52 protein-coding genes, 1 pseudogene and 1 riboswitch (1 of these 54 cut by a window edge) are annotated in these 55729 nt (G+C 66.3%); of the genes and pseudogenes, 15 read left to right on the top strand and 38 right to left on the bottom strand.

Annotation, left to right across the window (positions count from 1 at the left end):
* The 15 genes from LC407_RS19370 to LC407_RS19300 form a co-directional block, all read right to left on the bottom strand.
* Window positions 1-17, bottom strand: partial view of a C40 family peptidase gene (locus tag LC407_RS19370; RefSeq protein WP_080150375.1) — the start only. 724 nt of this gene lie to the left of the window's left edge; the window shows 17 of its 741 coding nt (coding positions 1-17); it begins with the start codon at window positions 15-17; the stop codon falls past the left edge of the window.
* A gap of 62 nt (window positions 18-79) precedes the next feature.
* Entirely contained in the window at window positions 80-775 is a 696-nt protein-coding gene (locus LC407_RS19365) for a phage minor tail protein L (protein WP_025875707.1), read from the bottom strand.
* A 149-nt stretch (window positions 776-924) separates the two neighbouring features.
* Window positions 925-2061, bottom strand: a complete 1137-nt coding sequence (locus LC407_RS19360; RefSeq protein WP_080150374.1) for a hypothetical protein — start codon at window positions 2059-2061, stop codon at window positions 925-927.
* Between the two features lie 10 nt (window positions 2062-2071).
* Window positions 2072-2542: a hypothetical protein gene (locus tag LC407_RS19355; RefSeq protein ID WP_223483431.1), complete on the bottom strand. Its 471-nt coding sequence runs from the start codon at window positions 2540-2542 to the stop codon at window positions 2072-2074.
* 1 nt (window position 2543) lies between these two features.
* Window positions 2544-3698: a carbohydrate binding domain-containing protein gene (locus LC407_RS19350; protein WP_140393523.1), complete on the bottom strand. Its 1155-nt coding sequence runs from the start codon at window positions 3696-3698 to the stop codon at window positions 2544-2546.
* A gap of 38 nt (window positions 3699-3736) precedes the next feature.
* The gene (locus LC407_RS19345) at window positions 3737-4882 is read right to left on the bottom strand and encodes a hypothetical protein (RefSeq protein ID WP_223483430.1); all 1146 of its coding nucleotides are present in this window, start codon (window positions 4880-4882) and stop codon (window positions 3737-3739) included.
* Between the two features lie 69 nt (window positions 4883-4951).
* Window positions 4952-6100 (bottom strand): hypothetical protein, encoded by a 1149-nt coding sequence (locus LC407_RS19340; protein WP_223483429.1) that lies wholly within the window; start codon window positions 6098-6100, stop codon window positions 4952-4954.
* An 8-nt stretch (window positions 6101-6108) separates the two neighbouring features.
* On the bottom strand, window positions 6109-6438 hold the full coding sequence (locus LC407_RS19335) for a phage tail protein (protein WP_025875719.1): 330 nt from the start codon (window positions 6436-6438) through the stop codon (window positions 6109-6111).
* Window positions 6435-7712 carry a phage tail tape measure C-terminal domain-containing protein gene (locus LC407_RS19330; protein ID WP_223483428.1) on the bottom strand — a complete coding sequence of 426 codons (1278 nt, stop codon included), beginning with the start codon at window positions 7710-7712 and terminating at the stop codon, window positions 6435-6437. Before LC407_RS19330 ends, LC407_RS19335 begins: the two co-directional genes overlap by 4 nt.
* Before the next feature lie 162 nt (window positions 7713-7874).
* Entirely contained in the window at window positions 7875-8120 is a 246-nt protein-coding gene (locus LC407_RS19325; protein WP_238582146.1) for a DUF1799 domain-containing protein, read from the bottom strand.
* 62 nt (window positions 8121-8182) lie between these two features.
* The gene (locus tag LC407_RS19320) at window positions 8183-8491 is read right to left on the bottom strand and encodes a phage tail assembly chaperone (protein ID WP_223483427.1); all 309 of its coding nucleotides are present in this window, start codon (window positions 8489-8491) and stop codon (window positions 8183-8185) included.
* Window positions 8491-9150 (bottom strand): phage tail protein, encoded by a 660-nt coding sequence (locus tag LC407_RS19315; RefSeq protein ID WP_025875728.1) that lies wholly within the window; start codon window positions 9148-9150, stop codon window positions 8491-8493. Before LC407_RS19315 ends, LC407_RS19320 begins: the two co-directional genes overlap by 1 nt.
* Before the next feature lie 78 nt (window positions 9151-9228).
* Window positions 9229-9585: a DUF3168 domain-containing protein gene (locus tag LC407_RS19310; RefSeq protein WP_032978188.1), complete on the bottom strand. Its 357-nt coding sequence runs from the start codon at window positions 9583-9585 to the stop codon at window positions 9229-9231.
* Between the two features lie 14 nt (window positions 9586-9599).
* Entirely contained in the window at window positions 9600-9950 is a 351-nt protein-coding gene (locus tag LC407_RS19305; RefSeq protein ID WP_033832778.1) for a head-tail adaptor protein, read from the bottom strand.
* Window positions 9947-10459 carry a head-tail connector protein gene (locus LC407_RS19300; RefSeq protein WP_032978182.1) on the bottom strand — a complete coding sequence of 171 codons (513 nt, stop codon included), beginning with the start codon at window positions 10457-10459 and terminating at the stop codon, window positions 9947-9949. The genes LC407_RS19305 and LC407_RS19300 overlap by 4 nt, the downstream gene beginning before the upstream one ends.
* A gap of 382 nt (window positions 10460-10841) precedes the next feature.
* Here LC407_RS19300 and LC407_RS19295 point away from each other — a divergent pair, with 382 nt between their 5' ends.
* Together LC407_RS19295 and LC407_RS19290 are read left to right on the top strand one after the other, a co-directional pair.
* Window positions 10842-11798, top strand: a complete 957-nt coding sequence (locus LC407_RS19295) for a cation transporter (RefSeq protein WP_025875736.1) — start codon at window positions 10842-10844, stop codon at window positions 11796-11798.
* Between the two features lie 111 nt (window positions 11799-11909).
* A complete protein-coding gene (locus LC407_RS19290; protein ID WP_004153735.1) occupies window positions 11910-12335 on the top strand; it encodes an organic hydroperoxide resistance protein in 426 nt (141 codons plus the stop codon).
* Window positions 12336-12542: 207 nt separating this feature from the next.
* Here the strand turns inward: LC407_RS19290 and mmsB are convergent, their stop codons facing one another.
* The 5 genes from mmsB to LC407_RS19265 are packed head-to-tail and all read right to left on the bottom strand — an operon-like array spanning window position 12543 to window position 18083.
* A complete protein-coding gene (gene mmsB / locus LC407_RS19285; protein WP_025875740.1) occupies window positions 12543-13433 on the bottom strand; it encodes a 3-hydroxyisobutyrate dehydrogenase in 891 nt (296 codons plus the stop codon).
* On the bottom strand, window positions 13430-14605 hold the full coding sequence (locus LC407_RS19280; protein ID WP_223483426.1) for an enoyl-CoA hydratase/isomerase family protein: 1176 nt from the start codon (window positions 14603-14605) through the stop codon (window positions 13430-13432). Before LC407_RS19280 ends, mmsB begins: the two co-directional genes overlap by 4 nt.
* Window positions 14602-15399 carry an enoyl-CoA hydratase gene (locus tag LC407_RS19275; protein ID WP_059064019.1) on the bottom strand — a complete coding sequence of 266 codons (798 nt, stop codon included), beginning with the start codon at window positions 15397-15399 and terminating at the stop codon, window positions 14602-14604. The genes LC407_RS19280 and LC407_RS19275 overlap by 4 nt, the downstream gene beginning before the upstream one ends.
* Window positions 15396-16562 carry an acyl-CoA dehydrogenase family protein gene (locus LC407_RS19270; RefSeq protein WP_223483425.1) on the bottom strand — a complete coding sequence of 389 codons (1167 nt, stop codon included), beginning with the start codon at window positions 16560-16562 and terminating at the stop codon, window positions 15396-15398. Before LC407_RS19270 ends, LC407_RS19275 begins: the two co-directional genes overlap by 4 nt.
* Window positions 16563-16577: 15 nt before the next feature.
* Window positions 16578-18083 (bottom strand): CoA-acylating methylmalonate-semialdehyde dehydrogenase, encoded by a 1506-nt coding sequence (locus LC407_RS19265; protein WP_025875748.1) that lies wholly within the window; start codon window positions 18081-18083, stop codon window positions 16578-16580.
* Between the two features lie 114 nt (window positions 18084-18197).
* Between LC407_RS19265 and LC407_RS19260 the strand changes: the two genes are divergently transcribed.
* Both LC407_RS19260 and LC407_RS19255 read left to right on the top strand, forming a co-directional pair.
* On the top strand, window positions 18198-19565 hold the full coding sequence (locus LC407_RS19260) for a short-chain fatty acyl-CoA regulator family protein (protein WP_140227904.1): 1368 nt from the start codon (window positions 18198-18200) through the stop codon (window positions 19563-19565).
* A 398-nt stretch (window positions 19566-19963) separates the two neighbouring features.
* Window positions 19964-20917 (top strand): DUF1028 domain-containing protein, encoded by a 954-nt coding sequence (locus tag LC407_RS19255; RefSeq protein ID WP_223483424.1) that lies wholly within the window; start codon window positions 19964-19966, stop codon window positions 20915-20917.
* Window positions 20918-20966: 49 nt separating this feature from the next.
* Here LC407_RS19255 and LC407_RS19250 read toward each other — a convergent pair whose 3' ends face one another.
* Complete coding sequence (locus tag LC407_RS19250; protein WP_223483423.1) at window positions 20967-22817, bottom strand: patatin-like phospholipase family protein; 1851 nt, start codon at window positions 22815-22817, stop codon at window positions 20967-20969.
* Window positions 22818-22971: 154 nt separating this feature from the next.
* Window positions 22972-23189, top strand: a riboswitch (cobalamin riboswitch).
* A gap of 140 nt (window positions 23190-23329) precedes the next feature.
* Here LC407_RS19250 and LC407_RS19245 point away from each other — a divergent pair.
* The 3 genes from LC407_RS19245 to LC407_RS19235 all read left to right on the top strand — a co-directional run bounded on the left by LC407_RS19245 (window position 23330) and on the right by LC407_RS19235 (window position 25553).
* Window positions 23330-24001, top strand: coding sequence for an epoxyqueuosine reductase QueH (locus LC407_RS19245; protein WP_025875757.1), 672 nt, complete (start codon window positions 23330-23332; stop codon window positions 23999-24001).
* A gap of 57 nt (window positions 24002-24058) precedes the next feature.
* The gene (gene pncA, locus LC407_RS19240) at window positions 24059-24685 is read left to right on the top strand and encodes a bifunctional nicotinamidase/pyrazinamidase (RefSeq protein WP_032978166.1); all 627 of its coding nucleotides are present in this window, start codon (window positions 24059-24061) and stop codon (window positions 24683-24685) included.
* 145 nt (window positions 24686-24830) lie between these two features.
* Window positions 24831-25553: an NYN domain-containing protein gene (locus tag LC407_RS19235; protein ID WP_223483422.1), complete on the top strand. Its 723-nt coding sequence runs from the start codon at window positions 24831-24833 to the stop codon at window positions 25551-25553.
* Here LC407_RS19235 and purU read toward each other — a convergent pair.
* Together purU and LC407_RS19225 are read right to left on the bottom strand one after the other, a co-directional pair.
* Window positions 25546-26397 carry a formyltetrahydrofolate deformylase gene (gene purU, locus LC407_RS19230; RefSeq protein WP_093820901.1) on the bottom strand — a complete coding sequence of 284 codons (852 nt, stop codon included), beginning with the start codon at window positions 26395-26397 and terminating at the stop codon, window positions 25546-25548. The two genes, LC407_RS19235 and purU, sit on opposite strands and share 8 nt — an antisense overlap.
* A 118-nt stretch (window positions 26398-26515) precedes the next feature.
* Window positions 26516-26635, bottom strand: a pseudogene (locus LC407_RS19225) (ACT domain-containing protein); the annotation flags it as partial.
* Window positions 26636-26748: 113 nt separating this feature from the next.
* On the opposite strand from LC407_RS19225, the gene LC407_RS19220 reads away from it, so the two are divergent.
* Window positions 26749-27660 carry a LysR family transcriptional regulator gene (locus LC407_RS19220; protein WP_025875767.1) on the top strand — a complete coding sequence of 304 codons (912 nt, stop codon included), beginning with the start codon at window positions 26749-26751 and terminating at the stop codon, window positions 27658-27660.
* 3 nt (window positions 27661-27663) lie between these two features.
* Here LC407_RS19220 and LC407_RS19215 read toward each other — a convergent pair whose 3' ends face one another.
* The 3 genes from LC407_RS19215 to LC407_RS19205 all read right to left on the bottom strand — a co-directional run bounded on the left by LC407_RS19215 (window position 27664) and on the right by LC407_RS19205 (window position 30194).
* Entirely contained in the window at window positions 27664-28767 is a 1104-nt protein-coding gene (locus LC407_RS19215; protein ID WP_105163262.1) for an NADH:flavin oxidoreductase/NADH oxidase, read from the bottom strand.
* Between the two features lie 166 nt (window positions 28768-28933).
* The gene (locus LC407_RS19210; protein WP_025875771.1) at window positions 28934-29740 is read right to left on the bottom strand and encodes an NAD-dependent protein deacetylase; all 807 of its coding nucleotides are present in this window, start codon (window positions 29738-29740) and stop codon (window positions 28934-28936) included.
* Window positions 29741-29783: 43 nt separating this feature from the next.
* Window positions 29784-30194 carry an acyl-CoA thioesterase gene (locus LC407_RS19205; RefSeq protein ID WP_025875773.1) on the bottom strand — a complete coding sequence of 137 codons (411 nt, stop codon included), beginning with the start codon at window positions 30192-30194 and terminating at the stop codon, window positions 29784-29786.
* Between the two features lie 92 nt (window positions 30195-30286).
* Between LC407_RS19205 and LC407_RS19200 the strand changes: the two genes are divergently transcribed.
* The gene (locus LC407_RS19200) at window positions 30287-30922 is read left to right on the top strand and encodes a LysE family translocator (RefSeq protein ID WP_223483421.1); all 636 of its coding nucleotides are present in this window, start codon (window positions 30287-30289) and stop codon (window positions 30920-30922) included.
* 144 nt (window positions 30923-31066) lie between these two features.
* Here LC407_RS19200 and LC407_RS19195 read toward each other — a convergent pair whose 3' ends face one another.
* The 4 genes from LC407_RS19195 to LC407_RS19180 form a co-directional block, all read right to left on the bottom strand.
* Window positions 31067-32086 (bottom strand): ribonucleotide-diphosphate reductase subunit beta, encoded by a 1020-nt coding sequence (locus LC407_RS19195; RefSeq protein ID WP_025875781.1) that lies wholly within the window; start codon window positions 32084-32086, stop codon window positions 31067-31069.
* 127 nt (window positions 32087-32213) lie between these two features.
* Window positions 32214-34625 (bottom strand): ribonucleoside-diphosphate reductase subunit alpha, encoded by a 2412-nt coding sequence (locus LC407_RS19190; protein ID WP_223483420.1) that lies wholly within the window; start codon window positions 34623-34625, stop codon window positions 32214-32216.
* A gap of 588 nt (window positions 34626-35213) precedes the next feature.
* The gene (gene zapE / locus LC407_RS19185; protein WP_099844649.1) at window positions 35214-36314 is read right to left on the bottom strand and encodes a cell division protein ZapE; all 1101 of its coding nucleotides are present in this window, start codon (window positions 36312-36314) and stop codon (window positions 35214-35216) included.
* A complete protein-coding gene (locus LC407_RS19180) occupies window positions 36311-36982 on the bottom strand; it encodes an alpha/beta fold hydrolase (RefSeq protein WP_223483419.1) in 672 nt (223 codons plus the stop codon). Before LC407_RS19180 ends, zapE begins: the two co-directional genes overlap by 4 nt.
* 43 nt (window positions 36983-37025) lie before the next feature.
* Between LC407_RS19180 and LC407_RS19175 the strand changes: the two genes are divergently transcribed.
* The gene (locus LC407_RS19175; RefSeq protein ID WP_059064010.1) at window positions 37026-37886 is read left to right on the top strand and encodes a hypothetical protein; all 861 of its coding nucleotides are present in this window, start codon (window positions 37026-37028) and stop codon (window positions 37884-37886) included.
* 53 nt (window positions 37887-37939) lie between these two features.
* On the opposite strand, the gene LC407_RS19170 is transcribed toward LC407_RS19175, so the two are convergent.
* From LC407_RS19170 to LC407_RS19160, 3 genes are all read right to left on the bottom strand, one after another.
* Complete coding sequence (locus LC407_RS19170; RefSeq protein WP_223483418.1) at window positions 37940-39379, bottom strand: ExeM/NucH family extracellular endonuclease; 1440 nt, start codon at window positions 39377-39379, stop codon at window positions 37940-37942.
* A gap of 229 nt (window positions 39380-39608) precedes the next feature.
* A complete protein-coding gene (locus LC407_RS19165; protein WP_025875793.1) occupies window positions 39609-40127 on the bottom strand; it encodes a c-type cytochrome in 519 nt (172 codons plus the stop codon).
* A 205-nt stretch (window positions 40128-40332) separates the two neighbouring features.
* Window positions 40333-40941 (bottom strand): TetR/AcrR family transcriptional regulator, encoded by a 609-nt coding sequence (locus LC407_RS19160; protein WP_025875794.1) that lies wholly within the window; start codon window positions 40939-40941, stop codon window positions 40333-40335.
* A gap of 159 nt (window positions 40942-41100) precedes the next feature.
* Here LC407_RS19160 and LC407_RS19155 point away from each other — a divergent pair, with 159 nt between their 5' ends.
* Genes LC407_RS19155 through LC407_RS19145 form a run of 3 tightly spaced genes read left to right on the top strand, consistent with a single transcriptional unit; the run spans window position 41101 to window position 45892 of the window.
* The gene (locus LC407_RS19155; protein WP_025875795.1) at window positions 41101-42264 is read left to right on the top strand and encodes an isovaleryl-CoA dehydrogenase; all 1164 of its coding nucleotides are present in this window, start codon (window positions 41101-41103) and stop codon (window positions 42262-42264) included.
* Between the two features lie 8 nt (window positions 42265-42272).
* Window positions 42273-43883, top strand: coding sequence for a carboxyl transferase domain-containing protein (locus tag LC407_RS19150; RefSeq protein ID WP_025875797.1), 1611 nt, complete (start codon window positions 42273-42275; stop codon window positions 43881-43883).
* A 26-nt stretch (window positions 43884-43909) separates the two neighbouring features.
* Entirely contained in the window at window positions 43910-45892 is a 1983-nt protein-coding gene (locus LC407_RS19145) for an acetyl/propionyl/methylcrotonyl-CoA carboxylase subunit alpha (protein ID WP_223483417.1), read from the top strand.
* 25 nt (window positions 45893-45917) lie between these two features.
* On the opposite strand, the gene LC407_RS19140 is transcribed toward LC407_RS19145, so the two are convergent.
* Window positions 45918-47081 carry a putative peptide maturation dehydrogenase gene (locus LC407_RS19140; protein ID WP_158684089.1) on the bottom strand — a complete coding sequence of 388 codons (1164 nt, stop codon included), beginning with the start codon at window positions 47079-47081 and terminating at the stop codon, window positions 45918-45920.
* A gap of 120 nt (window positions 47082-47201) precedes the next feature.
* Here LC407_RS19140 and LC407_RS19135 point away from each other — a divergent pair, with 120 nt between their 5' ends.
* Window positions 47202-47486, top strand: coding sequence for an NHLP-related RiPP peptide (locus tag LC407_RS19135; RefSeq protein WP_080150340.1), 285 nt, complete (start codon window positions 47202-47204; stop codon window positions 47484-47486).
* A gap of 7 nt (window positions 47487-47493) precedes the next feature.
* Here the strand turns inward: LC407_RS19135 and LC407_RS19130 are convergent, their stop codons facing one another.
* The 4 genes from LC407_RS19130 to aceB all read right to left on the bottom strand — a co-directional run bounded on the left by LC407_RS19130 (window position 47494) and on the right by aceB (window position 54408).
* Complete coding sequence (locus tag LC407_RS19130) at window positions 47494-49992, bottom strand: putative peptide modification system cyclase (RefSeq protein ID WP_080150339.1); 2499 nt, start codon at window positions 49990-49992, stop codon at window positions 47494-47496.
* Window positions 49993-50007: 15 nt separating this feature from the next.
* Window positions 50008-51048, bottom strand: coding sequence for a GGDEF domain-containing protein (locus LC407_RS19125; RefSeq protein ID WP_025875806.1), 1041 nt, complete (start codon window positions 51046-51048; stop codon window positions 50008-50010).
* Window positions 51049-51414: 366 nt separating this feature from the next.
* Window positions 51415-52716, bottom strand: coding sequence for an isocitrate lyase (aceA, locus tag LC407_RS19120; RefSeq protein ID WP_025875808.1), 1302 nt, complete (start codon window positions 52714-52716; stop codon window positions 51415-51417).
* 69 nt (window positions 52717-52785) lie between these two features.
* Complete coding sequence (gene aceB / locus LC407_RS19115; RefSeq protein WP_032978130.1) at window positions 52786-54408, bottom strand: malate synthase A; 1623 nt, start codon at window positions 54406-54408, stop codon at window positions 52786-52788.
* Window positions 54409-54517: 109 nt separating this feature from the next.
* Between aceB and LC407_RS19110 the strand changes: the two genes are divergently transcribed.
* Window positions 54518-55486: a LysR substrate-binding domain-containing protein gene (locus tag LC407_RS19110; protein ID WP_059064004.1), complete on the top strand. Its 969-nt coding sequence runs from the start codon at window positions 54518-54520 to the stop codon at window positions 55484-55486.
* The last annotated feature ends 243 nt before the right edge of the window (window positions 55487-55729 follow it).

The following is a 55729-nucleotide window of genomic DNA, read 5'->3' as shown; positions in this document are numbered from 1 at the left end:
AGGGTTGTTGGTTGCATGTTTCACCCAAAAAAATAGCCCGCGCGAGCGGGCCTGGAAGTGGAGAATCGGAAGCGCTGGATCAGGAGCGGAGCAGGCCGGCCGCCGGGAAGCCGCCATAGGGCAAAGGCTTGTCCTGGCCGAAACGCATCTTGCAGCTGCGCACACGGCCCCCGCACTGGTCGCGGGCGGGGTCATCGGTGGCCACGTCGTCGCCATCGGCAACCGCCGGACCGTTGTAGCCGCAGTAGGGGCCGCGGTAGCCACCGCGTACCAGCCAACCACACATGCCGGCGATGATCTGCCGGCCGGGCAGCTGTTCGCCGTTGAGATCGATGGCCGTGGTCAGTTCGAACTCCACCGTCTGCTTGTCCTCACCGACCTTGCGCTCGATGAACCAGACCTCGTCGGGGAAGTGCTCTGCCGGATCGGCGCTGGAATTTCCCTCTTCGAAGTTGGCTGCATCCAGGTACTTGGCGAGCGTCTGCCGACGGATGACACGGGCGCCGACCAGATCATCGAACAGCAGGCACATCGCGGTGATGCGGCCATCGATGTTGCTGACCCGGAGTTTCGGGTTCGGCGGCTGGTCGCTGGTTCGTTCAAAGCCGCTGGCTTCGATCGGCCAGGGGCCGTACTCCTGCCCCTGCCAGATGATCACACCGCTCTGCAGGTGCGCGTGGAAGAACAGCTGGTCGGCACCGAAACTGCTGGCGTCCAGTTCGAAGACGGTAATGCGGCCACCCGGCTCGAGTTGCTGGGCATCGGCGGTGATCATGAGGTGCGCTCCTGAGCGGTGGCGGGATAAGGCGGTACGGGATGGGACGGCTGACCGCAGGGCACGATCACACGGTGTCCGGGGCGCAGTGACGCATTGGTGGTGAAGCCGCTGACGCGGCCGGTTTCGGTCGTGATTGCGCTCATGGCTCAGAGCTCCGCGTCTGCGTGCACCAGAACCTGGGAGGTGGTCGACCACACCACGACCGCTCCGTACTGCTGCATGTTGTTGGACATCGAGGACAACACGGCCGCGTCCACGGTGGACTGCCAGCCCGGATCGCCGCCGTTGAAGTTGATGAGACTGCCTTCGGAGCCGAAGCCCACCAGGTTGAGCGCGGTGGAGGGCGAGGTGATCCTGGGCGCCACGCGCTTGCGTACCTTGAACGGGATGCAGGCGCGCGAATCGCCGTTGGCGGTGTAAGTGATTCCCAGGATCCGGTTCACATCAACTGCTTCGTAGTAGCGCTGGCACAGCAACAGTTCAAGCGCTTCGGGCCGGCGATCGAAATCGGTCGCGGTGTCACCCTCCTCGACCTGCATTTCAGCCAGATAGACCACGCCACTCTTCTGTCCCGCCCCGAACGCGCGACCTGCGAAGTTCGCGCCCGCGTCCAGCCACAGGCTGAGCTGTAGATAGCTGTCGGCGCCCAGGGTCTGCCCTGCGATGCCAGGCACATCCACGGTCAACTGGTGCCAGCGCCACATCGTATCGAGCGTGACGCCGCCGCCGATGCTGTCCCGAGCCGTTGAGCCGCCGGTGCCAAACGACTGCTGAAATTCCAGGCCCACCTTGAAGTTGTCGACCGTGGCCCGCGCCTTGAAGCTGATGGTGACGCGTTTTCCCGCGAACGTACGCACGTCCTCGATGCGCTGCTGGACGAGTGCCATGCTGTCGGCGCCGGCGACACTTTCGACGACGAGCTTCAGCAGGTGACGGGAACCTGCGATCAGCCTTCCCGCCGCACCACCGCCTGCCGCAATGTCGTCGCGCGATGCAGAGAGAGTGGTCGCGTGCGAGTTCACCAGCCAGCGATCGGCGATAGGACGGGCACCGGTAGATGCGGAAAACGCCGTACCCCTTTGCCAGACCCGGAAGTCACCGTTGATAAGGCGGTTGCGGCCTGCCATTCGGCTGTCCAGGCCGTCCACGGCGGTCTGCACGCCCTCCAGGCCTGCGTAGACGTCGGCGAAGTTGTCGTTGATCTTGGTAAACGCCGGGCGCTGCGTTTCCCCTCGCTTACCATTCGCTTGAATGGTATCGAGGTCGATGATTTTTCTTGCCATGAACGCTCCTCTAGATTCCTGTGGGCCCGCGCTCCGGCGGACCGCTGTCGGAAGTCCCGCGCACCCAGTCGAATGTCTCCGGCTGCGGTAGTCTCTGCCTGATCTGTTCCCAGGTCTGCGCATCTTCGGGCGATGCGATGGTCAGATTTGTCAATGCCAGATTGACTGCATCGCGCCACGCCACCATCGCTCGGGCCTCGCAGGAGAGTCCCGAGATCACGCTGCTGATGTAGCTACAGCAGCTTTCTATGGATGTATGCCCCAGTGTCTGGACGTACTCGCACATCCATTGCTCCGCCTGGCGGCGCAGCAGATGGAGGTGCTCGGTGGAACCCGCCGGGTAGGGCGGCGGCGCTGGCGAGGGCGCGTTGCCAGCCAGGATCCACGTCTCATAATCTCGCCACATCCAGTGGCCACGCGGAATGAACGCTCCGGTGCCTGTGCACTTGATGATGTCCGGATCGTGCGTCAGTTGATACATGTCAAAGCTCCGCATCTGCAGTCCAGTGGAAGGAGGAACCCCAGTTCCCGGGTGCCGACACATAGTTGACCTGGGCTCCGGACTGGCCTGGGTTGACGATCGACGTCACCGTGCCGGCACCACCAGATGCACCAGAGACCTGGCTGACGGCACCGGTTGTGTCGTTGTAGACGGTGTAAGCAGGCGTCGCCCGCTTCAGTACGCGGCAGCGGATGTGCGAGGTACTGCCCACGCCGACCGAGCGGTCATAGAACTGGTTGTCCCGACCGGCCCCATCAGCGGTGCCAGGCGGTACATCTATGTTGTAGCTCTTCTCGAAGTAGCGCTGGCACAGCAGCAGCTCCAATGCGTCTGGTCTACGCTCGAAGTCGGTGGCTGCAGCGCCATCTTCCAACTGCACCATCGCGATGTCGAAGTTTCCTGTCTGATGCCCCAGGCCTGGAACCCGATTGCTGAAGTCCGGACCGGTGGACATCCACAGCGAGACCCATGTGCAGTGTCCGGCACCGTTGGTGTTCTTTCCGGAAACACTGGGTACATCGAACGTCATCGTGTACCTGCTCCAGGTTCCTGTCAGCGTGGCGATGCCAGCAAACATCTGTGTCGAGGAGTCCTGACCACGGAAATCCTGCTCGATTTCCACGGCAATCTTTGATCCGGGCGCTGCCTTCGCATAGAAGGAAAGCGTCAGCTTCCTGCCACTGAGCAGTGTTACGTCTTCGATCAATTGCGAAACGCGCTGGTAGCTGTTCCTGGCCGAAGAGGCGCCTACGTTGACATTCATGTACCAGCGCGGATTGCCAGGAACTGCGGTCTGCCCCGGCTCCAGCGGGAAGCGCGCCATTGAAAGCGTTCCGTTGCCGTTGTCACGCTTCCAGCGATCGGCCAGATAGTTCGAACCTGTGCCCTGTGCCAGGCCCCACCCGCGCTGCCAGAAGCGGAAGTCACCATTGACGAGGTAGTTCCTGGCCAGTGATCTACCGGCCAACGCTGCATCCAGGGCTGCTGGAATTGCCGTGACGGCCTCTTGAGCGTCCTTCAAACCGCTATACACCTCGGCAAAATTGTCGTTGATCTTGGTGAACGCCGGCCGCTGTGTCTCGCCTCGTTTTCCATTCGGTTGAAGGGAATCGAGGTCGATAATCTTTCTTGTCATGTCGGGATCCTATTGTTCTGGTGAGAGACCGCTACGGATCAGAACTCAGCGTCGGCCCACCAATGCCACCAGCCGCCCCAACGCCCTGCATTGTTCGACCAGCTGACTTCGTAGCCTGAGTTGGACGCATAGTTCACAACGCACGGCACCCTTGAGATGTTGTCTTCGGCGATATGTCCATCCTGCTGCACGGTGTCGGCCGAGATTATTTTCACGTTGGGATGCGCGCGCTTGGAGGTCTGAAATCGGACGCTCTGGTAGTGGGCGATACCCGGTGTATTGGATGAGAACGCCTCGCGCCCTTCGTTGGTGACCGTGTTCGGCGGTACGTCCAGCTTGTAGCTCTTCTCGTAATAGCGTTGGCAAAGTGCCAGCTCCACACCCGCTGGCCGCCAGTCGAAACGCGACGCCGTGCACCCTTCTTCGACCTGGAACTGGGTGAAGCCAAACGAGCCGTTCTGCCCCACCAGCTCCCCGCCCTGGCCGGTACCGCACAGGTCGAACACCACGTACAGATGATCGTTTCCATTGCTGCCGAGCGTCTTCCCTTTGGTGCTCGGCACCGTCACGGTGACGCTGTGGCGCGCTGCTGTCGCGCCCAGTGTGAGAACGCCGGCTTCGGTCACCACTTGAGGTGCGGGCGAGCCACCCGTTCCGAAATCCTGAATGACACGTACGCCTACCTTGCGTCCCGGTACGTCGCTGTTTGCCCATACCGATATCGTGATATCACCGCTTGCACTACGGACGCCCTCGATCCTCTGTCCCATCCAGGCACCACTGGTGGCGACAGCACCGGAAACCGTGCAAACGAGGATGGAGCGGGTATCCTCCGGGTAGCCTGCCTGCTGGCCGTCATAGACGACGCGCTGGATATCCTGATTGCAGCTCAACGCGGAGTTGGAGAAGCGGTCGGCAAAGAAGGTTTCAGCCCCCAATGTTCCTGACCCACTGCCGACCCGACCGGAAGTCCGGCGCTGCCAGAACTGCAGGCCGCCGTTGATGAACAGGTTCCTTCCCGGGATGCGCTCGATGATCACCGCGTCGATGCTTTGCGGGATCGTCGCCAGGGCATCGTAGACCTCTGCGAAGTTCTCGTTGATCTTGGTGAAGGCCGGGCGCTGTGTTTCACCCCGCTTTCCATTCGGTTGAATGGAATCGAGGTCGATGATTCGTCGTGACATTTCTGCTGTTTCCTTGTCTTTTCGGGGATTGCACCAAAGCAGCGCATTCCGCAGTGGTGCTCGCGGATCTCAGATTTCCGCGTCCAGACTGATTCCGGTACCCGCGTCGGCGGAGTCTGCGCTCTGCAGGATCCCGGCCTGACCGGCAGCGGCTTCGTTCAAGGACCCGATGATGGTCATCCTCGTCGAAGACACTTCGACCGCGTTGAGCGCCGTCAGGCTCGTCGCCCCCGATCCCGTAAGGAGTCGCCACTGCGGCAGGTTTGAGAATCCGACCGCGGGGATGGTCCGCATCCGCTGGCTGAATGGATAGATCAGGTACACCTTGTTGTCACCACGGATGAGGCCGACACCCGCGTTGAAGCGAACTCCGCCGTCAAAGGAGGAGCCCGTGGCATCGGCCTGGTAGTAGCGCCGACAACGCTGTACTTCTTCGTCCAGCGGACGCCATTCGAAAGCCGTGGCCGTAGCGCCGCGCTCCCACTGGAATTCTCCGAAGTAGACCTGGCCATGCTGCGCGCCAAGGCCGGCGGTGCGGTTGGCAAACTGCGTGCCCGCAGATACCCACACGCACATTACGGCGGCACCTTCATCAGATAGTTTTTTTCCCGAGATGGAGGGCAGCGTCACTGTCTTGCGGATTCTGTTCAGGCCAGGAGCGAGCTCGAAAATCTCAGGTGCAACGGCCAGTACCGGGGCGCTGCCCGTTGCGCCGAAGGTCTGCGCGAACTCCAGTGCGATCCTGCGCCCCCCCGCACCTGCATTGAATACCAGGAAGGACACCGTGCTTGGGGTATCGGCGAAGGTTCGCACGTCCTCCACACGTTGCTCGAACACGAAGAAATGCTTCTCTGCGTCGGTGTTTCCACTCGAGCTGACGGACAGCGTGTACTTGCTCCGGGGAAAATTGTTGTCCCCCATAGCCGTGGGGTTCCGCCTGAATACCGGATCGGCGATGCCCTGCATCTGAAGGAACCAGCGATCGGCCGTGTACCTTCCCGATGTGTTGAAGCTGGTAACCCGCTGCCAGCAGTCGAAATTGCCATTGATCAGGCGATTTCTTCCCGAGACCGCACGTGCGACCGCCTCGGGAACTGCATCCACCGCCAAGGCCACTTCCTTGAAATTCTGGTTGATCTTGGTGAAAGCGGGGCGCTGCGTTTCGCCCCGCTTGCCGTTGGGCTGGAGGGTGTCCAGGTCGATCTGCTGAAGATCCATGTCCGCTCCTACGGCTGATACGTCTGTTCGAACGTCGCAGTGATGCTGAACACCGATCCACCCAGATGGCTGTCGGTATAGGTGTCGCAGCCATACAGACCAGTGCCCAGCGGGCCCCGCCAGAAGAAGCTCTGGCCCACATGGCCATCCAGGAACGCAACGATCTCGTTGATCGTGCTGCGATTACCGACGAACTGCAGCTGGTAGCTGCGCAGGCGGGCATTGAGCCCATCCGGTGCGGCTTGTGCGTATCCATCGCCGAAGCGCGCGCGCTTGACGGTGGCAGTGGTGGTGCCAGTGCTCTGGCTGGTTGCTGCCCAGGTAAAGGTGTCGGTCATCGTGCTGCACTCCTGCTGAGGACGCCGCCAGCCTTCATGTCACGCATCTGCAGATCACGGTATTTTCGCTCCACGAACTGGCCGATCTCGTTGCCGAACTGCTGCAGCATGCTTTCGTTGCTGGTGACTTCCTTGCCACCGTTGTTGTCGATGCGGATATTGACTCCCACCCCGCCACCGCCACCGGCACCGTGTGCCGCCACTCCCAGGCGGCCATCGGGCCCGCGCTGCAGCGGCATGATCGCTTCAGGCCCCGCTTCACCGAACACGCCGGCGCCCTTGGCGAATGCGAACAGCTGTGGCGTGTTGTAGATACCGCCGGAGTAGGCCGACAGACTCGGCGATTGGTAGACACCACCCTTGGCGTTGGCCTCCACCCCCGTGCCATAACCGAGCATGCCCGTGATCTTTTTGACGCCCCAGACGATTGCCTGCTGGATGGCGATCATCTTGAGGTCGGCGATGATCGACTTGGCCAGTTCCTTGTAATTGGACTTGCCCGTCTTCACGAAGCTCTGCAATGCGGCCTCGGCTCCGGTGAATGCCTTGGAAAATGCATCCTGGGTGGTCTTGGCGGAGTTCTCGGTTTTTTCCATGTACTCGCCGAGCGCGCTGCCGAAACCCTTGCGGAACCCCGAAAACCCCTTGGCGTCCTTGTCATCCTTGCCGCCCTTGGTATCACCTGCCTTGGCATCGCCGGCCTTGGCATCCTTGGGAACTGCCACGCCTGCTGCAGCTGCCGCCGCGTCCGTCGCAACGTCCTTGGGCGCCAGGTCGACCCCCATCAGGCCAGCGATCTTCCTCGCTCCCCAGACCAGAGTCTGCTGTGCGGCAATCATCTTCAGGTCGGACAGGATGGACTGGGCCAGCTCCTTGTACTTGGACTTGCCGGTGGTCACAAAGCTCCGCAGCGCCTCGTCGGCGCCAGTGAATGCCTTGCCGAAGGCCTTCTTGGCGGCCGTGGCGGTGTTCTCGGTCTTGCCGATATAGTCGCCGAGCGCGCCGCCCAGACCCTTGCGGATGCCCGCCAGGCCCATGTCGTCCTTTTCCGCCTTCTCCTCCGTCTTCGCGGCCTTGCCGGCGTCACCGCCCGTTGCGGCCGTAGCAGACTTCGCCGCCGCCTGCATTTGCGTGTTCAGGGCAGTCAGTTGCGTGGACAGGGCGGTGACCAGCGAGGCGCTGGTTGTCAGCACGGCGTTGAATGCCTGCTGCACCGTATTGATCTTTTCCAGCTGCCGCTGGAACTCCTGTGTGGTGCCGGTCATCTCGGTCATGCTGCGCCTTGCTGCCTGCATGGCCGTTTCCAGTGCATTGCTGGCGTCCACGGTGGCCCGTGTGCTGCCAGGCGATGTAGTGCTCATTGAGTGTTCCTCGGGAGAGTCGGCTCCGCATCGGCGGAGTCGGGACCGGGCATCGGCGTTGCCGCGATGGCCGGCTCATTCCTGCTGCATCTGCTCCAGGGCAGCGCGTTCGATGACGCGGATGGCCGCCATCACCTCGTCGTACTGGTCGCCATCGAGCGCTTCGCGCTCCAGCTCCCGGTAGACCACGTTGTAATCCAGCCCGATCGGGCCACCTGCGCCGACGCGCCACTGGGTGGCAACCCGCGAAAAGAGTTCGATGGGAAGCACGCACTCCGGCCACAGCTCAACCCGTGGCGGCGGAAAATGCTTGGCTTTCAATCCAAGCTGCATCAGCTCGGACTCGGTGGGGGCCCGCCAGTACAGGGCCCCCACCGCCTCGATCAGTTTCCCTTGCGTGCGACCTGCAGGGCCTGGGTGTAGCCACCGATGATGGCGCCATCCAGGCCGGCCTGCTGCTGCAGGGCGAGTTCCACGCCTGCCGTATCCAGGGCCACGTCGGCATCCCAATCCACCACGATGTCCAGGATCGCCTGGGCCACGCTCAACGTGTCATCGCCCAGGCGCTCCAGCAGCTGCGCATAGTCGGCCACCGGCAGGTGCCGGTAGGTCAGGTTGAGCTTCTGCTCGCGACCATGACCGATGATGGTCAGGGTGCTCTTGAAGCTCTCTGGCGCCTTTACCTGGAACATCAGGCGCCCTCGACCAGGATGGAATCGGCCAGCGCGGTGAACGTCGCGGTGGTGCCCATCGGGGTGTTGGCGGCCATCGTCGGGTCGCCGTTGTAGCTCAGGTAACCGTACCAGTACAGCACGTCGCCACCGACCAGCTTGGCGCGCAGGATCACCGGTTCGCCCTTGGCGTCGACGTTCTTCAGGGCCGAGTACCACGGCTTCTTCGGATCGTAGAACAGCGGCAGGGTGATGGTCTTGGCGTTCTTGAAGGTCGGCATCTGCACCTGGCGACCGGTCGGGTCCTCCAGCAGGGTGCCGCTCCAGTACTGCTGCTCGCCACCTGCGGTGGTCGGGTCGCCCTGCTGGTCCAGGTCGACGAAGGCACCGGCCTTGCGCAGCACGCCGGCACCGCTGGTGGCGGGGAACAGCACGTTGTCGGTGGTATCGATGCCCAGCAGTTCAACGCTGCCGGTGGCTTCGGCACCGGCGCGGGTGGCGCGGTTGTTCAGGGCCGGCCAACCCGGCAGCTCGATGACCACCACATCGCCGGTGTCGACGCTGTTGGCGGCGACGCTGGCCAGTGCCGGCGCAGCCTTGGAGATCGCGCTGGTGGCGATGGCGGTGGAGACGACCGGTGCGAAGCCGAACTGGGTGCCCTTGGGAAGCTTGAGTGCCATGTTGCATTTCCTCATGTGGATTGAAAAAGACGAAGCCCGGCGTGTGCCGGGCTTCAGGTGGTACGTGGAGCAGTGGAACTACGGGTTGGCGTACCACAGCCCGAAATCGAGCCGTGCGCCGTACTTCCTGAGTGCCGGTTCATGCACGGCAATGGCGGCGCCATAGGATTCAGACTTCGGCAGACCCGCGCAGACCTGATCTTCGATGTCACGGATCAGGGTGTTGGCCTGGGCACGGGTGTCTGCCCAGACGGTCAGCTGCACGCGAGCGTGCTTCTGGTCGGGGATGGACCCTTCGTTGAACCACAGCGCCTGCCCACCCACCTGCTGGTAGACCGCGCAGGGATAGGTGACTCGGTCCGGTGGAACATCCGGGTACAGGCGCCCCTGCAGCAATCCGCCAAGCAGTTGCTGCAACTTCGGTTCGTAACTCATCGCAGTGTCCTCGCTCAGGCGGTTGCAGCCAGCTGTTCGGTGAACAGCACGGCGGTGTGTCGCGTGCCAAGGTCGGGCACCACACCGGTAATATCGAACGCGTGGCCGTCGTGCACGATGCGCATTCCGATGCCAATGCCGGCTCGCTGCGCCGGCGCCAGGCGCACCTGGAAGCGCTGGCGGCGAATCGCTGCGGACAGCCCGCTGTCCAGCTTCACCCGCTGCACCGTGTCGGCACGTTCAAGAGGAATTGCCGCCCACAGATCGGCAACGCTCACCCACGCATCCAGAGGTTGGCCCCAGGCATCGACGCGCCCATCCTGGCGCTCGATGCGGATGCGACGGTTGAAGTGACCGGCGTTCATGGGGTCGCCGCCAGTCGGTAGGGATCGAGCAGTGCGGCGACGCCAAACGGCAGCTCCATCGCGATGGCAGCAGCACCGACCGGTACATCCAAGGCGTGCGTGGAAACCACCACCGCTTCCCGATGCGCATACAGATGGCCCAATAGCAGGCGCACCGCAGCGCGGATGCTGTCGTTGGCCGGCAGGCCCTGCAGCAGCTGCGCGCTGCGTTCGGTGGCCACGGCCAAGCGACGATCAGCGACGTCACGCATGGCCTTGGCCTTGGCCGCGTTGGTCTCGGCATTGGCGGCGGCGACCGCGGCTTCATGCCCGGTCACCGCCGCCGCCATGTCCTGCGGCAACTGGTCCAGCGCCAGATCCAGTGCCGCCTGGTCGGCAAACAGCGCCCGCCGCAGGTAGGCCGACGCCGCGTCGGTCGCCGCGGCCAGCAGGTCGTCCAGAATGGCGTCGTCGTAGTCGCCGTCGATACGGCAGTGCATGCGGCACTGCTCAAGTGTCAGCAGGGGCATCGAATCCTCCTTCGTTGATGGATGTTGGATGCCCCGACCCTGCGCACGCGGCTACGCCGCACGCTGTCATCAAGGACGGTGCGAGAAGGGCAGGGTCGGGGCGGAAACAGAAACGGCCCCACCAGGACTGGCAGGGCCGCAAATACGATGACAAGGTGCCGACGGGCGGCGTAAACGCAAAAAGCCCCCGGCGGTCGCCAGAGGCTTGTATGTCATCGTGGTTGAAAAGATACGCCTGAGGTGTGCACCCGTCAATCCGTAAACCGTCACCAGTCTGGTGACTTTTCCGGGCCCTGCGCCGGTGCAGTCACAGAGGCGAGCGGTGGTCTGGATAGAATGGTGCGGCACCGCTTCCGCGGCGCTTTCCCAGCCGGATTTCTGCATGTCTTCCCGTTCCGAACGTTTCCTCGATCCACGCACCGAGCAGGGTGTGCTGCGGCTGTCCATCGCCGCCTCGCTGCTGCTGGCCGCCGCCGCAGTGGTATTCGGCCTGCTGGCCAATTCGTCGCTGATCATCTTCGATGGCATCTACGGCCTGATCGACGTGGTGATGACGTGGCTGTCGCTGCTGGTCGCGCGGCTGATCGCGCTGTCCACCCAGACCGACGCAGTGCAGTCGCGTTTGAACCAGCGCTTCACCATGGGCTTCTGGCATCTGGAACCGATCGTGCTGGGAGTCAGTGGCACGCTGATGATCGGTGCGGCGTTGTACGCACTGGTCAATGCGGTCGATGCGCTGATGTCGGGTGGGCGACAGATCGCGCTTGGCCCCGCAATCATCTTCGCGGCACTGTCGATCGTGGCTGAAAGCGCGCTGGCCTGGTTCGTGCTGCGTGCGAACCAGCGCATCGGTTCGGAGTTCATCGCACTGGATGCGAAGAACTGGGTGATCGCCGCGAGCATGTCGGCCTGCTATCTGCTGGCCTTCCTCGGTGGCGTGCTGGTGCGTGGCACGTCGCTGGCGTGGGTCGGCCCGTACATCGATCCGGCCATCCTCGCCTTCGTCTGCGTGCTGGTGATGATCGCGCCATTGGGCACGGTGCGGCGCGCGTTGGCCGGCATCCTGCTGGTTACCCCGCCCGAACTGCAGGCGCATGTGGATGCGGTGGCGCGGGCGATTGTTGCAAAGCACGGTTTCGTCGAGCACCGCAGTTACGTGGCGCAGGTGGGCCGTGGCGAGCAGATCGAGCTGTTCTTCGTGGTGCGTGAGGACGATCCGCCGCGGCCCCTGCTGGAGTGGGATCACCTGCGTGACGAGATCGGCGATGCGCTGGGCGAATCGTCGCCGGACCGCTGGCTGACCATCATGTTCACCACCGACCGGGAATGGACGATCTAGGCCGGCAGGACGTTCAATCAAATTTTTCGGATTTATTGCAACCAACGGTGTGCAGAATCCGGGCAAAGTAAGCTCCAACGCACTACCCACTCACTGACCAGGAGCATCCCGATGTCCATCGAAAAGGTTCTGTACACCGCCCAGGCCACCTCCACCGGCGGCCGTGAAGGCCGTTCCGTCTCGTCCGACAACGTGCTGGACATCCAGCTGTCGACCCCGCGCGAGCTGGGCGGCGCTGGCGGCCCGGGCACCAACCCGGAACAGCTGTTTGCTGCCGGCTATTCGGCCTGCTTCCTGGGCGCACTGAAGTTCGTCGCCGGCCAGGCCAAGGTCGCGCTGCCGGCCGACACCACCGTGACCGGCAAGGTCGGCATCGGCCAGATCCCGACCGGTTTCGGCATCGAAGCCGAGCTGACCATCAACGTGCCGGGCGTGCCGCGCGAGCAGGTGGAAGAGCTGGTGCAGAAGGCACACATCGTCTGCCCGTACTCCAACGCGACCCGCGGCAACATCGACGTGACGCTGATCGTTGCCTGATGCAGCCGGGGTCGGATCCCTTTGCCATGGGCAAAGGGCTCTGACCCCATCGCGGAGTATTGGGGTCAGAACCCTTTCGCGTTGCGAAAGGGATCCGACCCCCAAAAAAATGGGCGGATGCCGGTCGAAACCAGGCATCCGCCCATCCCACCTTCGTTGTCCCGCAAGGGGGCATGAGGTTGCCGGCCAGCGGCCGGCACTACCAGGTCACTTTTCGCTCGTGATGAGCTGCACGACGCTGGAGAAATCCAGCTTGCCGCGGCCGGCCTGGTGGTTCATCGAGTACAGGTTGCGGGCCACTTCGCCCAGCGGGATCGAGGCGCCGACGCTCATCGCCGCCTCCACCGCCAAGCCCATGTCCTTCAGCATCAGATCGCTGCCGAAGCCGCCGCTGTAACCGCGCGACGCCGGCGCGTTTTCCAGCACGCCCGGCCACGGGTTGCACACTTCGGTGGCCCAGCTGCGGCCGGTGCTGACCGCCATCATCTGCGACAGCACCTTCGGGTCCAGCCCGTGCGCCACGCCCAGGGCGATGGCTTCGCCGGTGACAGCCATGATCACGCCCAGCGCCATGTTGTTGCACAGCTTGGCCACCTGGCCGGCGCCACTGGCGCCCACATGGAAGATGTTCTTGCCCATCGCCTGCAGCACCGGGCGGGCGCGTTCAAGCGCGTCCTCTTCGCCACCGACGATGAAGGTCAGCGTGCCGGCCTGCGCGCCAGCAGTGCCGCCGGACACCGGCGCGTCGATCATCTGCAGGCCTCGTGCGGCGGCCGCTTCGGATACCTTGCGCGCGCTGGCCGGGGCAATCGTGCTGCAGTCGATGACCAGCGCACCGGCGGGAATCGCGGCAAGGATGCCGTCATCACCCAGGTACACGCCTTCAACATGGCGACTGGCCGGCAGCATCGAGATCACCACCTCGGCATCGGCCAGGGTCTCGCGTGCCGATGCCGCTGCGCTGGCACCCGCGTCGACCGCCGCCTGCACCGCGGCAGGCACCAGATCGAACACACGTACGGTGTGGCCGTTCTTGACCAGATTGGCGGCCATCGGGCCACCCATGTTGCCCAACCCAATGAATGCAACGCGGCTCATGCAAGGCTCCTTTCAGCGACAGGGGTACCCAGGTCGGCCAGCGGATGCGCGGCATCGGCCCAGGGAGAAGCGAAGAACGTATCGGCCCATGCGCGGTCGGCATCGGCCAGCGTGGCCGGGTTCCACGAGGGATTGCGGTCCTTGTCGATCAGCAGCGCGCGGATGCCTTCAGCAAAATCACCATGCGCAGCGCAATGCAGGGCGGTGATGTATTCCAGCCGGTACACGCTGGCCAGATCCTGGCCGGCGCTGCGGCGCTGCAGTTCGAAGGCCAGCCGTGCCGAACCCGGTGCACCGGCGGCAAGGGTCTTCTGTGCGGCCTGCAGCCACGCATCATCGGTCTGCAGGGTACTGATGCGTTCGACGATGGCGGCCAGGTCATCGCCTGCACACAGCGCATCGACCCGCGTAGCATTGGCCAGCAGCGGGCCGGTAGCCGCATCGCTGGCAAACGACAGCAGCAGCTGTGACAGGCGCTCGTGGTTGCGTGCGGCATCGGTCGACCACGCGACCTGCAGCAGCGCGTCGAACACCGCACTGCGGCGTTCCTCGGCCACATGCACGTCGGCCAGGCCGGCATAGATCGCATCGCCCGGGTTGAGCAGCGCACCGGTCAGGGCAAGGAACAGGCCACCGTTGCCCGGCACGCGCGGCAGCAGCCAGCTGCCACCCACGTCAGGGAACAGGCCCACGGTGATTTCCGGGAAGGCCAGCTTGGAGCGTTCGCTGACCACGCGGTGGCTGGCACCGGACATCAGGCCAATGCCGCCGCCCATCACGATGCCGTGGCCCCAGCACAGGATCGGCTTGGCGTAGGTATGGATCAGGTAGTCGACGCGGTACTCGACGTCGAAGAACTCGGCGGCGTAGTCGTTCCCGCGGATATCGTTTTGGCCGGCGTCGCGGTAGGCACGCATGCTCTGGTACAGGCTGTGCAGGTCACCGCCGGCGCAGAACGCCTTCTCACCGGCGCCCTGCAGCACCACCATGGCGATGCCGTCGTCGTCGGCCCAGGCATTCAACTGCTTCAGCAGCAGGTGCGCCATCGGCAGCGAGAAGCCATTGAGCGTGCGCGGTGCGTTGAGCGTGGCGATGCCGATGCGCGTGCCGTTGCCGGCCACGCGCTCTTCGAACAGCACCGGTGCTTGCTCGGCAACGGTGTCGGTGGTCATGCGTTCTTCCACTGCGCGGCGCGCTTTTCAAGGAAGGCACTCACGCCCTCGACCTGGTCGGCGGTGTCGAACAGATCGACGAAGGCCTCGCGCTCGGCCACCAGCGCCGACGCATGGGTGCCGGTGCGGGTGGACTGCACCAACGTCTTGCAGGCGGCAATGCTGGTCGGGCTCTGCTTGCCGGCCTTCTTCGCCCATTCCAGTGCCAGCGCCTTGGCTTCGCCCTTGCCGACCTTTTCTTCGGCAAGACCAATCCGCACGGCGGTTTCCGCGTTGATGCGCTCGCCGAGCAGGATCATGCGCTTGGCCCAACCCTCGCCGACCAGGCGCGGCAGGTTCTGGGTGCCACCGGCACACGGCAGCAGGCCGACGGTGGCCTCCGGCAGCGCAACCTGGGCATGGTCTTCGATGATGCGCAGGTCGCAGGCCAGCGCGCACTCCAGGCCGCCGCCCATGGCGTAGCCGTTGATCGCAGCGATCGATACACCACGGAACGCGGACAGCGCCTCGAAGGCTTCGCCGAAGCGGCGTGCCGCTTCGCGTGCGGCAGCCTTGTCGCCGGAAGCGAACTGGTTGAGATCGGCCCCCGCGGAGAAGAACTTCTCGCCATCACCGGTGATCACCAGCGCGTAGATGTCGCGGTCTGCATTGAGTGCGCCCACCAGGTCGCGCAGCGCCGACAGGCTGTGCACGGTCCAGGTATGCGCCGGCGGGTTGTTCAGGGTGACCACGGCGGTGTGGCCATCGGCCTCGACCTTCAGGCCAACGTGCTCCTGGGTACGCCAATCCTTCATCGCAGTTCCTCTTCGGTATTGAGCAGGTGACGGGCAACGATCACCCGCATGATCTCGTTGGTGCCTTCCAGGATCTGGTGCACGCGGCTGTCGCGCAGCAGGCGTTCGATCGGATATTCACGGATGTAGCCGTAGCCCCCGTGGATCTGCAGGGCTTCGTTGCAGATGGTGAAGCCGGCATCGGTGGCGAAACGCTTGGCCATCGCGCACCACACGTTGGCATCGCTGGCACCGGCATCGAGCTTGCGCGCAGCGGTATGCACCATCTGCCGCGCGGCAACCAGCTCGATGGCCATGTCGGCCAGCTTGAACTGCAGCGCCTGGAATTCGGACAACGCCTTGCCGAACTGGCGGCGCTCGCCCATGTAGCGGCGTGCGGCATCCAGCGCGCCCTGCGCAGCACCCAGCGAGCACGCGGCGATGTTGATGCGGCCACCATCGAGCCCCTTCATCGCCAGCTTGAAGCCGCCGCCTTCCTCTCCCAGAAGGTGGCTGACCGGTACGCGGACGTTTTCGAAGGTGATGCCGCGGGTGGGCTGGCTGTTCCAGCCCATCTTCTCTTCCTTGCGGCCATAGCTGATGCCCGGCAGGTCGGCCGGCACCGCGATCGCGCTGACCCCGCCTGCACCGGCACCGCCGGTACGTGCCATCACCACCAGCAGCTCGGTGGCACCGGCGCCGGAAATGAAGGCCTTGGAGCCATTCAACACGTAGAAGTCGCCATCGCGCACGGCGGTGGTCTTCAGCGAGGCCGCGTCCGAACCGGCGCCCGGCTCGGTCAAGCAGTACGAGGCCAGTTTGCTGCCAGAAGACAGGTCATTGCCCCACGCGTCGCGCAGCGCCGGCTGGCCCCACGTGGACACCATCCACGAGGCCATGTTGTGGATGCTGATATAGGCCGCGGTCGACGGGTCGACGTTGGCGAGCTCCTCGATGACGACGGCGGCGTCCAGTCGGCTCAGGCCGCTGCCGCCCACTTCCGGGTCCATGTACAGACCGCAGAAGCCCAGTTCACCGGCCTTGGCGATCGCCTCGCGCGGAAAGATGCCCTCCGCATCCCATCGCGCGGCGTGCGGCGCCAGTTCGGCCTGTGCGAAGTCACGCGCCGCTTCGCGGTACGCCTGCTGCGCTTCTTCCTGTTCCGTCGTCATCGAGTGGCTCATGGCTGCTCCCTGCGGTTACTTCAGGCTGATTGTGGTGTTGACGCCATGGCTCAGCGTCTCGTCGTCGAACCAGCGCGCGGTGACGGTCTTGGTCTGCGTGTAGAACAGCACCACCTGCTTGCCGTACGGACCCAGGTCGCCCAGCTTGGAGGCGCGCGAACCGGTGAACGAGAACAGCGGTACCGGCACCGGGATCGGCACGTTGATGCCGACCTGGCCGACGTCGATGTCTTCCTGGAACCGGCGTGCTGCGGCGCCGGACTGGGTGAACAGCGCGGTGCCGTTGCCGTTCGGGTTGCTGTTGACCATGGCGATGGCCTCATCCAGCGTTTCCGCTTCGAGGATGACCAGCACCGGCCCGAAGATTTCTTCCTGGTAGATGCGCATGTCGGTGGTGACACCGGCAAAGATGGTCGGGCCAACGAAATTGCCCTTCTCGAAACCATCGACCTGCGGCTTGCGGCCATCCAGCACCAGCTTGGCGCCCTGCTCCACGCCCGACGCGATCAGGCCTTCAACGCGATCACGGGCGCTGCAGGAAATGACCGGGCCGACGTCGGTGCCGGCGACCGTGCCACCGCTGACCTTCAGGGTCTTGGCCTTTTCGACCAGGTCCTGCACCCAACCGCGCGCTTCACCGACCAGCACCAGGGTGGAGGCGGCCATGCAGCGCTGGCCCGCCGCACCGAAGGCCGCGCCGACCATCGCATTGAGGGTCTGCTCCTTGTTGGCGTCCGGCAGCACCACGGCGTGGTTCTTGGCGCCCATCATGCACTGCACGCGCTTGCCGGCCAGCGAGGCGCGGTTGTACACGTGGGTACCGACGCGGGTGGAACCGACGAACGATACCGCCTTGATGTCCGGGTGGTCGCAGATGGCGTTGACCACTTCCTCGCCACCGTGGACCACGTTCAGCACGCCCTTGGGAATGCCCGCTTCCAGCGCCAGTTCGACCAGGCGCATGGTGACCATCGGGTCCTGCTCGGACGGCTTGAGGATGAAGGTGTTGCCGGTGGCAATGGCCATCGGGAACATCCACAGCGGAATCATCGCCGGGAAGTTGAACGGGGTGATGCCTGCGCACACGCCCAGCGGCTGCATGATCGAGTAGGTGTCCACGCCGTTGGCCACGTTGTTGGCCAGTTCGCCCAGCTGCAGGTTGCCGATGGCGGCCGCGTGCTCGACCACTTCCAGGCCGCGGAACACATCGCCTTCGGCATCCGGCAGGGTCTTGCCCTGTTCGGCGGTGAGGATGTGCGCCAGCTCGCTCATGTTTTCGCGGATCAGCTGCTGGTACTTCAGGAAGATGCGCGCGCGGGTACCGATCGGGGTCTTGCGCCAGGTCTTGAAGGCTTCCTTGGCGGCAGCCACGGCGGCATCGACTTCACCCGTGGTGGCGAACGGCACCTGGGCCAGCACGTCCTGGGTGGCCGGGTTGATCACGTCCTGCCAGTGGGAGGTGGCCGATTCAACGAACTGGCCATCGATCAGCATGCGGATACGGGGCGCTGCAACAGTCATGGCGACAATCCACGGGGTGCGAAAGATGCTTGGCATTATTCACAGGCAACGCCTCGATTTCCGGCCTGAATCCGCTTAATCTGGCCAATGCCCGCCACGATTCCTGTTAATCTTGTGAATTATTCAGCCCCCCAGCGCCAGCTCGGCCTGCGTCTGCTGCGCCTGCGCGAGCAGCGCGGCTACAGCCAGGCCGACCTTGCCCGCGCCCTGGGGCTGTCGGCCAGCTACCTGAACCAGATCGAGCGCAACAAGCGTCCGCTGACGCCCGCAGTGCAGAAGAAGCTGGGCGAGGTGTTGGGCGATGTTTCCCCCCTGTTCGACGACGATGAGCCCGCCGCGCTGCAGGAGTCGCTGGGCGAGACCCTGCGCGATCTGGGCCTGGCCGACGTCAGCGCCACCGAACTGCGCGCGCTGGCCGGCAACCTGCCGCAGGTCAGCCGCGCGCTGCTGGACCTGCATCGCCGCCACCTGGCGCTGCGCGAGCATGCCGCCGCGCTGGAGTTCCAGTTGGGCGAGCCGGGCGCGGGCAGCACGTTGCCGGCCGGCGACCAGGTGCGCGAGTTCTTCAACCGCATGCACAACCACATCCCCGAGCTGGACGAACTGGCCGAGCAGCTGTTCGCCGAATGGGGGCTGGCGCCGGGACACGTGGCGCCACGGCTGCGCCAGCTGCTGGCCGACCGCCACGGGGTGCTGGTGGAAGTGGCTGCACTGCAGGCCGGGCGCGAGAAGCGCCAGTACGATGCCGGCAGCCGTACGCTGTGGCTGCCCGACTATCTGGAGCCGGGCCAGCAGGCGTTCCAGATGGCGGTCGAGCTGGCGCTGCGCGGCTACCTGCCGCAGATCGATGCGGTGATCGCGCGCACCGGCTTCACCGACGAGGCCCGCATCGCACAGGCGCGTATTGGCCTGTCCAACTATTTCGCCGGTGCGCTGGTGATGCCGTACATGCGTTTCCTGCGCGCGGCCGAGGCCAGCGGTTATGACATCGAGCTGCTGGCGCATCAGTTCGGTGTGGGATTCGAGGCGGTCTGCCATCGATTGAGTACGCTGGCACGCCGCAGTGCGCCGGGGCTGCCGTTCTTCTTCATCCGCGTGGACCGCGCCGGCAACGTGTCCAAGCGCCACTCGGCCACCGATTTCCACTTCTCGCAGGTGGGCGGTTCCTGCCCTTTGTGGATCGTCTATGAGGCGTTCAACCAGCCCGGACGCATCCTCACCCAGACCGCGCGCATGCCCGATGGCCGCCGCCATTTCTGGCTGGCACGGCAGGTCAGCAGCGGCCCGGTGGGACACGGCCAGCCACGCAAGACCTTCGCGGTGGCACTGGGGTGTGACCTGCAGCATGCCGATCGGCTGGTGTATTCGCTGGGGCTGGACGTGCAGAGCCCGGGCAATTCGGTGTCGATCGGGCCGGGCTGCCGGGTGTGCCCGCGCGAGGACTGCATGCAGCGCGCGTTTACCCAGTTGCCGGGGCGGTAGGGGGCGGTCCGGCAGGGCTGCGCCCTGCACCTGCGGAGGCAACGTCAACGTCAACGTCAAAAGCTGGCTATACCTGGGATGGCGGGGTGGGTCCGGTTGCGGGGGACGCCGTAAACCCGTCCATGGGGGCTTGGCCGCGGCATCCATGCCGCGGACACCCCCGCAATCGGACCCACCCCGCCTTCGACAGACCTCAGCGATCTGCCGGAATGGCATGGCCTGCTGTTGGTGGGTGTCGACCTTGGTCGACACGGTAGATCCACGCCATGCGTGGATGCTCTTCGACGAATTGTCGAAATATTCGATTTCGATGGGGATTCATCCACGCATGGCGTGGATCTACTAAACCTTCCGCGCGTCCGTTGCATCCCAGTTCAACGCCTTCACCGGAGACGACCATGTTCATGCTGCGCCCCTGCCTGGCATTGCTGCTCGCTGCTGCCGCTGCACCGGCATGGGCGACCTTTTCCATCGCCGCCTGCAACGAAGCCGGTGACTGCGGTGTGGCTGTCGCCACGCACAATCTCGCCGTCGGCGGTGTCGGCGTGCCGTGGGCGCAGGCGAAGGTCGGCGCGGTCGCCAGCCAGTTCGAAACCAACCCGACCTACGGCTCGAAGGGGCTGGCGCTGCTGGCCGAAGGTCGCGCGCCGGCGCAGGTGCTCAAGCAGTTGCTGGACGAGGATGGCGACTTCGATGGCACCACCATCGCCGAGCGCCAGGTCGGGCTGGTCAGTGCGCGAGGCGGCAACGCGCAGTACACCGGCGCCACTGCACAGCGGGCCGATTGGGCCGGTGCCGTTGGCGAGGGCAAGGTGAGCGTGCAAGGCAACGGACTGGCTGGGCCGGACGTGCTGGCGGCGATGCAACGCGCGTTTACGACCACCCACGGTGCGCTTGCCGCGCGCCTGTTGGCAGCGCTGGAAGCGGGACAAGCGGCGGGTGGACAACGCAGCGGGCAATGGTCGGCGGCATTGCTGGTGCGCACGCCTGGCGGCGACTGGCAGGACACCGACCTGCGCGTGGATGCCGACCCGCGTGCCGTGGCGCGCCTGCGCGAGCTGTACGACATGCGGCTTTCGAATGAAGCGATCATCCGCGCCGAACAGCAGTGGGAAAAGGGCGACGTGGCCGACGCACGTGCGTCGCTGGCCACCTCGCTGGCGCTGGCGCATGGCTGGGACCGGACGTGGGCACGCGCGGCGCGGCTGGCGATGTCGCAGGGTGAAACCGCGTTGGCCCGCGAATACCTGGCGGGATTGCGCGCGCTCAACCCGGGATGGGTGAAGCAGGAATTGGCCTTGCCGTTGTATGCGCCATTGCGCGGCGATGCGGTGGTCGAGGCGTGGCGATAGCCAACGGTAGCGCCGGGCCATACCCGGCGAGCGCAGCGGCACACCGCGATCAATAGATCGGCGTCACCTTCATCTGTGGCAACGGCCGTGGCGAGCCGTCGGTGAGGTCGGGGCCAAGGTCATCCCAGCTGCGGCCCTGCTCCACCATCAGCCCCCACAGCTGCTGCGACGCCAGCCGCTTGTCTTCCGAACCCAGCTTGTACGACGGCGGTGGCGGCGTGCCGGTGGCCACCATCGCATAGGCCGCGCGATAGGCCAGCACCTGCTGCGCCGGATCATCGGTGCGCGATATCTCCAGCGTGTAGCGCTGGTAAGCCGAGGCCAGGTTGCGCCAACGAATCCAGTAATGGTTCTCGAACGAGAACGAACAGAAGCGTGCACCGGCCAGGCTGCCCTTGTCGGCGATGCGGGTCAGCACCTCCTGTGGCATGTCCAGGTTCATGCCACCCTCGTCGCCCTGCAGGCTCACATGCACGATGCGGTCGCGATACCCCGGCGCACGCGCCTGCAGCAGGTCGCGCCAGTTCTGCATGGTGGCCACCACCGCGAACAGGAAGCGGCCCAGCTCACCGGCCGCCAGCGGCGTGGCGATGGACTGGTAATGTCGCTGCCATCCATGCCGGTTTTCGGTGGGAAGGAACACCGCGCGTTCCAGCGCCTGGCGGTTGTCGCTCTCGCGCACCACCGGCTCGGGGCGTTGCGGATAGACCAGGTTGATGGCGAAGGTCGGCCAGCGCGGCAGTGCGGCATCGAACAGGTGGATCGGGAAGTTGCTGCTGATGCCGCCGTCGGAGAACCAGCACACCCGGAACGCGGTGATCACCGGACCACAGCCCTGGCCCGCGCTGGTCAGCCCTTCCATGCTGTCGGCCACGTTGTGTCCGGCCTCGCCTGCAGCCGTCGACGTCGGCTCGCAGCGACGTTCGCGACGCGAGGGCTCATGCAGCGGCACCGCGCTGATCAGCAGCGGGAAGCTGAGGCTCATGCGCGTGGCCACCAGTACCGGCAGCGACGCGCCCTGCGGCAGATGGTAGTAGTTGCGGCCTTCAACCTCGCGCGGTGGACCGGCGCGGTCGACCATCCACTGCACCACACTGGCCGGGAACAGCTGCTCGAACTCCTCGCGCAGGAACCAGAACTGCGCCCCGCCCAACGGCAGCGTGCGCGGTTCGTTGTGCGATACGCAGGTGGTGATCATCTGCAGGGTGATCGCATGCGGGCTATCCGGTTCGCCTGCATAGCGCGGCGCGTCGTGCAGATCGGCGAAGGTCAGCGGTGCATCCATCGGCTTGCCCGCCAGCTGCTGCAGGCTTTCATGCAGCCACTCGGTCAGCGCCGGCCTGCCCGCACTGCGGCTAAGCCCGCTGCACAGGCCCAGCAGGTTGCGCCGCGCCACCCGGGCCACCCTTAGCGCAGCGGCGGCCACGCCTGCGCCGTAGGCACACAGCAGCGACGGCAGCAGGGTCGCCGCCACGCCGCTCCAGCCACCGCCCCACCAGCCCAGGCCGAGCAGCAGTGCCAACGACACCAGCACTTCCAGCGGCGCGATCTGGAACACCGCGATGGCCAGGCACAGCAGCTTGCGTGGCCAGCCGGCGTTGCCGGTCAGCACCACCAGCAACCGATACGCAGCGCGCGCGCCGGCGGCAGGCTGGAACAGGCTGTAGATGAATCCACGCCGCGACAGCTGCGCCGACACCGCCGACAGGCCGCCATAGCCGGCGTCGCCAGGCAGCTGTTCGCCCCGTTGCTGGTGGCGGTCGCCATATGCCGCAGCGGCGGCCACGGCAGCGGCGATCGCACCGGCCGAAGTGCCGCCGATGCTCTTGAAACGGTATTCGCGGGCCAGTGCGAGCACCGCGTTGGGATACACGATGCCGCTGGTGATGCCGCCTTTCATGACCAGATCGCAGTACTTCGCCGCCACGAGCCACCTCCCGTCTGTCGGTGCCCAGTATGGCAAGAGGCACTCTCACAGCCTGAGAAACGCGCCACAGCCCTGCGTTTTCATCGGCCCTTGACCATTGCCGCCAACGCGTCCACCGTGGGCACGCCGAAGGTATCCCTGCCGTGGCTTCGATGGCGGCAGGGATTTAAACGGGAATCCGGTGAAGGCGCCTTGCGCGCCCATTCCGGAGCTGCCCCGCAGCGGTGAATGGAAACGAATCCTGCCAACAGCACTGGGCTCGCGCCTGGGAAGCGGCAGGTAGTAGGTGGGCCAGCCGGCCCGTGTCCATCAGCCCGAATACCGGCCCCGGCCGGGGGACACGACCGTCCCCTGACTCGACCTGGAATCTCCGCGGGGAGGTTGCCGGGGCCGTCGTCGTCCTGCGCGTGCAGGCGATGTGGCCGCGCGCGTCCTGTTCACGGTTTCCGTCCAGACCTGCTGCCCACGCCCAGATGCACCCGACGATGACCGAGCTCCAACGCCCCACCCTGACCCTTCCCGACAACGGCCAGCGCCTGTTGCTGCACTCGTGCTGTGCGCCATGCTCGGGCGAAGTGATGGAGGCGATCACCGCCTCCGGGATCGACTACGCGATCTTCTTCTACAACCCCAACATCCATCCGGTGAAGGAATACGAGCTGCGCAAGCAGGAGAACATCCGCTTCGCCGAACAGCACGGCATCCCCTTCATCGACTGCGACTACGACACCGACAACTGGTTCAGCCGTGCGCGTGGCATGGAGAACGAACCCGAGCGTGGCATCCGCTGCACCATGTGCTTCGACATGCGCTTCGAGCGCACCGCGCTGTACGCGCACGAGCACGGCTACGACACCATCAGCTCCTCGCTGGGCATCTCGCGCTGGAAGAACATGGCGCAGATCAACGACTGTGGTGTGCGCGCCGCCTCGCGCTACGAGGGCCTGCAATACTGGGACTACAACTGGCGCAAGGGCGGCGGTGCCAGCCGCATGATCGAGATCAGCAAGCGCGAGCAGTTCTACCAGCAGGAGTACTGTGGCTGCGTCTACTCGCTGCGCGATGCCAACCGCCATCGTCGCGAGAACGGCCGCGAGCGCATCAGGATCGGCCTGCTGTATTACGGGCAGGACAACGACACCGCCAGCGGCGATTGACGTGCGCGCGAGGGGCGGCCACGCTGGCCGCCCATCTTCCGTTGTGCTGGACCTGCCATGACCGCCCTGCCCGCTGATGTCGCCCTGCTGGTGATCGACCTGCAGCCGGACTTCATGCCCGGTGGCGCCCTCGCCTGCGAACAGGGCGATGCGCTGGTGGCACCGATCAACGCGCTGCTGGCCGAGCGCCGCTACCGCACCGTGGTGGCCACCCAGGACTGGCACCCGGCCAACCATGCCTCGTTCGCCAGCCAGCACCCGGGCCATCTGCCTTTTGAAGCCATCCTGCTGCATGCACAGCCGCAGACCCTGTGGCCGGACCACTGCGTGCAGGGCAGCACCGGCGCCGCCCTGCACCCCGGCGTGGACTGGACCGTGGCCGACCTGATCCTGCGCAAGGGCAGCCGCCAGCAGGTGGATTCCTACAGTGCCTTCCGCGAGAACCACGGCCCGGACGGCACGCGCCCGGCCACCGGGCTGGCCGGCTGGCTGCACGAACGCGGCATCCGCGAGGTGCACGTGTGCGGGCTGGCCCGCGACTACTGCGTGCTGTGGAGCGCGCAGGACGCGGTGAAGTCGGGTTTCCGGGTGAAATTCCTGTGGGAGCTGACCCGGCCGGTGACCGAGGCCAATGACGGCATGGTGCGCGAGGCCCTGGCGAAGGCGAGGATCGCGATCCTGTAGGCAGCGTGTCGCCTCTGCCGCTTGTGCGCCTGATTCGCCCCCTGCAGAATCGAGCCCATCCAGCCCTCCAAGTACGCCCCCCAACAGATCGCGGGACGGCCGAACCGAGGGCTTTTTCATTGGACGAAGCCAGGAGGGCAACGGTATGCCGACGGCAGTTCTCATTGATGGCGGCTATTTCATCAAACGCTTTCGCCGCATCGAGCCCCACAACGCCTACAACGCTCAACGCGCCGCCGAGGTCGCTCACCGATGGGCCATCGCCCATCTGAAGCATGCAAGTGGCGAGCGACGCGATCTCTATCGCATCTTCTTCTACGATTGCCCGCCGCTGTGCAAGAGGATACACAACCCGATTTCGGGGCTGTGCATCGACTACTCGCGATCCGACGAAGCACTGTTCAGATCCAGCCTGCACGAGGCGCTGAAGCAGAAGCGGAAGGTCGCCCTGCGTCTTGGCCACCTCACCGACTTCAGTTCGTGGACGACCGGATCGCGAACCTTCGACGACCTGCTCAAGGGCAAGCGGACCTTCGGCGATCTTCAAGCCGATGAGCTGCAACCGGATGTGCGACAGAAAGGCGCGGACATGCGCATCGGCATCGACATTTCCTCACTCGCCCTCAAGCGCCAGGTCCGCCAGATCATCCTGATGGCCGGCGATGCCGACTTCGTGCCCGCCGCGAAGCTCGCCCGGCGTGAAGGGGTCGATTTTGTATTGGATCCGATGTGGTCATCCATTCCCAAAGGGCTGATGGAACATATCGATGGCGTGCGCTCCACCTGTCCCAGGCCAGTCCAGCAGCAGCAGCGGGCGCATCGTGGCCAATTGCCGGGCGCCATCCCGGGCACTGCCCGCGTTACCTGAACACCACCGTGCGGTGCCCGTTGAGCAGGATGCGGTGCTCCACATGCCGGCGTACCGCCCGCGCCAGCACCTGCGATTCGGTATCGCTGCCCAGCCGTACCAGTTCGCGCGGGGTCATCGCGTGGTCCACGCGGGCCACGTCCTGTTCGATGATCGGGCCTTCGTCCAGGTCTTCGGTGACGTAGTGCGCGGTGGCGCCGATGATCTTGACCCCGCGCGCGTGCGCCTGGTGGTACGGCTGCGCGCCCTTGAAGCTGGGCAGGAAGCTGTGGTGGATGTTGATCGCCCTGCCCGCCAGCGCACGGCACAACGTGGGCGAGAGAATCTGCATGTAGCGCGCCAGCACCACCAGGTCGATGCGCTCGCGCTCGACCAGATCGATGATCTGCTGTTCCTGCGCCGCGCGCGTGTCGGCGTTCACCGGCAGGTGGTGGAACGGCACCTGGTAGGACGCTGCCAGTGCTGCGAAGTCGGCATGGTTGGAGGCCACCGCAGCGATGTCCACCTTCAACTGGCCGCTGTGGGCACGGAACAGCAGGTCGTTCAGGCAATGGCCCTGCTTGCTGACCAGCACCAGCAGGCGCGGCCGGCGGCGGCCATCATGCAGCTGCCAGTCCATGCCGAAGTCTGCGGCCAGTGCGGCCATCGCGGCGTGCACGGTGTCCAGCGGCAGGCCCGCATCGCGGTCGAAGTGCACGCGCAGGAAGAAGCGACCGCTCTCCTCATCGCCGAACTGCTGGGCGTCGAGGATGTTGCAGCCGTGGTCGAACAACAGGCCCGACACGCGGTAGACGATGCCGGTACGGTCGGGACAGGAGAGAGTGAGGATGGAATCGGGGCGCATCGCCGGAGTGTAGGCCAGCGCCGCTGCGCGGTGCACGATGGTCACCGATGCAACCGACTGCTTGGGACAGACCCAAGCGATACTTGGCCTTCCGCATGGCAAGCTGGTCGGTCATGAAATCGCCGAACTGCTGGGCGTCGAGGATGTTGCAGCCGTGGTCGAACAACAGGCCCGACACGCGGTAGACGATGCCGGTACGGTCGGGACAGGAGAGAGTGAGGATGGAATCGGGGCGCATCGCCGGAGTGTAGGCCAGCGCCGCTGCGCGGTGCACGATGGTCACCGATGCAACCGACTGCTTGGGACAGACCCAAGCGATACTTGGCCTTCCGCATGGCAAGCTGGTCGGTCATGAACCTGTTGCAGCTCATCCGCAGCTTCACCCGCACCGCAGAGACCGGCAGCATTGCCGCTGCGGCGCGCACCCTTGGCATCAGCGCCACCGCCGTGGGCCAGAACATCAACCGGCTGGAGGCCCACCTGGGCGTGCGGCTGCTGAACCGCAGTACGCGCCAGCTGGCGCTGAGCGAGGCCGGCACGGTGTATCTGGCGCAGGTGCGGCATATCGAAGCCGACCTGGCGCGCGCGCAGGCGATGGTGACCGCCGGCGACGTGGAGCCGGCCGGGCCCCTGCGCATCGCCAGCAGCAGCGCGTTCGGCCGGCACGTGCTGGCACCGCTGCTGCCCTCGCTGCAGCAGCGGTACCCGCAGCTGCAGCTGGAGCTGCGCCTGACCGATCGCGCCGTGCAGCACGGTGCCGAGGCGGTGGATGCCAGCATCCGCATCGGCGCGCAGCTGGAGGACGGGCTGGTGGCACGTCCACTGGCGCGCATCCCGTTCGTGTTCTGCGCCTCGCCGGCGTACCTGCAGGCGCACGGCACGCCGCTGCAACCGGCGCAGCTGGCCGCCCATCGCGGCCTGCTGCATCGCTTTCCCACCGATGGCCGGCCACTGCGCTGGGGCCTGCTGAAGGACGGCGAGCGGGTGGATGCCGCGCTGCCGCCGAGCATGGTCTGCGATGACATCGACGCGCTGGCCGAGCTGGCCGCCGCCGGTGCCGGCATCACCCGGCTGGCGGCGTTCGTGGCCGAGCCCTACCTGCGCGATGGTCGCCTGCAATGCGTGTTCGGTTGCGGCACCGACTGGCAGCCGGAACCGATGGACGTCTACTTCTGCGTGAGCGACCGCCGCGATTTCACCGCCAAGATCCGCGCGCTGTTCGAGCACCTGCAGGCCGGCCTGCCGCCGGCCTGGCAGGTGTAGTGCTCAGCGCGGGCTGAACACGCCGCGTGCGTCGCGCGGTTCGCAGCGCAGGTACTGCGGTGCCGGCACCACGCTGTCGCCCAGTGCAGCAGCGGCATGCCACGGCCAGCGCGGGTCGTACAGGATGCCGCGGGCCAGCGCGATGGCATCGGCCTGGTTGTGGCGCAGGATCGATTCGGCCTGCTCCGGCTCGGTGATCATGCCCACCGCGATCACCGGCATGCGCACCTTCTTGGCCTTGATCGCCGCCGCGAACGGCACCTGGTAGCCCGGGCCGACACTGATCTTCTGGCGCTCGTGCAGGCCGCCGCTGGACACATGCAGGAAATTGCAGCCGCGCGCGTCCAGCACCTGTGCCAGCGCCTCGCTCTGCACGATGTCCCAGCCGCCCTCGACCCAGTCGCTGGCGGAGATGCGCACGCCTACGGCGACCTTGTCCGACACTGCGGCACGCACCGCGTCGAACACTTCCACCAGCATCCGCAGGCGGTTCGGCAGCGAGCCACCGTAGCCATCGGTGCGGCGGTTGCTCAGCGGCGACAGGAACTGATGCAGCAGATAACCGTGCGCGGCGTGGATCTCGATCAGCTCGAAGCCCAGGCGCTCGGCGCGCACCGCACTGGCGGCGAAAGCGGCAACGACTTCGGCGATACCGGCCTCGTCCAGTTCCTGCGGTGCCGGATCGGCGGCATGGAACGGCAGCGGCGAGGGGGCCACGGTCGCCCAGCCCCGGGCATCATCGGCCGGCAGCTGGCCACCGCCGTCCCAGGGACGATTCACCGACGCCTTGCGGCCCGCATGGCCCAGCTGCACGCCCAGCGGCATCGGCGACCAGCGGCGCACGCTGGCCAGCACCTGCGCCAGGGCCGCTTCGGTGCCGTCATCCCACAGGCCCAGATCGGCCCAGCTGATGCGGCCGCGCGCTTCGACCGCGGTGGCCTCCAGGATCAGCAGGCCCGCGCCGGACTGCGCCAGGTTGCCCAGATGCATGGCGTGCCAGTCGCTGGCGCGGCCGTCTTCGGCGGAGTACTGGCACATCGGCGCGACGACGATGCGGTTGGACAGGGTCAGGGGGCCGAAGGAGATCGGCGAAAACAGCTGGCTCACGGCAGTGGGGGTGTACCAAAGGGGGTGCGTATTGCACCGCTGTGCGGCCGATAGATCAACCATGTGGGTGGATCGCTGTTTCGTGGGGGCGCGTTGTGGGTAGCGCCGGGCCACGCCCGGCGAGCGCACAGCGCGGCAGCCCGTTTCCGCCGGGCATGGCCCGGCGCTACCCGATGACGAACCCGGCCAGCGCCTCGGCGCAGTCGCGCTCGTCCTTGAACTGCAGCAGGTCGTCGGCACGGGTGCGGCCACGGTTCAGCGCGGCCACCGGCAGACCCGCCTTGGCCGCGGCCTGCACGAAGCGGAAGCCGGAATAGACCATCAGCGAGGAACCCACCACCAGTACTGCATCCGCCTGCTGCAGGTGCTCATGCACCGCAGCCACGCGTTCACGCGGCACGTTTTCGCCGAAGAACACCACGTCCGGCTTCAGCAGGCCACCGCAGTGCGGGCAGTCGGGCACCGCAAACGCGGAGAAGTCGGTTTCCAGATCGGCGTCGCCGTCCGGCGCGATACCGGCCTGCAGCAATTCCCAGCCGGGGTTGGCCTGCAGCAGCCGCTGCTGGAACGCCTCACGCTCGCTGCGGCGTTCGCAGCCCATGCAGCGCACCAGGTCCAGGCGGCCATGCAGGTCGATCACGTTCTGGCTGCCCGCGCGCTGGTGCAGGCCATCCACGTTCTGGGTCAGCAGCACCTGTAGCTTGCCGCTGTCCTCCAGTGCGGCCAGCGCCTGGTGGGTGCCGTTGGGCCGGGCCTGGCCGAAGCGCGGCCAGCCCAGCAGGCTGCGCGCCCAGTAGCGCTGGCGGGTGGCGGCCTCGCCCATGAAGGCCTGGTAGGTCACCGGCGGCGTGCGCTTCCACTGGCCATCGGCATCGCGGTAATCGGGGATGCCCGAGGCGGTGCTGCAGCCGGCGCCGGTCAGCACGAACAAGCGCTGGGCGCGGTCGATGAAGTCGGTGAGCGGCGGGGTCATGGCAGCCAGATGGGGGCGCACCGGCGCCCCCGCAAGCATCGGCTCAGGCCGCCGGCGCGCCGGGCAGCTGCGGCACGGTCACCGGGTGGCCATCGTCGCCCAGGGCGATCATCACGAAGTGGCCACGGGTGCACAGCTTGCGCTCGCCGCTGTGCAGGTCCTCGGCGATCAGCTCCACCTCGACCTTCATCGAGCTGCGGCCGACCTCGACGATGCGGCCGATCGTTTCCACCATCTGGCCGATGCGGATCGGCAGCTTGAAATCGACCTGGTCGCTGCGCGCGGTCACCACGGTGCGGCGCGAATAGCGGGCGGCGGCGAGGAAGGCGGCCTTGTCCATCCATGCCAAGGCCTGGCCACCGAACAGGGTGCCCATGTGGTTGGTGTGGTTGGGAAAGACGATTTCGGCCATGCGCACTTCGGTCGGCGGCACGGTCTCGGGGATGGGGGTCATGGGGGCGGTTCGGGTGTGGGGTGAGACGGATTTTAAGGCAGGTGGTGTGCAGGCGGCGCTACACTTCGGCACCCCCACTGCGTGAACCCACCATGCCCGCCACGTCCGACCTGCTGGCCTTCGCCCTTGTCTCGCTGGCCATGGTGCTGACGCCCGGGCCGAACATGATCTACGTGATCTCGCGCTCGATCTGCCAGGGCCGCATGGCCGGGCTGATCTCGCTGGGCGGGGTGGCGCTGGGCTTCGTGTTCTACATGCTGTGCGCGGCGCTGGGCATCACCGCGCTGCTGATGACCGTGCCGTTCGCCTACGATGCGCTGCGCATCGGCGGCGCGCTGTACCTGCTGTACCTGGCGTGGCAGGCGCTGAAGCCCGGCGGCCGCTCGCCGTTTGCGGTGCGTGACCTGCCGGTGGACGGCCCACGCAAGCTGTTCGCGATGGGTTTCCTGACCAACGTGCTGAACCCCAAGGTCGCGGTGATGTACCTGTCCCTGCTGCCGCAGTTCCTGCACCCGGACAGCCAGGGCAGCGTGCTGATGCAGTCGCTGGTGCTGGGCTCCACCCAGCTGCTGGTCAGCGTGAGCGTGAACGCGGTGATCGCGATAATGGCCGGAAGCATCGCCGGCTTCCTGTCTGCGCGCCCCACCTGGCAGGCGGTGCAACGGTGGTTCATGGGCACGGTGCTGGCCGGCCTGGCCGTGCGCATGGCGGTGGATGGGCGGCGGTAGCGGTAGGCCATGCCCGGCGGAATGCGCACGGCACCATGAATAACCTTCCGCGCTGCGCGCTCGCCGGGCGTGGCCCGGCGCTACCGTAAAAACGAAAAACCCCGGCGTTGGCCGGGGTTTTCGCGACAGGCCTGATCGGATCGATCAGAAGTTCATGTCGAAGGCGACTTCGCCCTTCACGCCCACCTGGTAGGCCGAGGCGCGGCGTTCGAAGAAGTTGGTCAGTTCCTGCACGTCCTGCAGTTCCATGAAGCTCAGCGGGTTGCGCACGTTGTACTTGCGCTCCATGCCCAGGCGATGGAAATGGTTGTCGGCGCAGTGCTGCAGGTACTGGCGCATGTCACGGGTGGAAATGCCTGCCACGCCACCGGACAGCACGTCCTCGGCGAACTGCACTTCGCACTCGATGGCCTCGGCCAGCATGTCATAGACATCCTGCTTCATCTTGTCGTCGAACAGGTCCGGCTCTTCCTCGCGGATCACGTCCACGCACTCGAAGGCGAACTCCATGTGCGCGCTTTCGTCGCGGAACACCCAGTTGGTGCCCGAAGCCAGGCCGTTGAGCAGGCCGCGCGAACGGAAGTAGTACACGTAGGCGAAGGCGGCGAAGAAGAACAGGCCTTCGATGCACGCCGCGAAGCAGATCTGGTTGAGCAGGAACTGGCGACGCTCTTCGCGGGTCTCGATGCGCTTCAGGTCCTGGATCGAATCGATCCACTTGAAGCAGAAATCGGCCTTCTTCTTGATCGAGTCGATGTTCTCCACCGCGGCGAAGGCTTTGACGCGCTCGTCAGGATCCGGCAGGTAGTTGTCCAGCAGGGTCAGGTAGAACTGCACGTGCAGCGCTTCTTCATACAGCTGGCGCGACAGGTACATGCGCGCTTCGGGTGCGTTCAAGTGCTGGTACAGGTTCAGCACCAGGTTGTTGGACACGATCGAATCGCCGGTGGCGAAGAAGGCGACCAGGCGGTGGATCAGGTGGCGCTCGCCCGGCGACATCTTGCTGTGCAGGTCGCTGATGTCGATCTGGAAGTTGATCTCTTCCACCGTCCAGGTGTTCTTGATCGCATTCCGGTACATGTCATAGAACTGCGGGTAGCGCATCGGGCGCAGGGTCAGTTCAAAACCGGGATCGAGCAGCATCTGCTTGGGCTTGTCGGCCATGGGTGTTTCCTTGTCTTCTCGGGTCAAAACGCCGGGCATGGCCCGGCGCTACCTTGGTATTTCCGTAGTCGGGCAGCAGTGCCGACCAACGGTCGGCACCCACCGCGCGTTAATCCACCGCGCGGTGTTACTGGCAGGCTTCGCAGGCTTCCGGGTTCTCCAGCGAGCAGGCGATGGCCTCCTCCGGGCTGAACACCTTTTCCGGCGCAACGCTGGCCGTGTGGCTGACGGTGGTCTTGGCGATCTTGGTGGCCGGACGCGAACGCAGGTAGTAGGTGGTCTTGATGCCCTGCTTCCAGGCGTACATGTACATGGAGGACATCGCGCCGATGCTCGGGCTTTCCATGAACAGGTTGAGCGAGGCGGACTGGTCGATGAAGGCACCACGGTCGGCGGCCATGTCGATCAGCGAACGCATCGGCAGTTCCCATGCGGTGCGGTAGACGTGGCGCAGCGTTTCCGGAATCTGGGTGATGGCCTGGATCGAACCGTCGGCCAGCTTGATTGCATCGCGCATTTCCGGGGTCCAGTGGCCCAGCTTCTTCAGCTCGTTCACCAGATAGCGGTTCACCTGCAGGAAGTCACCGGACAGGGTCTCGCGCTTGAACAGGTTGGACACCTGCGGTTCCACGCACTCGTAGCAGCCGGCGATGGAGGCGATGGTGGCGGTCGGGGCGATCGCGATCATCAGCGAGTTGCGCAGGCCGTGTTCCTTGATGCGTTCACGCAGGGCATCCCAGCGCGCGGCATCTTCCGGCACCACGTTCCAGGCATCGAACTGCAGCTCGCCGCTGGCCGCACGGGTGTCGGCGAAGGACGGGTGCTTGCCGCGCTCCTGGGCCAGTTCGACCGAGGTTTCCAGCGCGTGGAAGTAGATGGTCTCGGCAATCTTCTTCGACAGCGCGCGGGCTTCGGCGCCATCGAACGGCAGGCGCTTGCGGAAGAACACGTCCTGCAGGCCCATGCAGCCCAGGCCGACCGGGCGCCAGCGCAGGTTGCCGCGGCGCGCCGATTCGATCGGGTAGAAGTTCAGGTCGATCACGCGGTCCAGCTGGCGCACGGCCAGGCGCACGGTGTCGGCCAGCTTGTCGAAATCGAACTCGCCGTTGCCGTCGAAGTGGTTGCCCAGGTTGATCGAACCCAGGTTGCACACCGCGGTTTCTTCAGCCGAGGTGACTTCCAGGATCTCGGTGCACAGGTTGGACAGGTGGATCACGTTGCCGGCGCGCAGGGTCTGGTTGCTGGCGCGGTTGCACTTGTCCTTGAAGGTCATCCAGCCGTTGCCGGTCTCGGCCAGGGTGCGCATCATCCGCGAGTACAGCTTGCGCGCGGAGATGGTGCGGTTGGCCTTGCCCTGTGCTTCGGCCTGCAGGTAGGCGGCCTCGAAGGCTTCGCCGAACAGGTCGGTGAACTCGGGCACCACGCGCGGATCGAACAGCGACCATTCCTGGTCCGACTCGACACGCTTCATGAACAGGTCCGGGATCCAGTTGGCCAGGTTCAGGTTGTGCGCACGGCGCGATTCGTCGCCGGTGTTGTCACGCAGCTCGAGGAAGTCCTCGATGTCGGCGTGCCAGGTTTCCAGGTACACACAGGCCGCGCCCTTGCGCTTGCCGCCCTGGTTCACCGCAGCCACCGACGAATCCATGGTCTTCAGCCACGGCACGATGCCGTTGGAATGGCCGTTGGTCGACTTGATGAGCGAGCCACGCGAACGCACGCGGGTGTAGCTGACGCCGATGCCGCCGGAGAACTTCGACAGCTGGGCGATGTCGCCGTACTTGGAGTAGATCGATTCCAGCGAATCCTGCGGCGAGTCCAGCAGGAAGCACGAGGACAGCTGCTCGTGGGTGGTGCCGGAGTTGAACAGGGTCGGGCTGGACGGCAGGTAGTCCAGGTTGCCCATGCGCTTGTACAGCGCCAGGGTTTCCGGCACATCCTCGCTCAGCGCGCTGGCGATGCGCAGGAAGAACTGCTGCGGGGTCTCGATCACCTTGCGGGTGTGCGGGTGGCGCAGCAGGTAGCGGTCGTACAGGGTACGCAGGCCGAAGTAATCGAAGTTCAGGTCCAGCGAGCTGTCGATGGCATCGTTGAGCTTGCGTGCGTTGGTCTGCACGAAGTTCAGCAGGCGGTCGTTGATCAGGCCCACTTCGTGGCCACGACCCACCGACTGCGAGAACGCGTGGATTTCCTGGTTGGACACTTCCTTGGCGATGAAGTTGGCCAGCAGGCGCGCGGCCAAGCGGCCGTATTCGGGTTCTTCGCCGATCAGCAGCGCCGCGGTGCGGATGGACAGTTCGTCCAGCTCCTGGGTGGTGGCGCCGTTGTACAGGCCGGAAATGGTGCGGGTGGCCACACGCATCGGATCGACGGCGTGCAGGCCCTCGGAGGAACGCTGCACCGCGCGGACGATCTTGTTCAGATCCACCAGCTCGGTCGTGCCATTGCGCTTGGTCACACTCATCGCGTTGGACGTCGGCGGCGACGTCAACAGGAATTCGCTTTCCTTCTCGATGGTGGCGCTGGTCTCGGTGGTCACGGCGTGTGTCCTCTTGGCGTGATGGATGGTGGCTCGGAGCATCGGGTGACGCGGCCCGGGACATGACAGCCCAGGGTGGCAGACCGGTGTCGCAGGAATTGAGACCCTGCGCCTGTGGCTGCCGCTGGCAGTGCTGACCGGTGCCGCTGCGGGCATGGAGGGCGTATCACCGGAGGGTCCGGCGATCCATTCCATGGACCCGGCGGCTTGGGGTCCCCACAACCGACAGCCACAAGATAGTGGGGGTAGTTGGGTCCGTCAACGCCAAATGTAGTGAAATTCGGCAATCCCTTGCGCCGCAAGGATCGTGCCATCGGCGCCCGGTTTGGACGCTTTGGACCTGCTGGAACGGGCTGCGCAGTCAAGCCCGAAACACGTCATCGCGGTGGCAATCAGCGCCCCACCAGCGGAACGATGACAGCTTCACATGACAGGACCACGCAGGCGAGGGACAAGTCTGTGGATAGGTGGTGGGCAGACAGTGGGCAGCCGGTGGACGGGGCGGCATCAGGTAGTGCCGGCCGCTGGCCGGCAGCCCATGACCTGCGGAAGCATCGGGCGGATGCCGGCCGGCATCCGCCCCGGTTGTCACGCCCGGTGCGGGGTACCCAGGTACTCGGCGCTCTGCATTTCGATCAGGCGCGAGGCCGTACGCTCGAACGCGCCCTGCAGCCGGGTACCGGTGTACAGCTCGACCGGCGAGGTGCTGGCGGTGCAGACCAGGTTGACGTGGCGGTCGTACAGTTCGTCGATCAGATTGACGAAGCGGCGCGCGGCATCCTCGTTCAGGCGATCGAAGGCCGGAATGCCCCCCAGCAGCACGGTGTTGAACTCGTGCGCGATCTCGATGTAGTCCGACGGCCCGCGCGGGCCTTCGCACAGGGCGGCGAAGTCGAACCAGGCAATGCTCTTGCCGCGCGCGCGCACCGGAATCTTGCGGCTCTCGATTTCGATGTTGCCCGCCTTGGCCGGCTGGCCACCGCTCAACTCGCCCCAGCGCGTGGCCAGCCAGGTGTCACTGTCGGCGGCCAGCGGCGCGCGGTACACCGGCGAACGGGTCAGCGCGCGCATGCGGTAGTCCTCGGTGCCTTCGGCGTAAAGCTCCACGCAGTAGCGCTGCAGCAGGCCGATGGCCGGCATGAAGCTCTCGCGCTGCAGGCCGTTGAGGTACAGGTTTTCCACCGCCGTGTTGGAGGTGGTGACCAGGGTCACGCCCTCGGCGAACATCCGCTCCAGCAGGCGCGCCAGCAGCATGGCATCGCCGATGTCGGTGACGAAGAATTCGTCCAGCACCAGCACGCGCAGGTTGCTGCGCCATTCCTGGGCGATCTTCGCCAGCGGATCGCTCTGGCCCTGGTGCTCGCGCAGGCGCTCGTGGACGTTGCGCATGAACCGATGGAAGTGGGTGCGGTACTTCTGCTTGATCGGCAGGCCGTCGTAGAACAGGTCGACCAGGAAGGTCTTGCCGCGGCCGACGCCGCCCCAGAAGTACAGGCCCTTGACCGGCTCGGGTTTCTTCCAGAACGAGGACAGGCGGTCCAGCCAGCCGTCCTCGGCGCTGTCCACCAGGGCCAGATGGATCCGGTCCAGCTCGGCCAGGGCCGCATGCTGGGCCGGGTCGTTCTGCCAATCGCCGCGTTCCACCCCGGCCGCGTAGCGCTGCGTCGGGGTCAGTTCCGCCTCGCTCATGCCGCCGTGCCCAGCCAATGCTTGACGCCGTGGGTGAGCGCGCCGCGCAGGTCGATCAGCTTGCGGTGGAAGAAGTGGCTGGTTTCGGGCATGCGCACCAGTTCATGCGGGGCATCGAGGGTGTCCAGCCACTGGTACACGGCCTGCGGGTCGACGATTTCATCCTGCTCGCCCTGGATCACCAGCCAGCGGGCCGGCGGCGCGATGCCATCGAAGTCCCAACGGCCCGCCGGCGGCGCGATCGAGATCAGCGCTTCGGGCTGCAGCTCGGCGGCAGCCTTCAGCGAAACGAATGCGCCGAAGCTGAAACCGGCCAGCCACAGGCGGTCGTCCGGGCGCTGCTGGCGGACCCAGGCGGTGACGGCCTTGAGGTCCTCCTGCTCGCCCACGCCATGGTCGAATTCACCGGCAGAGCCGCCGACGCTGCGGAAGTTGAAGCGCACCGTGGCAATGCCCAGCTCGCGCAGGGTGGTGGCGGTCATGGTGACCACCTTGTTGTGCAGGGTGCCGCCTTCGGTGGACAGCGGATGGCAGACGATGGCCACGATCGGCTGCACCGGCACATCGGCCTTGGGCAGGTCGACGAGCACTTCCAGCGGGCCAACCGGGCCCTCCAGTGCAATGCAGGCGGTTTCGCCGGGGGCGACGGGGAACGAGGGCGTGTGCATGGCACCATGATAGCGTCCCCCGCCGCTGCCCTGTGCCCGCCCCATGCTCTACCTGTCCCTGGCCGTGATCTGCAGTGTGCTGGTTTCGGTGTTGTTGAAGCTGGCTGGCCGTCGCCAGCTGGACGTTGCGCAGATGGTGACCTGGAACTATCTGGTCGCCGCGACGATGACGGCGGTGGTGCTGCAGCCGCCACTGGACGCACTGCGCGGACCGCATGCACCGTGGCTGTCATTGCTGGCGCTGGCGGTGGTGCTGCCCTCGATCTTCCTGGTGCTGGGCCGCGCGGTGGCGGTGGCCGGCATCGTCCGCAGTGATGTGGCGCAGCGGTTGTCGCTGCTGCTGTCGCTGGCGGCGGCGTTCCTGTTCTTTGGCCAGAGCGCCAGTACGTGGAAGCTGGTGGGGCTGGGCCTGGGCCTGCTGGCGATGGTGGCCATCAGCCTGCGTCCGCGCGCCCCGGCAGTGGCCGCTTCCGCCGGCGGCTGGGGCTGGCTGCTGGGTGTGTGGGCCGGGTTCGCGGTGGTCGACGTGCTGCTCAAGCAGGTGGCGCTGTCGGGCACGCCGTCGATGGCGGCGGTGCTGGCCAGTTTCAGCGTGGCCTTCGTGCTGATGCTGGCGCTGCAGTTGTGGCGGCATTTCAGTGGGCGCAGCCGCCTGGCCTGGCGCAACCTGGGTGCGGGTGCACTGCTGGGCCTGCTCAACGGCGGCAACATTCTTTTCTATGTGCATGCGCACCAGTCGATGCCGGACAGCCCGGCCACCGTGTTCGCCGGCATGAACATCGGTGTGGTGGTGCTGGGTGCGCTGGTGGGTGTATTCGCCTTCGGCGAGGCGACTACGCGCTGGAACCGGGCCGGACTGGCGCTGGCGGTACTGGCGATCGGGTTGATCGCCTGGGGTAAGTGATGCCCGGGGTCAGAGCCCATTCCTGCGGGATGGGCTCTGACCCCGGCGAGGGCTTACTTGTCGAAGCCCAGCAGCAGCGGGTCGTGGTCGGAGCTGCGCCACGGGCCCTGCACGTTGCGGCCCTGGTAACCGCTGGCGTCCTGCTCGTCGGCATTGCTGTGCCACTCGGCGGCGCCGGCGAGGCGCTTGGCCATGGTCGGGCTGAGCAGCGCATGATCGAGGCGGCCGGTGTAGCCGTTGTAGACGTAGCTGTAGGGCTGTTCGACCTTGGCCACCTTGAAGGCATCCTGCCAGCCGAGGTCGTGCAGGGTGCGGATCGGATCTTCCATGGCGTAGGCGTTGAAATCGCCCATCAGCACCACGTCCTTCACCTTCAGGCGCGCGGCTTCGGCCTGCACCCAGGTGTTGAGCTGCCTGGCCGATTCCACGCGGGTGGCGTTCCAGCAGCCCTGCCCGTCATTGCGGTCGGCGTCGGCGCCGCTGGCATCGCGGCAGCCCTTGGACTTGAAGTGGTTGGCAACCACCATGAACGGCCCGCCCTTGCCCTGGAAGGCCTGTGCCAGCGGCGCACGGCTGTGTTCGACGAAGGGGCCGTCGAGCTTGGTCAGCGGCGTGCCGAGCGGCTTGAATTCGCTCTTGCGGTAGATGATGCCGACGCGGATCGGATTGCTGCCGGGGCCTTGGCCGGCATCGACGAACGCCCACTGTTTGTCTGCGGCGAGGCCGGCATTGAGCGCATCCACCAGTTCGGCGATGGCCGACTGCGGGCCGTAACCGTCGTTCTCCAGTTCCATCAGCGCGGCGATGTCGGCGCCCAGCGCGTTGACGGTGGCGACCAGCTTGCCGACCTGCGCCTTGTGCTCGTCCAGCGTGCGCGCGCCGCGCAGGGTCGGGAACCCACCGCCCTTGCCGTCACCATTGAAGAAATTCTCCAGGTTGAACGCAGCGATGTGCAGGCGGCCGGGTACGCTCGGCACGGCCGGGCGCTGCAGGTCCGGCAGCTTCAGTACACCATCCACCTGCAGGCTGGGCCGGCCCTGCGCGTCCACGCGCACGGTGCCTTCCACGTTTCGCAGCTGCATGCCGGTACGCAGCACCGGGTTGCCCGGCAGGTAGGCGACGCTGGCCGGATCACGCACATCGCTGCCATCGTCCAGCAGCAGGCGGCGGCGCTGGTTGTCGGCCATCACCTGTTCGATCCCGGCACTGCCGGGCGCGGCCACTTCGGTCGGCTGCCACAGGCGGCCATCGAAGGCGACGGTGAGCTGGCCGAAGCGTTCCAGGCCATCGGTGCCGGCCAGGGTGAGCGGCGCGGCGATGCGCACGTGCCGTCCATCCAGTGCACGCCAGTCGGCTGGCGCGGCGGCCAGGGTGACGGTGGCTGGGCTGCGTGGCGCAGGCGCCGAGGTCGGCGCAACCTGTGGCTGGGCCTGGGCGAAAGCGGATGCCGGCATCAGCAGGGACAGGGCAAGGGCGAGGGAACGGCGACGCATCGACAGACGACTCCACGGAAGAGGCGCACAGACTAACCCCGAAATGCGAAACCCCGCCTGCGCAGCGGGGTTCCGGCCTTGGTGGGCAAAGCTGGGGTGGTGCCGGCCGCTGGCCGGCAACCTCATGACCTTCATGCGATGCGTGGCTGCCGGCCAGCGGCCGGCACTACCAAAGATCATGAGGCTGCCGGCCAGCGGCCGGCACTACCAGCGGACGCGGCGGCGTCCGCTATTTCAGATTGCCCAGCATCCAGTCCACGGTGGCGTGGATCTGCTCCTCGGTGAGCGCCGGGTTGCCGCCCTTGGGCGGCATGATGCCGCCGTCGGGGCCGGTGTAGCCCTCGATGGCGTGCTTGTAGAGGGTGTCCTTGCCCTGCGCCAGGCGCTTGTCCCAGTGCGAGTGGTCCAGCGTCGGCGCCATGCCCACGCCGGTGGTATGGCAGGCGGTGCACAGGTTGTCGAAGATCACCTTGCCGTCCTTGGTACCGCCGTAGGCCACCTGCGAGGCGGCCTTGGCCAGCGCTGCGGCCTTGGCCGCGGCCTGCGCGGCGGCGCCGGTGCTGCCGGCGTATACCGCGCCAGTGGGCGAGATGCGCTGTTCAGTGCGTTTGGCGGCGGTGGGCGACACCTCGGGCGGAATCCGGGTGTGGATGAACGCGGCCAGCAGGATCAGACCGAGGGTGATGGCCATCAACAGCGCGATCACCATGGAGAAGCGTTTCAGGAACTCCAGATCGTAATTCCGCACTCTTCGTTACCCCTGGCTGATAGTCGTTGGACCACGGCTGAGCGACTGCGTGATGGGCCGAGTATAGAACGCACGCCACGCACGACAACAGGCATCACGGCTGGTGCGGCGCAGCATGCGGCCGTGGCCGCGTGCGGGTGGCGCCGGACCGCGCCCGGCGAGCGCAAAGCGCGGCAGAAGCCGCCCGGCACCCGCAACGGCGGCATCACCCTGCGCCAACAGCCCGCAGGCAGAAACTGCAGATGGCCTCGACCAGTGCGTCCTCGTCGCGGTGCGCTTCGCGGCTGGGTGCGGTCGGGCCCACCATCGCTTCGGTGAAGGCACCCACCAGGCAGGCGGCGGCAGCGTGCGCGTCCTGTGCCGGCAGTTCACCGGCCGCCACGCCCTCTTCCACCAGGCGCAGGAACACGTCACCGAAGGCACGGCGGCCGCGCATGCGCTCGGCTTCCACGTCCGGGTCCACCGGTTCGACGATGAAGGCATGGGCCAGGCCCGGGCCGGCCAGAGCACGGCGGACGAAGGCGGTGATGGCCTGGCGCAGGCGCACGCTGGCCGGCTGCGGCGCACTGGCGATGCGCTCCATGATCGCCACCTCATGGGCCACGGCAGCGTTGAGCACTTCCACGAACAGCTCGGCCTTGGACGGGAAGTGGCGGTAGATCAGGCCGGTGGAGACCCCGGCCTGGGTGGCCACGGCGGTTACCGGCGCGTTGCGCCAGCCGCCGGTGGCGACCAGTTCGCGGGTGGCCAGCAGGATCCGTTCACGGGCCCCGGCCAGGCGTTCTTCCATCAATGCTGAGCGTTTGTAGGCCATGTTCTGAGTCTGGTTTCAATTTTTGAATTTGTATTCACTTCTTACCCGAACCCCGCTACGCTGGGGTCCAATCGCCCGCGCGGGCTGCTGCTGTGAACAGCCGCCCGCTTCCCCTTCCGGGTGCGTCCATTCCCCACCTTCCCTCGTGGAGCCATCGCAATGCACGTGCCATCCCTGAACTTCGACCTCGGCGAAGATATCGACCTGCTGCGCCAGAGCGTGGCCCATTTTGCCGCTGCCGAGATCGCGCCGCTCGCGGCCGAGGCCGATGCAACCAACCAGTTTCCGTTGGCACTATGGCCCAAGTTGGGCGAACAGGGCCTGCTGGGCCTGACCGTGGAAGAAGAATACGGCGGCACCGGCATGGGCTACCTGGCCCACGTGGTGGCGATGGAAGAAATCTCCCGCGCCTCCGGCGGCATCGCCCTGTCCTACGGCGCGCACTCGAACCTGTGCGTGAACCAGCTGCGCAAGAACGGCACCGAAGCGCAGAAGCAGCGCTTCCTGCCGGACCTGTGCAGCGGCGCCAAGGTCGGCGCGCTGGCGATGAGCGAACCGGGTGCGGGTTCGGACGTGGTGTCGATGAAGCTGCGCGCGGACAAGCGCGGCGACCGCTACGTGCTCAACGGCAACAAGATGTGGATCACCAACGGCCCCGACGCCGACGTGCTGGTGGTGTACGCCAAGACCGATGTCGAAGCCGGCGCCAAGGGCATCACCGCGTTCCTGGTCGAGAAGGGCATGAAGGGTTTCTCCACCGCGCAGAAGCTGGACAAGCTGGGCATGCGCTCCTCGCCCACCTGCGAACTGGTGTTCCAGGACTGCGAGATTCCCGAAGAAAACGTGCTGGGCGCGGTCGGCGGCGGCGTGCGCGTGCTGATGTCCGGCCTGGACTACGAGCGCGTGGTGCTGTCCGGCGGCCCGCTGGGCCTGATGGCTGCAGCCATGGACGTGGTGATGCCGTACGTGCACGAACGCCACCAGTTCGGTGAGCCGATCGGCAGCTTCCAGCTGATCCAGGCCAAGATCGCCGACATGTACGTGGGCCTGGGAGCCTGCCGCGCCTATGTGTATGCCGTGGCGCGCGCCTGCGACCAGGGCCGTACCACCCGCCAGGATGCGGCCGGCGCGATCCTGTACGCCGCCGAGAAGGCCACGTGGCTGACCGGCCAGGCGATCCAGATCCTCGGCGGCAACGGCTACATCAATGAATACCCGACCGGCCGCTTGTGGCGCGACGCCAAGCTGTATGAAATCGGCGCCGGCACCTCGGAGATCCGCCGCATGCTGATCGGCCGCGAACTGTTCCAGCGCACCCTGTAAGGCACCCCATGAGCATCCTAGGCAGCCAGCTGCAACCGGGCAGCGAAACATTTGAAAGCAACCGCGCGGCGATGCAGGCCGTAGTCGACGACCTGCACGCCACCCTCGCCCGCACCGCCTTGGGTGGAAGCGAGGCGGCGCGGGCCAAGCACACCGCACGCGGCAAGCTGCTGGTGCGTGACCGCATCGATGCGCTGCTCGACCCGGGCAGCGCGTTCCTGGAGATCGCACCGCTGGCCGCGCACGGCATGTACGACGATGCCGTGCCCGCCGCCGGCGTGGTCGCAGGCATCGGCCGGGTGAGCGGCGTGGAGTGCGTGATCGTGGCCAACGATGCCACGGTCAAGGGCGGCACCTATTACCCGGTGACAGTGAAGAAACACCTGCGCGCGCAGGAGATCGCCGAGCAGAACCACCTGCCGTGCATCTACCTGGTCGATTCCGGTGGCGCCTTCCTGCCGCTGCAGGACGAGGTGTTCCCGGACCGCGACCATTTCGGCCGCATCTTCTACAACCAGGCCAATCTCTCCGCGCAGGGCATCCCGCAGATCGCCTGCGTGATGGGCAGCTGCACCGCCGGTGGTGCCTACGTGCCGGCGATGAGCGACGAGACGGTGATCGTGCGCGAGCAGGGCACCATCTTCCTCGGCGGCCCGCCGCTGGTGAAGGCGGCCACCGGTGAAGTGGTGACGGCCGAAGAACTGGGCGGTGCCGACGTGCACACGCGCATTTCCGGTGTGGCCGACCACATGGCCGACAACGACCTGCAGGCGTTGGCACGGGTGCGCGCGATCATCGCCCAGCTCAACTGGCGCAAGCCCGAAGCGGCGATGGCGCTGCAGCCGGTGGAAGAACCGCTGCTGCCGGCGCACGAACTGTACGGGGTGATCCCGGCCGATACGCGCAAGCCCTACGACGTGCGCGAAGTGATCGCGCGACTGGTCGACGGCTCGCGCTTTGACGAGTTCAAGCCGCGCTATGGCGCAACGCTGGTCACCGGCTTCGCCCATCTGCACGGCTATCCGGTCGGCATCATCGCCAACAACGGCATCCTGTTCTCCGAGTCCGCGCTGAAGGGCGCGCACTTCATCGAGCTGTGCACCCAGCGCAACATTCCGCTGGTGTTCCTGCAGAACATCACCGGCTTCATGGTCGGCCGCAAATACGAACAGGGTGGCATCGCCAAGGACGGGGCCAAGCTGGTCATGGCGGTGGCCTGCGCCAAGGTACCCAAGTTCACCGTGGTGATCGGTGGTTCGTTCGGTGCCGGCAACTACGGCATGTGCGGCCGTGCGTACTCGCCCAATTTCCTGTGGATGTGGCCGAACGCACGCATCGGCGTGATGGGCGGCGAACAGGCCGCCAGCGTGCTGGCCACGGTCAAGCGTGATGGCATCGAAGCCAAGGGCGGGCAGTGGCCGGGCGAGGAAGAGGATGCGTTCAAGGCACCGATCCGCGACCAGTTCGAGCAGCAGGGCCACCCGTACTACGCCAGTGCGCGCCTGTGGGACGACGGCGTGATCGATCCGGTCGATACCCGCCGGGTACTGGCCCTGGCCCTGTCGGCCAGCCTCAACGCCCCCCCGCAGCAGACGCGCTTCGGCGTGTTCCGCATGTGACCTGTGCCATGACCGAGTCTGTTGCCATGTTCAGCAAAGTCCTGATCGCCAACCGCGGCGAGATCGCCTGCCGCGTCATCGCCACCTGCCGCCGCCTCGGCATCGCCACCGTGGCGGTGTATTCCGATGCCGACCGCAATGCGCGCCACGTGCGGCTGGCCGACGAAGCCATCCACATCGGCCCGGCGGCCGCGCGCGAGAGCTACCTGCGCAGCGATGCCATCCTCGACGCCGCACGCCGCAGCGGCGCGCAGGCCATCCATCCCGGCTACGGCTTCCTGTCCGAGAACGCCGACTTCGCCGACGCCTGCGTGGCGGCCGGCATCGCCTTCATCGGTCCGCCGGCCAGTGCGATCCGCGCGATGGGCGACAAGAGTGCAGCCAAGGCACTGATGGCCAAGGCCGGCGTGCCGTTGACGCCGGGCTACCACGGCGACCAGCAGGCGCCGGAGTTCCTGCGCGCCCAGGCCGACGGCATCGGCTATCCGGTGCTGATCAAGGCCAGCGCCGGCGGCGGCGGCAAGGGCATGCGCAAGGTCGAGCGCAGCGAGGACTTCGTCGATGCGCTGGCCAGCTGCCAGCGCGAGGCGGCCTCGGCGTTCGGCAACGACCACGTGCTGGTCGAGAAGTATGTCGAGCGCCCCCGCCATATCGAAATCCAGGTATTCGGCGGTGGCCAGGGCGAGGCGGTGTATCTGTTCGAGCGCGACTGCTCGGTGCAGCGCCGCCACCAGAAGGTGCTGGAAGAAGCGCCGGCCCCGGGCATGAGCGCCGACCGCCGCGCCGCGATGGGCAAGGCCGCCGTCGATGCCGCGCGCGCTGTGGGCTACGTCGGTGCCGGCACGGTGGAGTTCATCGCCGGCCCGGACGGCGATTTCTACTTCATGGAAATGAACACCCGGCTGCAGGTCGAACACCCGGTCACCGAGTTCATCACCGGCACCGACCTGGTGGAGTGGCAGCTGCGCGTGGCCGCTGGCCAGCCGCTGCCCAAGCGCCAGGACGAACTGGCCATCCACGGCCACGCTCTCGAAGCACGCCTGTATGCCGAAGATGCCGACCGCGGCTTCCTGCCCTCCACCGGCACCCTGCGCCGCCTGCGCCTGCCGACCCCGTCGGCCAACGTGCGGGTGGACACTGGTGTGGAAGAAGGCGACAGCATCACCCCGTACTACGACCCGATGATCGCCAAGCTGATCGTCTGGGACGTGGACCGCGACGCCGCGCTGCGGCGCATGAGCCAGGCCCTGGCCGACTGCCAGGTGGTGGGCGTAACCACCAATGCCGGTTTCCTGCGGCGCCTGGTGCAGACCGACTCGTTCGCCAACGCCAAGCTGGATACAGCGCTGATCGAGCGCGAGCAGGCCGCACTGGCGGTCACCGGTGACGGTGAGCAGGCGCTGTGGGAACTGGCAGCGATCGCCGCGGTGGCAAGCACACCTGCCGCTGCCGCCGATGCACGCGACCCGCATTCACCGTGGCAGGCACAGGATGGCTGGCGGCTGGGCGTGCCTGCCGCGCGCTTGGTGCCGCTGCAGCAGGCAGAGCGGGCACGCACGCTGAAGGTGTGGACCACTGCCGATGGCTGGCGCGTGCAGTGCGGTGACGCCGCGCCGAAACAGGTGGTCGGCCATGCCGATGGCCAGACCCTGTCGGTGCAGATGGACGAGCGTCGTTGGCGGCTGCAGCTTCAGCGCGACGGCGATCAGCTGTACCTGTTCGCCAGCGATGGCCAGCACCGCTTCACCCTGCACGACCCGGTGGGCGAATCCGAGCAGGCCAGCGCCGATGCCGGCAGCCTGCTGGCACCGATGCCCGGCAGGATCGTCGCAACGCTGGTGGCGGCGGGCACGCAGGTCAAGCGCGGCACGCCGCTGGTGGTGCTGGAAGCGATGAAGATGGAGCACACCCTGCAGGCACCGGCCGATGGCACGGTGAAGGGCTATCGGGCCAAGGCCGGCGACCAGGTGGGCGACGGCGCGGTGCTGGTGGATTTCGAAGCAGCGTGATGGAGGGTCGGCCGGGCGTTGTCGATCAACGCGCGGCCGGCCACACCTGGCCAAGCGGATCAAGTTCGGCCGTCACCCGCTCGGCTGCACGCCAGCCAAAGCCACAGACCGCCAGTACGCCTTCGGCCATCGGCTGCAGGCCCAGTGCCCGCTCGGCCTCGGCCTCGTTGATCGCTGCGGTGACGAATGCGCCCAACCCCTGCGCGGTTGCCGCGCTGTAGATCGCTTGCGATACATGGCCGGCATCCAGGGTGATCGCGCGGTAGGCCTTGGCGTGGCCGCGATACTTCCAGAACATGCGCTCGAAGCGGCACGCCAGGATCAGCTGCACCGGTGCGTTGGCGAACCAATGCTGCCCGGCCAGCAGGCGCTGGCAGAAGCTGTCCAGGTCGCCGGGCTGCACTGGCATGGGGCCCAGTTCGTGTGCGGTGGCATGGTAGTGGTAGAGGCCCGACGGCAATCCCTCCACATTGCGCGCCACCACATACGCTTCCACTGGATGCAGACTGCCGGCAGACGGAATGTTCTTCTTCAGGAAGCGCACACCGGGTTCGGTTTCCACCTGCGCCTGTGCCATCAGCACCTGCTGCATCAGCCGGGCCAGCATCGGCAACGGCACGGCGCGTGCAGCGTCGAAGTTGCGGCAAGTTGCACGTGCCTGCAGCTGCGCCTGCATCGGGTCCTCGTCACAGCGTGGCAAGGACCGTGCGCCGGGCCGGCGGACCGGTGCTTCGGCGGGCGGCGGGCCGAAGCTGCGCACCAGGTCCTGCGCGGTCATCAACTGGCTGCGTTCCATGTCGCCGACACTGTCCACACCGTCCCAGCGCGAGTGCTGGTAGTGCAACGCCGACAGCGGCCACCACTGGCTGTCACGTACCTGCTGTTCGACTGCTGCTGCCTCGGCATGCACCGGATCGTCGCTGACCAGCAGCCCCTGCTCCAGCAGCGCCAGCACGCGTTGACGTGCCTTCGGCTCTGCCGGTAGCGGCTGCCACTGCTCCGCGCTGCACTGGAGCAGCCACAGGCAGCTGACCGCATCAACCGTGCGCGGCGTCGGCAGATGCGCTGCCCGCACCTGCAGGGATCGTTCGAAGCCCACGCCACTGCCGCCGGCAAGCAGCGCATCCAGGTCGAAATGCGCCCGCTCCAGCGGTTCGACGATCATCGTCCTGCAGCGACGGAAGTTCATTCGATGCGCATCCGGGAGCATGGTAGGCCGGCGATCATAGCGTGGTGCCGGATACTCACCATCAATTCCCCCTGCGCGCAGCCGATACTGTTTTTTTCCCCTCCCTGCCGGTAGTGAACCATGTCCCGTTCTCCTCTCTCCCCCGAAGTGGTCCAGACCCTGCTCAAGCAGCTGTCCAGCGACGATGCCTTCCGCAGCGCCTTCGCTGCCGACCCGGCCAAGGCACTGATTGCGCTGGGCGCAGATGCTGACAGCGTGGGTGCGTGCAACACGCCGCTGGACTCGCTGGGCGGCAAGGAAGAGTTTGCCCGGGCGGCGACGCTGTTGAGCGAGCGCTTGGCCGTGACCGGACCGTTCAAGGTGCCCTTCATGTTCGAAAGCGGCCTGAAGGGGCTGCAGGACTGATCCGCCCTCAGGGTATTCCTGCCTGCTGCGCGCTGGCCGCATCGGCCAGCCGGCGCGCATCGGCCACATTCAATGGCAGCAGGACCAGAGCACCGGCGTCTTCGGCGAAGGCCAGGCCGGTGCGCTGGCGCAACCAGCGTTCCCGGCGCTGCACCGCCTGATCGCGGCCGAGGGCGCGATCGATATCCAGCTGCAGCACATGCCACTGGTACAGCGTGCCGTTGGTCAGTGGCTTCAGCAGTGCCGAAGCGGCCTCCGCATTCCCGGCATCCAGCTCGCCACGCGCGCGAAGCAGCAACCACAGTTCCTGCAGCCGCGGGTCGGTACTGCGTTCAACCAACGCCTGCAGTGCCGGTCGGCGCGAGCGCAGCTCGGCGTCCAGCCCGGCGCGCTGCAGGTGGTAGGCCACCGACAGCGCAATGAAAGCGCGATGACGCGGCGCAGCGCCGACACCCTCATCGACCGCCGCCAGGGTGCGGTCCAGCAACCGTGCGTACTGCAGCCGGGACCCGCTGCCGCCGGCCTGTGCAGTCCACGCCAGCGACTGCAGGGCCAGGACGTCGCACAGCTCCGGCACTTCGCCACACTGCGCTACGGCCTGGGTCATCTCAGCGGCCGCATCATTGGCCCGACCCTGCAGGGCGAGCAGGCCGCTGTACTCCATCCGCGCGCCGAGCCCGCGCGAGGTGATGGCTTCACTGCGCTCGTGCGCCTTCTGTGCCTCGCCATCCAGCAGCAGCGCGACCGCCTCCAGCATGTCGCCGTGCCAGTTCGGCAGCGCGCCTGCTTCCTTGAACGCAGCGACGGCGGCCTTGACCTCGCCACGCGCAAGCTGGGTGCGGCCAACAAAGGACAGCACCAGCGCACGGTGTGTCTGATGGCGTTCCAGCAGCGGCATCATGTCGGCAAGCGCGCCGTCATAGTCGCCATAGGCAAACAGGGCCATGGCGTGATTCATCCAGCCGGCCGGATCATCTGGATACAGCTGGGTCAGCATCCGCCACTTTTCCGCACTGCGCTGCGGGGGAGCGCCGCTGAAGTCTGCCCCCCAAGCGTCCAGATACAGCTGGTCGCGCGCACTCAACCGCGTGCGCCCCGACACCGCCTGGCGGTACAGTTCGCCGGCCGCCGACACGTTGCCCATGGCGTACTGCAGCCGCATCTGCCCGATGTAGGCAAAGGTGAACTGGGGATCCAGGCGGGTCGCCTGCTGGAAGAACAGCAGCGCTTCATCGAAACGCTCCTGCGCCAGCGCATCGCTGCCTTTGGCGTAGGCATGCAATGCATCGAGATTGGCGGTAGCCACCGTGGGCAGGGGTTTCTGCTCGCGGCTGACATCGTGCAGCGCCTCACCCAGGTCGCTGCGCAGCGCCTTCACCACGGTGTCGGTGGAGGCCAGGATCGAATCCAGGCCATTGCCATCGGCGAAATGCGTGTACACCGTCTGCCCAGTGCGTGGGTCCACGACCTCCACGCCCACCCGTACCTTGCCGTTGAGCTCAAGCACGGTGGGCATCAGCACCGCACGCGCGCCATCGCGCAGCGCAACCTCGATCGCCAGTGCGCGGTCCAGCCGTGCATTGGCCGGGCGCTGCATCAGCTGCAGGGTGTCACGCACCTTCAGTTCGCTGAGGATGTTGACGAAGCGCGACTGGCCCAAGCTGATGTAGAGCGCCTGTTCCAGGCTGGAATCCAGCTGCGGGTAGGCCGTGCTGTTGCTGACCGCCGCCAGGATCACCCAGTCGCGCTCGGCGAACGCGATCGCCGGCGCCGGCCGCAGCAGCGTCCACATCACCACGGCCAGCACCACCGCCAGTGTCGCCTCGGTGAACAACGCGGCGGGGCGACGCCACAGCGGCAGATCACGCCAGGCCTTGTCCCCCGAACGCGGTCGGCGCAGCGGCGCGCGGCCACGGATGCCTACTTCGAACACCTGCTGGCGTTCGCCGATGCCCTTGAACCGCCAGAGCCCATGGTCCTTCCAACGCAGTTCGTCCGCAGTCCAGGGCAGCTCGCTGCCGGCCCGCCGCGCCATCTGTTCGGCCGCTGAGGACAGCAGCACCTGCCCAGGCCACGCCAGCTGCATCAAACGCGCGGCCATCGGCTTGGCCAGACCCTCGACCTCCACCGGCTTTGCGCCGTGGGCAACGGCCTCGGCACTGTTGTCCCACAACAGCACGTCGCCCACGTGCAGGCCGGCGCGCGCACGCAGCACGATGCCACGCTCGTGGCCCATCGCGTCGACCGCGTTCTGGTAGGAAATGGCGAAACCGATGCCATCGATGGGACGCTCGAAAAGAACGAACAATCCATCGGACCGGTCGATCAGCTGGCCGTTCCAGTGCTGCTGCAGCCCCAGCACCAGGCGGTCATGCTGCTGGAAGAATTCGGCTGCGGCGACATCGCCGATACGCTCCACCAGTTGCAGCGAATCACACAGGTCGGTGAACAGCAGCGCCCGCAGCTGGGCGTTATGCGGGGCCGACGTTCCGTTGTCGCCATTCATCGCCAGGATCTCCGCTCAGTGTCCATCCGGGCCATTGGCCCACCGCAGGCAGTTGCCGCCTGCGCGCTTGGCTTGGTACAGCGCACGATCGGCGCGAGCGTACCACTCGCTCCAGTCCGCGTCAGGGGCCAGCAGGCTGGCACCGATGCTGGCCAGGCTGACGTGCGGGGTGCCATGGCTGCGCTCGAGCAGGCCGTGCACCGCGCTGAGGATGAATTCAGCCGCGTGCTGCACGATCTCGACATTGGCCCGGCGCAGGATCAGGCAGAACTCGTCGCCGCCCAGGCGGCAGGCCAGGTCATGTTCGCCGGCCATCGAGCGCAGGATGTTGCCCATGCTCTGCAGCACCCGGTCGCCGGCCTGGTGGCCGTGGCGGTCGTTGATCTGCTTGAAGCGGTCGCAATCGATCAGCAGCAGCGCCTGCGGCGGCCCCTCTTCCTGCGTGCGGCATTCCTGCAGGAACAGGGCCAGGCCACGGCGGTTGTGCAGGCCGGTCAGCTCGTCGGTGCGCACCAGCTCACGCGTGTGGGTCAGCTGGTGGGTGGTGATGTACAGGTTGTCCAGCGCGGCTTCCAGGTCATGGTTGCGCCGCCGCAGCTGGCTGATCAGGGCCTGCTCGTTGGTCAGCACACGCAGGATCGTGCGCCGCAGGAAGTAGGCCACCAGCCCCGGGTCGGACTCGACCAGGCGATGGAAATCAGCCGGTCCCAGCTCCAGCACGTGGCAGTCGGCCATCACCCGCGCGCTGGCGCTGCGCGGGTGGTCGCCCATCAACAGGCCGAGCTCACCGAAGAACTCATGCCGGCCGAGTGTCTTGAGCACCAGATCCTCGCCGAAATCCAGCTCGATCAGGCCTTCGAGGATGATGTACATGCACTCGCCGCGATGGCCGCGGTGGAACAGCCACTGGCCCGCCTGCAGCCGGCAGGGCTGGGCAAACCGGGCAAACAGGGCGACCTCTTCGTCGGAAAGCAGCGCATGCACGATCTCGGCCATCGCCACCTTGGCGATACCGGTTGTCGTGTCGATGTTCTCGGCCGCACCCCTGCCGGTCATTCCCTGCACCCGCCGCCAGCGTCCCCTGGTGAGCCGCGGAGCATATCAGTGAATCAAACTGTGCGCCGCTTCTCATTTTTGTGAAGACGCGGTGCCCCGCCCTGCATGACTCAACCGTGCCCATTCACACGCGTTGGGCGCAGGAAGAAAGAAAGCCATATCAATAGCTTGCGGTGACCGCGACGCCGATTGTCGCAGCAGCCGCAGATACAACAACGCCGGCAGATCCCCCGATCTGCCGGCGTCGTCTGGCCCTTCCCTGGCCACCCTGATCAGTCCGAGCCCTGGTCGCGCCGGCCGCTGGCCGACAGCATCAAGGACTGCGGGAACACAAAGGGTTGCCGGCCAGCGGCCGGCACGACCAGATCACGCAGCCCGTTCGCTGCGCTCGCCATGGAACTGCTCTTCCTCGGTCGAACCGGTCAGCGCCGTGGTCGAGGACTGCCCCTGCTGGATCGCCTGGGTCACCGCATCGAAGTAGCCGGTGCCGACTTCGCGCTGGTGCTTGACCGCGGTGAAGCCGCGCTCGGCCGCTTCGAACTCGGCTTCCTGCAGCTCCACGAAGGCGCTCATCTGCCGGCGCGCATAGCCGTGGGCCAGATTGAACATGCCGTAGTTCAGCGCGTGGAAACCGGCCAGGGTGATGAACTGGAACTTGTAGCCGTAGCTGCCCAGCTCCTTCTGGAACCTGGCAATGGTGGCGTCGTCCAGGTTCTTCTTCCAGTTGAAGCTGGGCGAGCAGTTGTAGGCCAGCAGCTTGCCGGGGAACTTCGCATGGATCGCCTCGGCGAACTTCCGCGCGAATTCCAGGTCCGGCTTGCCGGTCTCACACCACACCAGGTCGGCATACGGTGCGTAGGCCAGGCCGCGGCTGATGGCCTGGTCCAGGCCGTTGCGGGTCTTGTAGAAGCCCTCCACGGTGCGCTCGCCGGTGGCGAACGGCTTGTCGTTGCCATCGATGTCGCTGGTCAGCAGATCAGCCGCCTCGGCGTCGGTACGCGCCACCAGCAGGGTCGGCACGCCCAGCACGTCGGCGGCCAGGCGTGCGGCGTTGAGCTTCTCGATCGCCTCGCGGGTCGGCACCAGCACCTTGCCACCCATGTGCCCGCACTTCTTCACCGAGGCCAGCTGGTCTTCGAAGTGCACGCCGGCAGCACCGGCTTCGATCATCGCCTTCATCAGCTCGAAGGCGTTGAGCACGCCGCCGAAACCGGCTTCGGCGTCGGCCACGATCGGCTGCAGGAAGTCGATGTCATCCTTGCCTTCGGCATGGTGCAGCTGGTCGGCACGCAGCAGCGTGTTGTTGATGCGCTTGACCACCGCCGGTACCGAATCGGCCGGGTACAACGACTGGTCCGGGTACATCTGCCCGGCCAGGTTGGCATCGGCCGCCACCTGCCAGCCGGACAGGTAGATCGCCTTCAGCCCGGCCTTCACCTGCTGCATGGCCTGGTTGCCGGTCAGCGCGCCGAGCGCGTTGACGAAGTCGCGCTCATGCAGCGACTTCCACAGCTTTTCCGCGCCCAGCCGGGCCAGCGAATGCTCGATATGGACGGTGCCACGCAGGCGCACCACGTCGGCGGCGCTGTAGTTGCGCTGGATGCCTTCCCAGCGCGGATTGGTGTCCCAGTCGTGCTGGATCTGTTCGGCAGTGGGCAGCGTGCTCATGTCTATCTCCAGTTCGGTTCGTGCGGATGCAGCGGGGAAGGAAGCGGCGGGAAAACCGGCATGCAGCGGTCAGTCGATGCGCGCGTACGCCGGCAGGGTCAGGAAGTCGGTCAGTTCGTTGCTGCGGCTCAACTCGGCCAGCAGGGTGATGGCTTCTTCGATGCGGCCGCCACCAGGCAGCGCCGAGGTGTCGCCGAGGCGCGCCGGCAGCTGCGCCAGGGTGGTATCGAGCAGCGCCAGATCGATGGCAGTGCCGTCGTCCAGCTGCTGGCCCGGGGTATGCAGCCACTGCCACAGCTGGCTGCGACTGATCTCGGCGGTGGCCGCGTCCTCCATCAGGTGGTGGATCGGCACGCAGCCGTTGCCATCCAGCCATGCGGCCAGGTAGCGCACGCAGACTTCGACATTGCCTTCGAAGCCAGCGCGGGTGATCGTGCCCGGCGGCCGCGCGATCAGTTCATCGCGACCCACGCGCACATCCTGGCGCAGCACGTGATGCTGGTTGGGCGTGGGCATGTGCTCGTCGAAGATCGCCATCGCCACCGGAATCAGCGCGGGATGGGCGACCCACGTGCCATCGTGGCCAGCGCTCACTTCGCGCAGCTTGTCGGCACGCACCCGCGCCATCGCCTGCTCGTTGGCGGCGGCATCGTTGTTGATCGGAATCTGCGCGGCCATGCCGCCCATCGCATGTGCGCCGCGGCGATGGCAGGTCTGGATCAGCAGTTCCGAATACGCCTTCAGGAACGGCTGGGTCATGGTCACCTGGCCACGCTCGGGCAGCACGCGGTCAGCGTGGCGGCGGAAGGTCTTCAGGTACGAGAAGATGTAATCCCAGCGCCCGCAGTTGAGGCCGACGATGCGATCGCGCAGGGCGTGCAGGATCTCATCCATCTCGAACACTGCCGGCAGCGTTTCGATCAGCACGGTCACCTTGATCTGCCCGTGCGGCAGGCCGAGCATGCCTTCGATGTGCGACAGCGCGGTCTCCCACAGCGCTGCCTCTTCCATGCTCTGCAGCTTCGGCAGGTAGAAGTACGGGCCGCGGTCCCTGGACTGCAGCGCGCGCGCATTGTGGAAGGCAAACACCGCCGCATCGAACAGGCCGCCGGCGAGGAACTGGCCATCCACGCGCACATGCTTTTCGTCCAGGTGCCAGCCGCGCGGACGCACGATCAGCACCGCCTGCTCCTCATAAGGGCGCAGTGCGTAATGCTTGCCATTGGGTGCGGTGTACTGCAGGTCGCCGCGCACCGCAGCGGCCAGCGACTGCTGACCGGCCAGCAGGTTGCGCCAGGTCGGCGAGGTCGAATCCTCGAAGTCGGCCATGAACACCTTGGCGCCGGAGTTCAGCGCGTTGATGACCATCTTCGGGTCGGTCGGGCCGGTGATCTCGACGCGACGGTCCTGCAGCGCGGCCGGCAGCGGCGCCACGGTCCAGTCCCCGCTGCGGATCGCGGTGGTGTCCTGGCGGAAGTCCGGCAGGCCGCCCTGGTCGAAGAACGCCTGGCGCTCGCGACGGGCCTGCAGCCGCGCCTGCCGGCCGGGTTCCACTGCCCGGTGCAGGGACACCAGCAGGGCCAGCAATGGCGCCGGCAGCACGGTGGCCTGGCCCGCCACCTGGGTCGCCAGGGCAATGCCCGGCGTGGCCTTGGCGGCGGTGGAGGGAACAGCGGAAGCGACGGCGGACATGGCAGAACTCCAGCGTGGGGGAACGACTCCACCGTGCGGCCGCAGCCCTGTATTTGGCAAAACAGTTTTTGCAATGCTTTACATAACTTGTGCTAATACTTGTGACGCCATGACCACGCGCACCCTGCCAAGTCCTCGTTTTTCCTACAAATCCGATCGGCTGAAGCCGCTGCGCGCGTTCTGCCAGACGGTGCGCCTGGGCTCAGTCTCACGGGCGGCTGAGGCACTTTTCGTCAGCCAACCAGCCATCAGCCTGCAGTTGCAGGCGCTGGAGCGTGAGCTGGGGGTACCGCTGTTCGAGCGCAGCGGCCGGCGCTTGGTGCCCAGTCGCGAGGGCCAGCTGCTGTATGAAATGGCGCAGCCGCTGGTGGAGAGCCTGGACGGTCTGGAAGCGCGCTTCCGCGACAAGGTGCGCGGGCTGGACGCGGGCGAGCTGAACATCGCTGCCAACAGCTCGACCATCCTGTACCTGCTGCCGAAGATCGTCGAACGCTTCCGCCAGCATTACCCCGACGTACGCCTGACCCTGCACAACGCCATCAGCGCCGACGGCACCGACCTGCTGCGCGAGGATGCCGCCGACCTGGCGATCGGCTCGATGACCGATGTACCGGCTGACCTCAGCTATGCGCCGGCCTACCGTTTCGAACAGGTGCTGATCGCCCCGCATGACCATCCGCTGGCCAGCGGTGGCGAGCTGGAACTGGCCGACATCGCCCGTTACCCGCTGGTGCTGCCGCCGAAACGGCAGATCACCTACCGGCTGGTGGACCAGGTGTTCCAGCGTCACCGCATCGCCTACACCGTTGCGCTGGAAGTGGGCGGCTGGGAGGTGATCAAGCAGTACGTGGCGATGGGCATGGGTATTTCCATCGTGCCGGCGCTGTGCCTGAACGATGCTGACCGCGAACGGTTGGCCGCACGGTCGATGAAGCGCTGGTTCCCGGAGCGCAGTTACGGGGTGATCGTGCGGCGTGGCAAGGCGCTGTCGGCGCAGGCGCGGGCGTTCATCGAGCTGATCCAGCCAGAGTTGTTCAGCCCGCGCGATTACGACCAGAGCGGGCATTCGGAGCGGTGAGGGGTTGTCGGCAGGGCTGCGCCCTGCACCTGCAGAAGCAACGGCAACGGCAACAGCGGGGATTCCGTGGGATGGCGGGGTGGGTCCGGTTGCGGGGGACGCCGTGAACCCATCCTTGAAGTGACCCCCTGGAGTTGGACACCTGATCCAACCCCGAGGGTTACATGAATAGATATGAGGTTTGTTTCAAATTGCAGGTCGCCAAAGAGGCCTGCAAGACCTCCACATCGGTCAAGGCGGTTG

Origin of the sequence: Stenotrophomonas sp. OVS01A, from assembly GCF_019969775.1 — a bacterium.
GTDB classification, from domain to species: domain Bacteria; phylum Pseudomonadota; class Gammaproteobacteria; order Xanthomonadales; family Xanthomonadaceae; genus Stenotrophomonas; species Stenotrophomonas indicatrix.
The sequence above is the reverse complement of the archived record's forward strand: the minus strand, read 5'-3'. Positions and strand labels throughout refer to the sequence as shown.

What these genes read in the sequence shown, in the direction of transcription:
- LC407_RS19340 (WP_223483429.1), bottom strand. Translation starts at nt 6,100, where the DNA reads ATGGATCTTCAGCAGATCGACCTGGACACCCTCCAGCCCAACGGCAAG.
- LC407_RS19290 (WP_004153735.1), top strand. Translation starts at nt 11,910, where the DNA reads ATGTCCATCGAAAAGGTTCTGTACACCGCCCAGGCCACCTCCACCGGC.
- LC407_RS19350 (WP_140393523.1), bottom strand. Translation starts at nt 3,698, where the DNA reads ATGACAAGAAAGATTATCGACCTCGATTCCCTTCAACCGAATGGAAAA.
- LC407_RS19315 (WP_025875728.1), bottom strand. Translation starts at nt 9,150, where the DNA reads ATGGCACTCAAGCTTCCCAAGGGCACCCAGTTCGGCTTCGCACCGGTC.
- LC407_RS19110 (WP_059064004.1), top strand. Translation starts at nt 54,518, where the DNA reads ATGACCACGCGCACCCTGCCAAGTCCTCGTTTTTCCTACAAATCCGAT.
- LC407_RS19140 (WP_158684089.1), bottom strand. Translation starts at nt 47,081, where the DNA reads ATGAACTTCCGTCGCTGCAGGACGATGATCGTCGAACCGCTGGAGCGG.
- LC407_RS19305 (WP_033832778.1), bottom strand. Translation starts at nt 9,950, where the DNA reads ATGAACGCCGGTCACTTCAACCGTCGCATCCGCATCGAGCGCCAGGAT.
- LC407_RS19320 (WP_223483427.1), bottom strand. Translation starts at nt 8,491, where the DNA reads ATGTTCCAGGTAAAGGCGCCAGAGAGCTTCAAGAGCACCCTGACCATC.
- LC407_RS19175 (WP_059064010.1), top strand. Translation starts at nt 37,026, where the DNA reads ATGCTCTACCTGTCCCTGGCCGTGATCTGCAGTGTGCTGGTTTCGGTG.
- LC407_RS19255 (WP_223483424.1), top strand. Translation starts at nt 19,964, where the DNA reads ATGTTCATGCTGCGCCCCTGCCTGGCATTGCTGCTCGCTGCTGCCGCT.
- LC407_RS19150 (WP_025875797.1), top strand. Translation starts at nt 42,273, where the DNA reads ATGAGCATCCTAGGCAGCCAGCTGCAACCGGGCAGCGAAACATTTGAA.
- LC407_RS19355 (WP_223483431.1), bottom strand. Translation starts at nt 2,542, where the DNA reads ATGTATCAACTGACGCACGATCCGGACATCATCAAGTGCACAGGCACC.
- LC407_RS19195 (WP_025875781.1), bottom strand. Translation starts at nt 32,086, where the DNA reads ATGGCCGACAAGCCCAAGCAGATGCTGCTCGATCCCGGTTTTGAACTG.
- LC407_RS19130 (WP_080150339.1), bottom strand. Translation starts at nt 49,992, where the DNA reads ATGAATGGCGACAACGGAACGTCGGCCCCGCATAACGCCCAGCTGCGG.
- aceA (WP_025875808.1), bottom strand. Translation starts at nt 52,716, where the DNA reads ATGAGCACGCTGCCCACTGCCGAACAGATCCAGCACGACTGGGACACC.
- LC407_RS19155 (WP_025875795.1), top strand. Translation starts at nt 41,101, where the DNA reads ATGCACGTGCCATCCCTGAACTTCGACCTCGGCGAAGATATCGACCTG.
- LC407_RS19200 (WP_223483421.1), top strand. Translation starts at nt 30,287, where the DNA reads ATGCCCGCCACGTCCGACCTGCTGGCCTTCGCCCTTGTCTCGCTGGCC.
- LC407_RS19250 (WP_223483423.1), bottom strand. Translation starts at nt 22,817, where the DNA reads ATGAAAGGCGGCATCACCAGCGGCATCGTGTATCCCAACGCGGTGCTC.
- LC407_RS19330 (WP_223483428.1), bottom strand. Translation starts at nt 7,712, where the DNA reads ATGACCGAGATGACCGGCACCACACAGGAGTTCCAGCGGCAGCTGGAA.
- LC407_RS19345 (WP_223483430.1), bottom strand. Translation starts at nt 4,882, where the DNA reads ATGTCACGACGAATCATCGACCTCGATTCCATTCAACCGAATGGAAAG.
- LC407_RS19170 (WP_223483418.1), bottom strand. Translation starts at nt 39,379, where the DNA reads ATGCGTCGCCGTTCCCTCGCCCTTGCCCTGTCCCTGCTGATGCCGGCA.
- LC407_RS19180 (WP_223483419.1), bottom strand. Translation starts at nt 36,982, where the DNA reads ATGCACACGCCCTCGTTCCCCGTCGCCCCCGGCGAAACCGCCTGCATT.
- LC407_RS19270 (WP_223483425.1), bottom strand. Translation starts at nt 16,562, where the DNA reads ATGAGCCACTCGATGACGACGGAACAGGAAGAAGCGCAGCAGGCGTAC.
- LC407_RS19360 (WP_080150374.1), bottom strand. Translation starts at nt 2,061, where the DNA reads ATGGCAAGAAAAATCATCGACCTCGATACCATTCAAGCGAATGGTAAG.
- LC407_RS19235 (WP_223483422.1), top strand. Translation starts at nt 24,831, where the DNA reads ATGCCGACGGCAGTTCTCATTGATGGCGGCTATTTCATCAAACGCTTT.
- pncA (WP_032978166.1), top strand. Translation starts at nt 24,059, where the DNA reads ATGACCGCCCTGCCCGCTGATGTCGCCCTGCTGGTGATCGACCTGCAG.
- LC407_RS19160 (WP_025875794.1), bottom strand. Translation starts at nt 40,941, where the DNA reads ATGGCCTACAAACGCTCAGCATTGATGGAAGAACGCCTGGCCGGGGCC.
- LC407_RS19335 (WP_025875719.1), bottom strand. Translation starts at nt 6,438, where the DNA reads ATGACCGACACCTTTACCTGGGCAGCAACCAGCCAGAGCACTGGCACC.
- LC407_RS19145 (WP_223483417.1), top strand. Translation starts at nt 43,910, where the DNA reads ATGTTCAGCAAAGTCCTGATCGCCAACCGCGGCGAGATCGCCTGCCGC.
- zapE (WP_099844649.1), bottom strand. Translation starts at nt 36,314, where the DNA reads ATGAGCGAGGCGGAACTGACCCCGACGCAGCGCTACGCGGCCGGGGTG.
- LC407_RS19365 (WP_025875707.1), bottom strand. Translation starts at nt 775, where the DNA reads ATGATCACCGCCGATGCCCAGCAACTCGAGCCGGGTGGCCGCATTACC.
- LC407_RS19295 (WP_025875736.1), top strand. Translation starts at nt 10,842, where the DNA reads ATGTCTTCCCGTTCCGAACGTTTCCTCGATCCACGCACCGAGCAGGGT.
- LC407_RS19265 (WP_025875748.1), bottom strand. Translation starts at nt 18,083, where the DNA reads ATGACTGTTGCAGCGCCCCGTATCCGCATGCTGATCGATGGCCAGTTC.
- LC407_RS19280 (WP_223483426.1), bottom strand. Translation starts at nt 14,605, where the DNA reads ATGACCACCGACACCGTTGCCGAGCAAGCACCGGTGCTGTTCGAAGAG.
- LC407_RS19245 (WP_025875757.1), top strand. Translation starts at nt 23,330, where the DNA reads ATGACCGAGCTCCAACGCCCCACCCTGACCCTTCCCGACAACGGCCAG.
- LC407_RS19220 (WP_025875767.1), top strand. Translation starts at nt 26,749, where the DNA reads ATGAACCTGTTGCAGCTCATCCGCAGCTTCACCCGCACCGCAGAGACC.
- LC407_RS19135 (WP_080150340.1), top strand. Translation starts at nt 47,202, where the DNA reads ATGTCCCGTTCTCCTCTCTCCCCCGAAGTGGTCCAGACCCTGCTCAAG.
- LC407_RS19210 (WP_025875771.1), bottom strand. Translation starts at nt 29,740, where the DNA reads ATGACCCCGCCGCTCACCGACTTCATCGACCGCGCCCAGCGCTTGTTC.
- aceB (WP_032978130.1), bottom strand. Translation starts at nt 54,408, where the DNA reads ATGTCCGCCGTCGCTTCCGCTGTTCCCTCCACCGCCGCCAAGGCCACG.
- purU (WP_093820901.1), bottom strand. Translation starts at nt 26,397, where the DNA reads ATGCGCCCCGATTCCATCCTCACTCTCTCCTGTCCCGACCGTACCGGC.
- LC407_RS19125 (WP_025875806.1), bottom strand. Translation starts at nt 51,048, where the DNA reads ATGACCGGCAGGGGTGCGGCCGAGAACATCGACACGACAACCGGTATC.
- LC407_RS19275 (WP_059064019.1), bottom strand. Translation starts at nt 15,399, where the DNA reads ATGAAGGATTGGCGTACCCAGGAGCACGTTGGCCTGAAGGTCGAGGCC.
- LC407_RS19300 (WP_032978182.1), bottom strand. Translation starts at nt 10,459, where the DNA reads ATGCCCCTGCTGACACTTGAGCAGTGCCGCATGCACTGCCGTATCGAC.
- LC407_RS19205 (WP_025875773.1), bottom strand. Translation starts at nt 30,194, where the DNA reads ATGACCCCCATCCCCGAGACCGTGCCGCCGACCGAAGTGCGCATGGCC.
- LC407_RS19310 (WP_032978188.1), bottom strand. Translation starts at nt 9,585, where the DNA reads ATGAGTTACGAACCGAAGTTGCAGCAACTGCTTGGCGGATTGCTGCAG.
- mmsB (WP_025875740.1), bottom strand. Translation starts at nt 13,433, where the DNA reads ATGAGCCGCGTTGCATTCATTGGGTTGGGCAACATGGGTGGCCCGATG.